Source organism: Bacillus sp. JJ664, from assembly GCF_036962205.1.
Taxonomy (GTDB): Bacteria; Bacillota; Bacilli; order Bacillales; family Bacillaceae_G; genus Gottfriedia.
The window spans coordinates 7,488-65,158 of the sequence record NZ_JBALMS010000035.1 but is presented as its reverse complement, the minus strand read 5'-3'; the positions used below and the strand labels follow the sequence as shown (position 1 = coordinate 65,158).

Here is a 57,671-nt window from a genome sequence, read left to right as displayed (position 1 = left end):
AAGCATTAATATGATTACTAATACTAGAATAAATGACATAGTAAACTTCCGACCAATTGTCCATTTCATAGAAATCCTCCTAGGTAAACTGATACATTACTACTATATATTTCCAAGATTTTTATCGGTTATTTTTCAGAATATTAAAGTAATATTAAACTTCTATTATAGAAAAATTATTTTTTAATAATTAAATTCATTACATTTTACCTACAAGACCTCAATCGCTTATTTAAAACTGAATTATTTATAGTTCCTATCGCCGCGTTTAGCAAAGGATTCACATGTGAATAAACAGAATATTTTTAGGAGAATAACTAATATCGAGTTTTAGGAGTTGAAACATTGGAGGGAATTAAATGTCATTATTAATTTCGACAATCGTTGGTATCATAGGGTTTGGTTCGTTGGTATGGTACTATGCAGCTTTAGGAAAAAGAATTCATCAAGAAGAAAAAGAGGCTGGAAGAGATTTAAGCTATGAAATTAATCCAATTACAGGATCAGCAAAAGATATTTCAAATCAAGATAAAAAATGATTACACGTAAATAAACCTAAATACCATATAATAACGATTTAACTTCCATTCATTTATGCCTAACTAATTCTTATGCGACATGATCGACTTTAAAGTCGATTTTTTTAGTTGCGTTAATTGACAGCTTTTAAAAAAGAATAACTTCGTGAGCCAAGTCTACTATGTAATTTAGTCATCAATTAAGGAGGAGTGTTATTTAAAAGGATGTAAATGTCGAAATTAATATATTCAATTTGATAATTAATATTATTAAAGTTAATATTAAATAATTTAAAATTTAAGTGTTTACTTTTTTAATTTATCATCATATAATCTAATCAAATGGAAGAAAGGATTTGATTATGGCTTATCCAGTAATTACAAATTGCCCTGTATGCAGCAAGACACTAAAAATTACAAAACTAAATTGCACTCACTGCCACACAACAATTGAAAATGAATTTGAGCTTTCACCTTTTTCCTCTCTGTCGAAGGAACAACTTCATTTTGTTGAAGTATTTCTGTTATGTAGGGGGAACATCAAAGAGGTAGAAAAAGAGCTTGGGATTTCTTATCCAACTGTTAGAGGTAAACTTACTGACATTATTACATCACTTGGCTATGAGACTAAGAAGAAAAATGAAGTAGACGAGAAAAAGGTTGTTGCAATGCTAGAAAATGGAGAAATTTCTACAGAAGAAGCAATTAGGTTGTTAAAAGAGGATTAGGGAGGAATTTATGATGAAAGAAGAAATTGCAAAAGTATTAACAATGGTAAAAGAAGGTAAAATTGATGCAGATAAAGCATCTGAACTAATTGACGTGTTAAAGGAAAAAGAAGCAGGAAGCAATCATACTCATAAATCAGCTAATTATGCGGAAAAAATATTGAAAATTCGTGTTCTATCTGCTGAAAATGATAACGTTAAAATCAATGTGCCAATTAAACTTGTTAAGGCCCTATTAGTTGCCGGAAATAGCATCTTAGCAAGTATTCCAGAATCTGAAAAATATGTAAAGGATATTGACATGAATCTTATTATTGAAGCAATTGAAAATGAATTAGATGGTCAACTTGTTGATATTCAGACTGGAAATGGCGATATAGTTTCAGTCATCATTGAGTAGGGCTTACTTATGTTACAACTAAAAGTGAAAACAAAAGAAGTTCGGTTTACAATCCCAGTTCCATTTGCCATTTTACATTTTGGTATTTCTATTCTTTCTTCTAAAATTCTTCATAATCAAATGAATAAATGGTTAAATCATCAAGATGAATACACGGATGATAAAAAATTCACTATGACCGTTCCAAAAATAGACAAAAAACTACTCAAATTAGTGGTTAAAGAATTACAAAGACATAAAGGACTTGTGCTAGTGGATGTCAAAGCTAAAGATGGTACTGAAGTTTTAGTAAAGGTTTAATTTAACTGCAGCCATAAGTTAGATAAAAATAAATCTAAGCTACTTTCGAGGATTGAACCCTTTATTGCACAGGGCTTGATCCTTTTTAATTTTGTCTTATTTTGATGACAATAGTGCATGTACTTTTCTAGCTCAAAAGTGAAGATCAAAATGTTATAAAATCATAAATTTTAAGTTTATGTTCGGTACGGTTCTTTAAAAGAGGATTTAAATATAAAATATGAAAATGAATAAACCATCAGTGGGAGTAGGGCTTCATTCCCAATGATGGTTATTTTCGTCTTTTAAAGAGAATCAGTTTTTATGATTGATTCATTTTGTGTTTGATTTTTTTGCTAAATTCTGTAGCTCACTTTTAGGCTCAGTTGAAAATTCAACGTCTTTTCCATATCCTTGTGGGTTTACACTTGGAGCTTTTTGTCCTCTTCCACTTGATTTTTTACTCATAGCGTCTTCACCTCCACAGATAGTATTTCCTATCATAACGGATTTATGAAATTCAATATTAATTGTTAGTGTTTTGTTATCGGTGTGCTATTGAGTGAAAAACCGTGTAGGTATACCATAATAAGAGTGAAACATTTTTACATAAAGTCTACATAGGACAAGGGTTTTAACCTTTTGGAACTGAAAAATAGGCCCTAATTAGTCAATTTCTAGTCACTCGAATGAACATCAAAAAAGGGAGTAATATTTCAATCTGGACTCATGTAATGAAAGCAGAAATGATTAAATTCTAAAATGATAAGGGGGTATTTTAATTGATTTTTTTATTAATAATTGTTGGAACTTTACTAGTTTATCTTCTTTCAAACTTACCAGAATATGTAAGTGCAATGATTCTTTTAGGAGGCGTATTAAGTACTCTAATTGGAATATATATTGAATTAATAATGATAGAGAAAAAGTTAAAAGCGACACTTTCTTAAGGTCAGTCTAGAACATAAAATAAGAAAAGAGTGTAGATGTGAAAACATATCTACACTCTTTTCTTATTTTATACAATATATCCACTTAATTATATAAAAAGCAGATTACATGTGTTCTAGATCTAACATATACCCAAATCGTGGGACAGAAATTATACATTGTCCGTATTTACCTAACTTCTTCCGTAATCTATACACAAGAGTATTAATTTCTTCACGACCTACATCTGGCTGATCCGATTCATTTGTAAGACGTTCTGGCCATACATCTACTTTAATTTCGTTATAACTAACTGCACTATTGGCTTTTTCATATAGTAATAGAAATAATTCTGTGTCTTTACTTGTAAGGTGAATTTTAACACCATCAATTAATACTTCCCTTCTAACAACATTCACAGTTAGGCCATTTAATTCGTTTAAGTGCTTATCTATCAATAATGGCATATCAAGCGTGTCTCCGAAGTTCTTTTCAGAAGGGTTATGAAAGGTGAGTACTGCGGCACCACTTGCAAGACTAATAATGTCCCCATCACGAAGGAAAACGGGTTTGTTTTTTTCTATGAATGTATGGTTTACCTGAGTTCCATGCTTACTCATAAGATCAACTATGGTGTAGTTTTCCTTATCAAACTGAATTAAGGCATGTTTTCTAGAGATATATTGGTTTGTAAAAGGAATATCGGGGATGACATTACCCCAAGTGCGTCCTATCAAAGTTTCCTTATAGGAAATAGGTATTCTATCCTTTTTTGTTGCTGTTTCTCCTTGTTTTATAGAAAGGTAAACATCTTGAATCATCATGTGGTTACTCCTTTGATCATTAATCTAGTAATGAACCAAGAAGAGTATAACATACGCAAGTGATTTGTAAAGAAATCATATAATCTGTTGTATCAGTAATGTAATAAAATGTTAGCAAGATAAATGGAAAAAGACTTTATATAGTAGGTGTGGTTACTATATAAATCTTTAATTTATTAAAAGATATTTTAAATCTTATTTTACTTAGAAAAGGTTAGTCAAACAGATATAGGCGCATGTGGAAATTTGAATATAGTATTTACTAGTCTGAGTATTAGAGGAGAGGTTTGAAGTGAAAGTAAGTGAGGTTTAGAATTTATAAAAGTAAATGGTTAGTATTAAAAATATCCTAATTCAGCTTACACATGTGCTAGGATAATACCTTGATTGTCCTAAAAAAATTATAAATTATTGACTTCATAAGCAGTGCGAATACCTGCTTCTATTGCCCCTTGTATCCATCCAGGTGTAGATGATGCATGAGACCCAGCAAAATGAATTCTACCTTCAGGTGTTCTAATATACGGACCGAGTTCTCTTTGTTGATTAGGCTTATACATAACAAATGCGCCACCTGCAAATGAAAATTGTGTCCAACTTTGAGAATATCCTACTAAAAATTCTTTATAAACTATATCACCAAAAATAATTGAAAGATTAGCTAACGCTTTATCAATACGGGTATTATTTCTCATATTATCCCAAATAGCAGCATCGTCTTCCCAAGTGTAGCTTGCTAATATTACACCAGTTTCATAACCAAAATCGTGACTAGGAAAATATGAAAACTTAATAGGTAAATCAGTTGTTAATTTTCCACCAAACAAGCCTAATTTTTCCCAAAATTTCGTTCTGAATTGAATAGCAATTTTTGTAGAATCAGCATAATGTAACTCTCGTATAACTTTCCATTTGTTATACGAAAATGAATTGTATGGAAAGATATCTACAAAGTTAAATAATGAGTAGGGGATTGTTGAAATCACATAATCACATTCATATTGATTTTGTTTAGTAAGTACTTCATTTTCTGTATAGATTGTTGCCTTATCAGCCTCTTGTGTAATTTTTACTACCCTCTCATTCAGTATAATATTGTCCTTCAATTGCGGTAAAAATGCTCTAACAAGGAAGTCAGTTCCACCTGTTATTTCATATAATTTTAGGTTTGGCGTTAAAAGTTAAATTACTTCGCGTAAGATTGCTGTAAATGCTAATTCTGGAAAACCTTCAATTCCGACCATTGTCTTAATCATATCGATTGCACCTATTGATAAGGATTTTCCAACAGGATTGTATTTTTAAAAATTTTCCATTGAGTATTGATCATAAAGTAATTAGTTGTTTAGGTCTTTATTTAATGAAACAAGTCAGTTACAAAAATATAGTGATAATATTTTATAAATTGGAAAACAATAGTGCATAGGAAAGGAGGGATTGTATGTCTGTGAAAAAGTGGTTAAATGGTGTGTTGGTTTTGTTAGCGATGATTGTGATTGTGACAACTACGGGATCACTTAGTGTTTTCGCTGAATCTAGCTTTGCAAAACAGCCTCTTACTGCGAATACGATTGAGGTCCAGTTGAACGATGATTACTTTAATCCAAAAGTCATCACTATTCCGAATGGAAAAATGACAACGTTGATATTAAAAAATATTGGTAGCAAAGAACATACATTCACCGTGGCAAAGCTTAATATTGATACCGAAGTCCAACCTGGACAAACCAAAACAGTTACCGTGCAACCGAAAATGTCTGGTACATATGAACTGACTTGTAGATACCATTACAATGAAGGAATGGTAGGAAGTGTAATAGTCAAATAAAAGGCAGGGCCAATCGGCCTTGTCTTTTTATTATGCTAATTTATATTGATATAACTGAATAAGTTAATATTAAAAAATTACATTGCTTAGCTAAAATTACTTGAACAAAAAAGAGGGTATTTTGTTCACTAGAGTGAATTAAAGAGATGAAAGTAAGGATGAAAGGCTACAAAGTACATAGTAAAAATACTTATAGGCGGTGTAAATTGATGAATAATAGTCCTATTGTGAAAGAATACTCTAGTGAATATCAAGACCAAGTAGTAGCATTAATTCTCAATATACAACAAAAAGAGTACAATATTCCGATTACAAAAAGTGACCAGCCTGATTTGTTTACGATAAGGGATTTTTATCAAAATGGTAAAGGGAATTTTTGGGTGGCTCTTATTGAAGACAAAGTAGTTGGTACTATCAGTTTTTTAGATATAGGAAATCAACAAGTTGCATTGAGAAAGATGTTTGTAGATAAGGATTACCGAGGTGCCAAATATCATACTGCAAGTTTTCTATTAAATAATGCGATTAAGTGGGCACAGGATAATGAAATTAAAGCAATTTATCTAGGTACGACCCCACAGTTTCTTGCTGCTCATAGATTTTATGAAAAAAACGGATTTACACCAATCGAAATGACAGAGTTACCTGAGAATTTTCCAGTTTTACAGGTTGATAAAAAATTCTATCAATACTTGGTAGATTAGAAATAAATGATATTTACAATCGCGGCAATAAAATGATGGAGTTGAAACGATAGTCAATACATTGAATTACCTTCAATGAAGTGTTGGAAGTTGGACTCATCAATATAATTATTTAAGAAATGTTTTGTGGGAAAAAACTAAAAACTATTGACAATGATAATGATAATCGTTATCATTAAAAATGTAGTAATAATCAATACAAAAACACCCTAGTATTGATTAATGATGTAATGAAACCTAACTGGACTATTTTGTTGAAAATTCCCCATTCCCTTTAATACTTTTACACTAAAAAAAGCTTGATTAGTCCCCAAGCTTTTTTTGTGTTTATGGGTGAATTTTTGAAAAGAATATTCAGCTCCACGACACTAATCAATAAAGCAAAAAATTGCTTTTTAAAGATATATTAACGAATTCATAAACTAGAGAAAATACAGCTCTAGTTTTTTTGTTCTATTCTGCTTGTTGGAGTGTATACAATTTAGATAGAGATACGTATGATATATAGCTGATTTAGTGATTTACAGTATCTAGAGATTGCCAAGAAAGCGTTAGAAGCAGGTGAATGTAATGAATGATAAAGGTTTTTTATTTGTTACCTGTGTTAACAATCCGGAAGAATATCAATATTGCAGAGCCCATATTGACTTATTACAAGTTCCGGCAGATTACGAAATCGATTTTCTAATCATTGATGATGCGAAGAGTATGGCAGAGGGATATAATAGGGCTCTAAAACATCCTTTTAGATATAAAATATATCTTCACCAAGACACCTATCTTATTAATCGAACTATTTTATTTGATATTATTAATTTGTTTTCAACCCATCCTAAACTTGGAATGATTGGTGTAGTAGGCTGTAAACAACTTTCGGATCATGGGAAATGGTGGGAAGGCGATGATTTATATGGAAAGGTTATCGATATACCAGAAACATACCGACTTTTATCTTTTAATCAAGCTGACGAGCATGAGTCATATTCGTCAGTAGAAGCAATTGACGGATTGTTGATGATAACTCAAACAGATATCCCTTGGAGAGAAGATTTATTTAAAGGTTTTCATTTCTACGATATATCCCATTCGTTTGAAATGAAGCGGAATGGTTTTGAGGTTGGCGTACCTAAAATGGAAGATATATGGTGTATCCACAATAGTGGTAGATACTTAGACGTAGAGGCTTTTGAAAAAGCTCGGATAACATTTCTTGAAGAATATATGACAGAAAATAAGGAGCTATCGAAGGAGATTAGGATGGATAAAGACTCTTATGAAGGCTTATACGAAAATAAACACTCAGACTATTTTAAAGGTCTAAACGTTAAGCTATTCCAAAAGATATCCCCAAATAGCACGACTATATTAGAAGTGGGTTGTTCAGAAGGTAAACTGGGTGCCTATATTCAACAACAATATAATGCAAAAGTATATGGTATTGAGTTATTTCCAGAAGCTGCAATTCAGGCTAAGCAAAAATTAACTGATGTAATAATCGGTGATATTGAAAAAATTGACCTTCCTTATCCAGAACAATTTTTTGATCATATTATTTTTGGAGATGTATTAGAGCATCTAAAAAATCCATGGGCTGTACTTGAAAAGTTGAAACCTTATTTAAAGAAAGATGGAACCATCTTAGCGTGTATACCTCACATTGGACATATTTCAGCACTAGTAGAATTAATAGCTGGTAATTGGAATTATACGAAAAATGGACTTCTCGATCAGACTCATCTTCGCTTTTTCACTCGCAGCACAATTTTAGAACTATTTAATAGCACAGGATATCAAATAAAAGAAATTGACTCTATTACCAGTACAAATCAATATTGTGAACAATGGATTTCGCATTTATTTCCTTTGCGTAAGTTGCTACAGATGGGAGATGAGCCATTCGCTACTGATATTAGAACGTACCAATTTGTTGTTACAGCATCCATTAAAGAATAGTTCATATGAGTCGCTACCTGCGGCTATTTTTTTTTGAAGATAAGTGCTTGTTCTAAAAGTTTTAATAAACCAGAAACCAGATAGAAAAATAGAGAGAGTATTGAGGAGGTCCTAAACCTTATTCTACCGAATTCCTAAAAAAGAGGTGAGGTAATGAAGCAATCCAAAATAAAAATGTTAATCATCCTTTTTACTGTTGTCAATTTGTCTGGATGTGGAAAACTAGATATTACATATAAACCAAAAGAGAGCTCAGAACTGACAAAAGAACAAAAAGCAGCAGAAGAAAGAATGGTAATTCAAATTGCAAAAAACTATATAAAAAAAACATATGGCGAGTTTACGGATAATCAGCATTTTGATGCAAAAAAAGAAAAGGATGGAACATACACCATCCATGTTTATCGAGATTTAGGTAACTATAATGAGGGGATTGCCTGGCTAAATGTGAATCCAAAAACGAAAAAAGTCATTGATGGAGTACATTGATTAAGATGTTAATATATAACAAGAGCTTTCAGAAGTCTTTTTTCTATTGGGAATTTATCGGCAATTAAACATACCCATTTACTGAACTTTTTTTTAGGAAGAGATATGTAAAATGAGTACATTAGGAGAATATTACTTACTATAAGTTATCAGCTTTTAATAAGTAGTAACTAGGGACTGAGAACTAAATATCATTATCTAATTCTCACCCTAACCTACTTATTGAAATACCTTGACTATGAAGTCATGGGTTTACGAAAAGCTGATCGGACATACAGCATCGCACATCCAATTGATAGAATGACGATGATTGTTAGTCCCCAATAGATATTACTGTATGCATGAGCTAACGGAATGTTCTTTTGCCAGTTTAGAGCGCTTGCCGATATAGCAACTCCGAATGCACCACTGAAAAATTGAAGAAGCTGAAATAGTCCAAGCCCAGAACCAATTTGTGACGGTAATAGTAATCTTGACATTTCATTCGATATGCTGCTCGATAAGATTGTGAAGCTAATACTCATTAACATGTAAATTAACATGATTGCAAGAAAAGATACTCCCTCAAACAAAGCGAATAAAATAACAGATGTCAAAAGAAGAAACGGGATATATCTAATGATCGAACTGTTTCCTTTTGAATCAATGATTCGACCTACCTTTTGTGAGACAAGCATAGCTAAAAATGAACCTGGGAAAATCACAAGCCCGGCTTGAATCGTGCTAAGACTATATTGTTTAACAAGGATTTGTGGCATTAAAAATAGCGTTGAAAAACTACAGATATATGCCGCAATACCAACTGCTCCTAAAATTAGATAATTGCGATTTAGGAATAGTGATGGGAGCACGAAAGGTTCTTTTGCTGATCGTATACGTACGATGAATAGTAAAAGCGCAATTAGTCCAACCCCTAGAAGGATCCAGGAATGATTTGTTAAGAAAAGCAGAAGTCCGGTAGTACCAACGCCAATAAATAGTGCACCTAAAACGTCGAAAGCCCCTTTTTTCGGATTTTCTTTTGGAATTAATATCGCAAAGAGAGGAACTAACAGTAAAGTTATCGAAGTTACGACAAATAAAATATGCCACCCCATATATTCTACGATTGCTCCTCCAACGACAGGTCCTAGACCTAGTCCGAGCGACACTGAAGACAAAATCATAGCCATCGCCTTTCCGCGACGCTCTAATGGAACATAACGGGAAATTAATATAAGTGACAATGCTGGGACTGAACCAGCTCCAGATGCTTGAAAAATACGGATAATTAGCAAAATAATAAAGCTATTGCTAAACAATCCAATGATTGCAGCAAAACTAAGAGATAGAATTCCAATTATAAAAAGTCTTCGGATTGGAATAAAATCGGCTAGTCGACTATATGTAATGGATGAAATCGCAAATACAATTGAATAACTAGTTACGATCCAAGAGGTTGTAGATGGTGATAATTGATATGCTGCTGCAACGTCTGGTAGAGCTAAATTAAACATCATTGTATTCATGATAACAAGTACAATCGATATACCAAGCAGGAGAGTAACTACTCCTTCATTCATAACGCTTTTTTCTTTACTTTTTATAGAATTAATTGTAGTTTCGGATATCATTTTTTCCCCTCGCTTTAAGTTCTATATTTCGATGTTTATCGAACAATAGAAATATATCATGCGTTATGATATAATGCAATCATAAAACTCAAAAAAATTATAAGGAGGTATATTGTGAAGATTTTATTTCACCCGGATCGCGCTGATATTCATTTATCTAACGTTCTGTCTGCCTTAAGCGATCCTGTTCGTTTATTAATCGTTTCAAATGTTAACAATGCAGGTGAAAGATCTTGTGGAGATATTGGCGTGCCCGTTGCAAAGTCCACTTTTTCACATCATACTCGTACCTTAAGAGAAGCGGGTATTTTGAATGTGCGAGTACAAGGAACACAGCGTATTCTTTCTTTAAGAAAGGATGATTTAGAAAACCGTTTTCCAGGGTTACTTTCATCAATTTTAAGCGCATTTGAAACCTCAGAAGAGAAGAAACAGTTACTAAGTTTAGAACAATAATGTCATTAAACCTATTCGTAATAAACGCCACTAAACCTTGATATAAAAAAGGTTTGGTGGCTATTTGATGTAGATTAATGATTAGTAAATTAATTGTTATATTCCTTATTTTCAAAAAAAGATTAAGTTGATTTTATAAATAACCAACATAAATAATACATATGTTAGAATAGGGGAAAAAAGGCTTATAGGAGTGGGGAAATGTCACCAAGTGGGGATTTTATGTTTACGTACTTTCCTATTTTTTTTGGAATCGTTTTTGTAATTGTTACATTCATAATTGTATTTTCAATTGTAAAGGGAATTACTCAATGGAATAAAAATAACAATTCTCCAAAATTAAATGTAAAGGCGAGAGTTGTTTCTAAAAGAACAGCGGTACATGGCGGTGGGGAAAGCTCGTCATATAGTAGGTATTTTGTAACGTTCGAAGTAGAAAGTGGAGATCGAATAGAATTAATGGTAAAAGATTCTGATTACGGTATGCTTGTCGAAGGTGACAATGGAGTTCTTGCTTTTCAAGGAACAAGATTTCTAGGTTTTAATAGATCTCGATAGAATAATAAGGTTTTAGTAGGTGTGGCATAAGATGGAATATGTGATTATAGGATTATTGCTATTCATAGTTTTTTACTGATCACGAATGTTAATGAAAAACTTAACAAAATAGAAATACGATTGAAAAATATGAAAGTAACTTTAGACCAGGTAGCTAATGTAATAGATATACCTGAACATCCAATTAATAATGAATTGCGAAAACTTATAAAAGAAGGAAAAGAAATTCAAGCAATTAAAGAGGCTAAGACAGTTTTGGGTCTGTCATTATTGGAAGCTAAACAATATGTAGATGAACTATAGTCTTTGATTATTTATTTCTATATTTCATTAAATAAAGACACTCTTAGAGTGTCTTTATTTTTTTGAAAACCACTTTTCAAAAAGATTGTTGCTTATTGGATGTAAATAAGACAGAAGTTGTAATCAACTAACTCATTCTTTTATTCTCACACGCATTTCTATCAGATATTCCTCTTTTTGAATAAGAGAATGATGATTGTAAATTAAAGATTCGTATATATCACTAATCACTTGTAATTGATGGCTTTCCACATAATGTATTAGTTTTTGTAAGTTTAAAAAATAATCATCTATTGAAACAGATTTAAATGTGATACATACGTATTTTCCTTTTGGAATGATAGCAACATCTGTATCACTAGTAAGCAATGATATCTGTTTATTCGTTAGAACAGGTGTAAATAAATATTGATAATTTACCTCATCAATATGTTTGTAAGGTTGATAGGAAAAAATCACTCCGTAACCATTATTTCTGAATCCTTCTGTTGATGCAGCAAATTTCTTTAATTTACTGTATGAAGCATTTAAGATATTTTTCGGATCAATTCCATAAGCTTTGGTCTGTAAAATTTTTAATTCATCCTCATATAAAATAAACGCCTTGCCAAGAGAAGGATATTCCATTTGCCTTTGCAATCCCTTTTTGGCATTAGCAATAATTTTTTCGATTTCTACTAGTGATTCAATTTTCTCTTTTACAATTTGTTCTTGTTCGGTTAAAAAAGCGAAAAAATCATCTCTCTGTAAACCTTGTACTTCCTTCATTTCTTCTAATGGTGTACCAATATATTTTAATGATTTGATTAAATCTAGAAGGTGAAGTTGTGAGTCTTTATAGTACCGATAATTAGTGTCCGGGTCGACATATGCAGGTTTAAATAAGTTTATTTTATCGTAATAACGAAGGGCCTTGATTGAAATGTTCACCAGTTTTGAGACTTCTCCAATGGTGTAAAGCTTTTCCTTCATTGCGATCACCTCCTTAGTATAAGAAACGTCTACTAGTTTTCATCATAATGAATATTCTTTTTGACTACTATAGCTTTTTCGATAAGCAGGTTCCTTCCATGCAAGGGTTAACCCAATACCAATTGCTAATAAGACTGTTGCAAAATAGTAAGGATAGTTTAAATCGATGTCGAATAAAATTCCACCAATAATTGGTCCGATTATATTACCGATACTAGTAAACATCGAGTTCATGCCACCAACAAATCCTTGTTCATTCCCTGCTACTTTAGATAAATAAGTTGTCAATGCCGGTCGCATTAAATCAAATCCTAAAAATACAGTTACCGTAACAAATAAAATCATAACGTATGAGTTCACAAGAGTCATTAGAAACACAAGAATCGTTGAGAGAATCAGACTATATCGTATCAAACGAATTTCACCGATCCATTTTGTAAGACGATCGAATAATAAAACTTGGAATATCGCTCCAAAAATACCTCCGCCTGCAATCATGATGGCAATATCCTTTGGAGTGAAACCAAATTTATGATCAGCAAATAAAGAGAATAAAGATTCAAACGCTGCTAATCCAAACTGTGAAATGAAGATAACCATAAAAGAAATAAAATACATTGGTTCAAAAACTCGTTTTAGTCCTTCTTTTTTGCCTTTTACTTCTATAGTTTCAAGATTTCGTTCTGGTTCTTGAACGAATAAAATGGATAATATGGCTGCCAATACGGCAAAGGCTGAAGCAAAGAAGAACGGTAAGCGTGAGCTAATCTCTGCTAAAAACCCACCAACCCCAGGTCCAATAATAAATCCTGTTGAAATAGCTGCCGACATATAACCAAGTGCTTTTGCCCTTGTCTCAACCGTTGTGACATCTGCAATAAATGCTGTTACAGCTGGCATTATGAATGCTGCACTGACACCACCAAGCATACGCGAGATATATAAAACTTCAACAGTTTTTCCAATCCCAAATAATAGTTCTGAAAAACTAAAAATAATTAATCCTATAATAATCATTCTTTTTCGTCCAAAAAGGTCTGCCCAGCGACCTGAAACCGGTGAGATGATTAACTGAGTGATCGCAAATGCAGCTACCATATAGCCCACAACAGAACCAGATATATTTAACTCATTCATAATGGAAGGAGTAACCGGGATGACAAGGCCAATTCCTAAAAAGACAATAAATAAATTAGTTAATACAATCGCTAACATCATGTTTTGTTTTTTCATGTTGTTTTACTCCTTTCAAAAGCTTACAAAACATAATGTAAAGCCTCCTATAGGGGGAGAGTCAACAGTTTTATTATGTATATCTTAATAAAAATATATGATGCTATCAGAATTTTCGTATTCTCATAGCCATATGGAAATACTTAAATCCTTGAAAAATCAAGGGTTTTTATTTTGTTCCAACAGCTAAAATTCTCATGAAAAATGGGGATATAAGGAGAAATATGTACTATATTCGGCTTTTTCGTGTAATTTAGATTTTACTTTATGTCAACTTTTCTTTACATCATGCATACAATTCTATACACGATGTAAAATTGCGTTTACAGGGGGTGTAAATAATGACTTATCAAGAAAAGAAAAGTATCGTCTTGTTAATTAGCACCATTATCATTTTTGTATCATATAGCCTGTACATGTACCCTCATTACCCTAAAGGTGGTTTGGAGTTAAGCGAAACCTTTCACTACTGGGGTTCCTTTGTTCTTATCTTGACTATTGTTTCAATCGTTGCGCACATCCTTATTAGTATCATTTTTAATATTATCTTTAGAATTACGACTAGAGAAAGGGAACCATCATTTGCAGATGAACTAGATCAATTAATAGAATTGAAAGCACATCGAAATTCATTTTTTGTATTTATCATTGGCTTTCTTCTTGCAATGGGATCGCTGATTATTTTCCAGCCTTCACAGGCGATGTTTATTATCTTAATTTTTTCAGGATTTCTTTCTGATGTGACCGGTTCTGTTACGAAACTCTATCACTATAGGAGAGGAGTCTAAAATGGGGAAAAATCTTGTTGGCAATCACATTCGTAAATTACGTTTCAACCATGATGAAATGACGCAGAAGCAACTAGCTGACAAGGTTGGCGTAACAAGACAAACCATCGTGGCACTCGAAAAGGGAAATTATTCCCCATCTCTAGAACTTGCTTTTCGCATCGCTCATGCCTTTAACTTACCGTTGGAAAAAGTATTTTTTTATGGTGAATACACCAAGTAACAAGAATGGTGATGATATGCTTTACCGTTTATAGACTTAATAAAAGGTGGAGATGAAAATGAATTCATATAGAAATTCTGCAAAAATAGTGGGCGTACTGTTTATACTTGCTGCCGTTACGGCGATAATTGGTTTGAAACTGTATGATCCAATCCTTAAAGACCCCGATTACTTGATCCAAGGATCAGGGCACGCCAAGCAGGTGATACTAGGAGCACTAATGGAGTTACTTCTTGTCGTTTCAGCTGTTGGAACTGCAACCACAATGTTTCCAATTCTAAGAAAGTATAATGAAACAATCGCTCTTTGGCATGTCTGCTTTAGATTTCTTGAGGCGATTATCATTACAGTTGGTGTAATCAGTGTCCTGTCATTGTTAACTTTAAGCAGGGAATTTGTAGCAGCAGGTGCACCAGAAATAGCAGCATATCAAACTTCAGGCATTCTATTAAAAGCAGTACATGACTGGACATTTATGCTTGGTCCATTGTTCATGTTGGGTATAAATACGTTGATGTACAGTTATATATTCTATCAATCAAATCTTGTACCTAGATTTATATCATGCCTAGGTATTACAGGGGCAATTGTTGTTTTTATCTATGCATTGTTAGTAATGTTCGGTTTCATTCAACAAATTTCTGTTTTGGGTGCTATTATGGCACTGCCAGTAGCAGCGAATGAAATCATTTTAGCGATATGGCTAATTACTAAAGGATTCAATGAATCTGCTCTTGCTGCTATTTCCGTAAAAAAGTAAGGTTGGGAGTATATAACTTTAAATAAAAACTCCAAGATTTGAAAAATATAAAACCTCTAATGCTAACATTAGAGGTTTTTAGTTGCTTCGTATTCTAAATAACTAACAGAGAGGTTAATTGTAATAGTACTTATACAACAACCAATTATTCCTTTGACTCTCTTCCGTAAATTGCGTAATCGGTTAATAATCCAAATATCTGGAGAACTACACCGATGAGAGCTACTTGAATATTTTTATCTATGAAAGCCATCAGAATACAAAACACTGATATAGGAAATAGGATTAGCTTTATGTAATGCTTAAATTTATTTTGCTCCACAATATCACCTTACATGTTCTTTATTAGTTTATGTCCATTATATTTTGCTATTTTGAAGTAATTTATTCGTGGACAAAGAAAGATGTTTAGTAGAAGGATTTTAAGGAATTTATCGTTAAACGTAAGTTATATATATTTGGCAATTTCATTTATTTCACGCTGAGTTATGATGGGATCGATGATGATAAATGGGAAATTATCAATGTCTAATGTAAAATCAGAAATAACGAAGTCAATAGCTAACTCTTTTAATTCCTGTTTAGTTATTTTCAATTTATTGTAGCTAACAAACATTATTTTATTACCAAAAACCTTTTCTAATTTTGATAAATTATAACGCCATACACCTGGACCTTCACTATTTAAAAAAAGGACTCGTTTTTTAATTTTAGAATAGTTGACTGAAGCTTGAATATTTAAGGTAGCTCTTGCTGTAGCAATGTTATGGCTAGGTGGAAGAGAAAATTTATTTGTAAAACACTCAAGTGCGTCATCAACTTTTCTGTACAGTTCAGGATAATGATTTTGAGTATAATTAATAATCTTATTGTATTTACGAATGTCTTTCGGTATATTTCTTTTGGGAAAATATTTTTTTAGTGAGTAAATTTTATACTGTTGATGAAATGTATAGACAAATCTTTTATCTTCCATTAATTGAACTCCAGTATTTCTTTCTAATAAATCTATTAATACATAAAGTTCATTATAATAACTATTTGCTTTATTCTTAAATAATGTATAGATTGTATCCTCGTCTTGTTGGTCAGAGTTAAAATATGGGATGTGAGATATATATATTGCGAAGGATATCCGGTCAGAGGAAGAAAAGTTTAGGCTATCGTTTTTTTCAATTTGGTCACAAATTTCATTTGAAACTGAAAAGAATATAGACTTTTTTATCTGATAGACCGCTTCTTTATGTAACGGTAAAAGAGGTTTATGTAGTATTCGATGGATCATGGTACCAATGTAATAAACATATTTATACGTTGTAGGAGGAGATAAAAATAATTCGTGCTTCTCAGCTGCCTTAGAAACGATATTTTTTAGATCACTTACAGTATAGGATTCAAATAACCACGAATTTGTATGAGAATATAGATTATATAAGAGATCACAACAAAGTACTCTTTTTTGAAATTCTGAGCCCTCAATAAAAAGTGGCATCCGTTTTAATGTTAACTGATAAGATTTTAATATTTCCTCAATCCGACTGAGTATTTTATATACTGAAGTGTGCTGCATATAGAGAGCTGTCCCTAAATCACTTATAAATTTTATTTCTTTAATAAGAATGAAGGTTAATGCTTGATTTATAGTGAAATTTTTTGAAAATGAAGAACGGATCTCATCGAAAGTAGAATCTGATGGCATATGTAGGTAAATGCCTTTGCCTTTTTTTATATCGATATGCCAATCAGTCGGTAAGGAAGAATTTATGACTTGAATATCATTCAGAATTGTTTTTTCTGTGCAATTTAATAGATTAGCAACTTCTTTAGATTTGAACCATTTATCATGTGTACTTAAAATATCAATGATTTGATATCTACGATTACTTATCTTGTCCATTTTATTCACCACTTTAATAGAAAGTAATATAAATGTGATTTATTTCACAAAATAACACAAATTTAATGTAAGTTTTTAATTTTATTCTAAAGCAATCATGTGACTATGGACATGATAATTATTTCCTTTGTATTCGGTAAAAAAGTTTGCTTGGTCCAGGCCCCATCGATAGGGAGCATCCTGGATTTGTTATTTACTAACACATTCTAAAATAGTATCAATATTTTGAAAACAATAAGTAGAATTACGTTACGTATCAAACTGTAAATTGTTTGGTGTTTTTTAGTGCTTTTGGGGGATTTTATATTATTCGAAAAATAGATAAAATTCTTTAGTGCTTATATTTTCTACATTTTTCGACATCGATATGATTAGTTAGGAGAGATTTATTTTGAATATAAAAATAAAGAAGTGGACAAGCGGTATTGCACTTATGATGGTAGCAGTATTGTTATTATGCTCTTGTTCAACAAAACAGGTTGAAACGGATAGCAAAAAAAGGTTAAAAGTAGGCATTATGCTTTCTTCAGTTGGATTGGGTGACCAATCATTTAGTGATGCTGCTTTTTCGGGACTGATTAAAGCAAGAGAAGAGAACGATATATTTTTTGATTATCGTGAGCCTTCGGACGATTTAAGTTTTGAGGAAGGGTTTACTGAATTGGTTAAGGAAGATTGTGAACTTGTCGTTGGACTTGGTTTCTCTGTTAAAGAAAGTTTAGAAAAAGTTGCAAAAGAATATCCAAATCAAAAGTTCCTTTTAATAGATGAGACTTCTGAACTACCGAATGTAACAAGCCTTACTTTTAAGGAAGAAGAAGGAAGCTTTTTAGTTGGTGCAATTGCAGGTCTTACAACAAAAACGAATGTTGTCGGTTTTATTGGTGGAGAGGATGTACCGCTTATTAAAAAGTTCGAAAAAGGATTTGCTGAAGGTGTAAAAGCTACGAATCCTAAAGCAAGCATTATGACAAAGTACGCTGGTGACTTTGGTAAAGCGGATTTAGGTGCAGAAATTGCTGGAGATATGATTAAACAAAAGAATGTTGATACACTATATGCTGCTGCGGGCTTTACGGGTGTTGGTGTATTACAAGAAGCACAAAAAAATAGTAAATATGCAATCGGTGTAGATACAGATCAGTTTTTTATTGCTGAAAAAGCAGTCGTAACTTCAATGTTAAAAAATGTAGATGTTGCGATTCAATCAGCTATTAAATCTTATATTAATGAAAATGGGAAGTTTCCAGAAAAGAATATGACATTTGGTTTAAAAGAAGATGGAGTTGGTAGTGCACCAATTCGCGTTATTACACTAGATCCAGAGAAGGAAAAAATCTTTGAGGATCTTAAACAAAAATTAGCAAATGGGGAAATAACAATTCCTTTAGATTAATAGGAATAGAGGTAAAATGATATGAAATTGCAAGGTAAGATAATTTTTAATGCAATGGTTTCTTTACTATTGTCTATGGGATTAATCGTGTATATTATCGTCCAATTAGCAGGCATGCAATCTAAAAATAATGATATTGTTCCTGCAATGATGAACATTCAACAACTTAAAAGTTCGGTAATCCTAAGCCAACAAGCTTTAAATAACTATTCTTTCTCAATGTCAGAAAGTAATCGAGCGGAAGTAGCAAATCAACTACAGGCAGTTGATAAAGAAATAAAAGCGTTAAACAAAGGCTTGAAGCTAGACGAACAAAAGAGATTATTAAAAAGCATTAATAGTAAATATGAACAACTAAAACAAAATTCTGAAACAGCAATGAATGACAAAAATAGCCCAGAAGTTAAACGACAATCAATTAGAACACTAGGAATCTCAAATGATATTCATATGTTAGATATCGTTACGACTGAGCAATATGATACGTTAACTGCTGACCTAAGTGGAAAAATTCAATTTACATGGTTGCTAGCAGTCATTGGTGGTGCAACATTAACGGTTGCTGCTGCTATTTTCAGTTATTGGATGGCACGACGCATTTCAAATCCAATTAAGAAACTGAGTGGCTTAGCAGAAGAAGTAGCAAATGGAAATCTTGCCGTAGAATTAAATGAAATACATGGTAAAGATGAAATTGCTGATTTAAATCATTCATTTAAACGTATGATTGAAAATCTTCGTGGAATTGTTACATCTGTTGAAGATTCAGGTGTACGAGTTGATCAATTAGCTAAAGAAATAGAATCCGATAATGATATGCTGACAGAAATTGTTAGTCAAATTGCTTCTTCGACAGAAGAGTTAACAATAGGTAGTCAAACAATCGCAGATGATCTTCAAACGACAGTAACGGTAGTAGAAGAAATGCAACGTAACTTTACCGCAACACTTAAAGGGACGAAACTGTCAGCTGAATATGGTGAGGAAGCGGTATCAGCAATTCAAATTGGTAGCAATGCAATGAAGGATCAACAACAGGTTGTAAATGATAATCTAAAAGCCATGTCAGTAATTGAACAATCTGTACTGGATTTAGTAGAGTTTGCTTCAGAGATTACTGAAATGACGGGTATTGTATCGAATATTGCTAAACAAACAAATCTTTTAGCTTTAAATGCATCGATTGAAGCTGCTAGAGCAGGCGAAGCAGGAAAAGGCTTTGCAGTCGTTGCAGAGGAAGTAAAAAAATTAGCTGAGCAATCTACGTCAGCAACGATGAAAATATTTGATTCTGTTAGTCAAATTAAAGATGGTGTAAATAAGGTAAAAGATTCAGTAACTGAAGGTCTTGAATTAGTTACTCGCCAAGAGGAAGCAATGGATATTACCGTTGAGTCGTTCCAGCTTAATAGCGAAAAGGTTCAACAAATTGCTGAACAACTGGAATCTTTAAACAAAGATATGGAAGCTTCTCAAGAATTAAGTATTAGAGTTATGGAGTCTATTGAAAATATTAGTTCAATTACTGAAGAGTCAGCAGCTGGAAGTGAAGAAATCGCTGCTTCGACAGTTGAACAACAAAGGAACTTCTTAACTGCAAGTGAAAAAGTAAAAGCTTTACGACAAATTGCTGATGAAATGAAAAAGCAATTAGAACAATTTAGACTAAGTTAATAAAGATTTATAGCGAAAAAACCTCACTGGTTTCAGTGAGGTTTTTCTAATTGGACTAAAATACACTGGTTTCTCCTGAACATTTATACCAATCTATTTAACAATGCTTTTTTTTCCTTGTGGTGTGTTTATTTTTAAATGACTATAAAAAAATAGGTAAATGGATTAGTAACAATGCCCAAGCATATTCCATATTTTGTTGTTGAGAGACTTGAAGATTTGGGATTTTTACGCTTACTATTTTTGTCCTTTTATCTGTCCACTTTTTACGTCTTTATACTCGCTCTCAAGTGAATTTAATTATGGAGGTTTTTAAAATGAATAATTTTCAAAATGAACTACAAAGATTAAACCTTGGTGAATTTCAATCTAGTGAAGTAGTACCTTGGGATCAAAACCAATATTACTTGGCTCAGGCTCGTCAATGTGGTGGCTGTGGAGGTTGCTTTAGATGCTTTAGTTGTTTCTTTTGCTTCTTTTTTACTTGCTTTAACTGTTTTAGTTGTTCCCGTTGTGGTGGCTGTGGCGGTCGCTGTGGCGGTTGCGGTCACTGTGGCGGTGGTGGTCGCTGCGGAGGTCATTAATCCATATTTATATTTTGTTTCAAATAAATCCTACCCCCACGCGAGTTTTTGTGGGGGTTTTACTCTTTAAGATTAGACATAAGGGTTATGAAAAATACATAGTAATATGATGAAAGTAATATTACATTTTATGATTAACTCACTGATAAAAGGGGTGGGAAAAGGTTGTCAAAATTGAATGCTTCTACACGTCTGAAAGTGAATCGAGATACTTTTTTTATACCTGATCAAAATGGTAGTGTGTATTTTCGCAACAATATCAGTTCATTTCAAATGGAAGGTAGTACTATTTTTCAATGGATTGAAAAACTCATACCCATGTTTAATGGAGAGCACTCTTTAGGGGAGTTAACCGACGGATTACCAGCACAATATCGAGATAGAGTGTACGAAATAGGAGAAATATTATACAAAAATGGGTTTGTTCGGGATGTTAGCAAAGATCACCCGCATCAATTAACAGACAGTGTTCAAAAAAATTATGGATCTCAAATTGAATTTTTAAATAGTTTTGGAGAATCAGGTGCATATCGTTTTCAAATTTATCGCCAATCAAAAGTATTGGCAATTGGTACTGGAGCAATTTTAGTATCGTTAGTATCTGCATTACTCGAGTCAGGTTTATCTAAGTTTCATTTATTAATTACTGATATTGAAAAAACGAATAAAAAACGTATCAATGAATTAATAAAAAATGCACGGAAACAAGATGTAGAAGTTGAGGTTAAGTTAATAAAGAGAAACCGCAAATCCTGGAGTAAATTAGTGGAATCTTATGATTCAATCGTCTATGTAACAGAAGAGAATCAAGTCGAGGAAATTCGAACGCTTAATAAGATTTGTAAAGAGGAGAAGAAGAATTTTATCCCAGCGCTTTGTTTTCAACAACTTGCGTTAGCTGGACCATTAGTAAGTTTAGATTCTGAGGGGTGCTTTGAGTCCGCGTGGAGGAGTATTCATCAAAACGAGTTGCTCAGTAAAGAAAAGTTACAACCGTTTTCATCAGTAGCTTCAGCAATGTTGGCGAATGTAGTTGTATTTGAATTATTTAAAGAAATAACGAAAACGAATCAATCAGAAAAGATGAATCAATTTTTCCTCATTAACCAAGAAACGTTAGAAGGAAACTGGCATACATTTTTGCCGCATCCATTAGTAACTGATCATGTGAAAGCGGAGATTATTCAAGACTTTGATCAAAGGGTTGAACAAAATAACAGCACGAGTGGTAATCAAAGTAATTTATTCCTTTATTTTGGTGAATTAACATCAGAAACATCTGGGATTTTTCATATTTGGGATGAAGGTGATTTAAAACAACTGCCATTAGCGCAATGCTGTATTCAGGTTGTAAACCCACTTACTGAAGGCCCAGTAAGTCTCTTACCAAGTAGTATATGTACTGCATTAACACATGAGGAAGCAAGAAGAGAAGCAGCCTTAAAAGGTATTGAGATGTATTCACTACAATTGGCTCGTGTGCTCGTTAAAAACAAAGTATCTATACCATCAAATATGGAAAATAGTTCAGTAGAAGAACAGGCATCAATTGGAATCGGAACTGGAGAAAGTTTTGCTGAGTGTATTTGCCGTGGGCTACAAAAGTATTTATCTGCAGAGTTAAGTAACCAACAAATTAATTTAACTAACCCGCTAACTCCATTAGAGCCCGGTGCCATTGAAGATAAACAATGTCAATATTATTTAAAAGCGTTAACTATAATGCAGGGGAATCCTACAATTGCATTGGAAAAGGATCGTTTTGGATTTCCTATCGTATGGGTTTGTACAAATGATAAATGGTATCGAAGTGTAGGTCTAAATAGTACATTAGCTTTACGAGAATCATTACAACAGGCATTGATGGAATTACAAAATGATAATATTGACCTGGATTCTCAGGCCGTTAGTCATTCAACTTCCATCGTATTAGATGAAAATTCACAAAGTATGGTCATTTCCGAATGTGATGAAAAGGAGAAAACTGACCTACTGAAAAATGCTATGAAAATACTAAAAGAAAATAACAAACAGCTCATAGCCATTGACTTGAAAATTGATTTATTTAATACAGAGGAACTGTCAGGAGTATACGGTGTCTTGTTACGGGAGGTGTAATTAGTTGGTTACAACCGTAGTGATTGTTGGAGAAGGTTTATTAACGAAATATGTACATGAAATACTTTCTAATAAATACGAGGTCATTCTAGTCTCAAAAATAGAGGACAACATTCAAGAGTCAGCTAGTTTAGTACTTTTATTGGATGATGCTTGGGATTCATCTGTTCAGGAACAGGCGATTGAAAAGCTACGATTTAGTAATATCCCGTGGCTACGAGGCTTTGTTTCATTCGGTGAAGGTGTAATCGGCCCTTTAGTTCGAAATGGAAAAGAAGGCTGCTTTAAATGTGCTGATTACCGTCGTTTGATGGGTGGGCGCGACCGAAGGGAAATGAGAGAAATTGAACAGACTTTAGCTAGAAATGGTAGGAATGAACAGGATGTATGGGCATCAAGATCGGGACTTCTTCAAATGGCATATTTAATTGGGGCTGAAGTGGAAAGGGTGTTAGACGGAAAGGATACTAACTTTGACAATCGAGTATTCTTGATGAATCTAAAAACAATGAAAAGTTCATGTCACACATTTCTGCCAAATCCACTATGCCCGGTATGTGGGCAGTTAGCTGATGACTCCGCTATCTCAGCTAGTATTTCATTAAAACCCAGCATGAAAATTAGCAATGGGAGTTTTCGTAGTCGTTCAATGGATGAATTAAAAAAAGTATTAGCGAAGGATTATTTGGATGAAAGAACTGGTTTACTAAATAACAAAATGTATGATTTATCACCTCCTTTTGCAGATGTAATTGTAAACCTGCCATTGATACAGGGAGATGAAGGAACAGCAGGCCGCACGCATTCATATGAAATAAGTGAATTAACGGCTATATTAGAAGGTTTGGAACGTTATTGTGGTTTGTCTCCTCGCGGTAAAAAAACTGTTGTTCATGATAGTTATCAAAATATAAAAGATAGAGCTCTTAATCCTGAATCGGTTGGAATTCACTCGAAGGAACAGTATGCAATGAATGGTTATCCGTTTATACAGTTTGATCCGAAACGTTCTATGGATTGGGTTTGGGGCTATTCATTTTTGAAAGAAAAACCAATTCTTATTCCTGAATTACTTTCCTACTATAGTTTAGGATGTGGGCAGGGATATATATATGAAACTTCAAATGGTTGTGCATTAGGAGGAAGTTTAGAAGAGGCAATTTTTTACGGGATTTCTGAAGTGGTAGAGCGTGATTCATTTCTTTTAACGTGGTATGCAAAGATGGCTCTTCCACGTATTGATCCTTCTTCTGCAAATGATCAAGAATTAGATCTGATGGTCGAACGTATCCGTGCGGTCGGTGGATACGAATTACACTTATATAATTCAACGATGGAACATGGGATTCCAAGTATTTTAGCTATCGCAAAAAATAAAAAGGATCGTGGCTTGAATCTTATTTGTGCAGCTGGAGCTCATCTTGACCCTGTAAGGGCTGTAAAAAGCGCAGTGCATGAATTGGCTGCTATGATGTTGACACTAGATCAAAAATTTGAGGAAAACCAAGATAAATATATGCAAATGCTCCAAAACCCTGCACTTGTACAGCAAATGGATGATCATGGAATGTTGTATGGATTACCAAAAGCCGAGGAAAGACTAAACTTTTTATTGGAGGAAAATCGTCCTTTAAAAACATTTGCGGAAGAATTCAAGTGGGAAACCAAACATACTGATTTAACGGAAGATTTGAAGGAAATGCTTCAAAAGTTTCGCCAATTGAATCTAGACGTCATCGTAGTAGACCAAACTACACCCGAAATTAGAAAGAATGGCTTATATTGTGTAAAAGTATTAATTCCTGGAATGCTACCAATGACATTCGGACATCATCTTACGCGAATTACAGGACTTGAAAGAGTGTTGAAAGTCCCTGTAAAAATGGGATATGCAAAGAAACCACTTACGTTAAAACAGCTAAATCCAAATCCACATCCGTTTCCATAGAAGGTGATGAGGGGGTAAATGATGAGTTTAGCGTCATTTCTATACAATCTACATTATGACATTGAAAAGGAGAGCCCGACAGAATGGGAAGTAGACTGGGAAGATGCCCCACTTACCTATAAGCTTTATAGAGATTTACCCACAGTTCCACTATGTCACAATATACCTTTACGTCTTGAAGGTCAGGAAATAATGACAAAACCTGAACTTTTAAAAATAGGACATTATCTATGGAATGTATACGGACTAACTCAAATTTGTCAGTCGACTTTAGCTTCAGGTTCTGATGAAGAAGTGGGTCTAATGCAGTCAAACAGAAGGTTTATTCCATCAGGTGGGGCACTATATCCAAACGAATTATATGTATATCTAAAGTGCGAGGATGTAACTGCTGGTGTATACCATTATGATGTTGCAAGGCATCATTTGGTTTTGTTACGAGAAGGGAATTTTGATTCATTTCTCTCAAACGCTTTAGGAAATAGATGTGATGTTTCGAATTGCTTTGGTGCTATTTTTATCTCGACAATGTTTTGGAAAAACTTCTTTAAATATCATAACTTTTCCTACCGTCTTCAAGGATTAGACGCGGGGGTACTAATCGGACAAATTTTGGAAGTGGCAAAACGTTTTGGATTTTCTACGGGTGTATATTTTCAGTTTCTTGATCGAGCGCTCAATCATCTACTTGGGTTAAATGAACAAGAAGAAAGTATTTACGGTGTTGTCCCACTTTCAATTGAAGCGTCAAACCTATTTTCAAACACAAATACAGTAGATTCAATAAACTCTGCTACGGATTTGTGTAAAGAGCTGCCAAGTATTGAACATCATTATTTTATTAAGTCGAAGAAGATATTAGGGTTTCCTAAGCTAATTCAAGTCAATGAAGCTTCAATGATCGAATCGACGAAAAAAGTATTTCAGCATATTGAAGAAAAGAAAAACATTCAAAAAAATAGTAAGCAAATTAATTTGCCTAAAGTAGATAGGCCTTCATATGATCTTCTATTACTAAATAGAAAAAGATTTTCACCGGATATGGATTTTATTTCAAAAAAAGTAAGCAAAGTAGATCTCGCGACTTTACTCCATGAAGCGGCAAAATCATTCTCTTATTTAAATGATTTGGAACAATCAAATAGTAATAGTAGGTCTCGTCCATCAATATATATGTGTTTGAATAATGTTGAAGATACCCCAAATGGTGCTTATTATTATGATGACCTAAATCATTCGTTACGAGAAATTCAACTCGGAGACTTTAGACACCAATTACAAAATGGATTGTCAGGTACGAATGTGAATTTGTTCCAAGTACCAATCTGTTTACATGTGGTTGGAGATCAGAATCATTTTAAATCTTTACTTGGCTATAGAGGGTATCGAATACAGCACATGGAAGCAGGTATGATGGTCCAACGATTATTACTTTCTTCTACTGCATTGGGTATGGGGGGACATCCACTTCTAGGATTTGATGCAAGATTATGTGATGAGATTTATAAATTAAGTGAAGAACAAAGAACGAGTTTGATTCAAATTCCAATTGGTTATTATCGCAATCGTCCTAGCATACAAGGAGGATTGCATTCTTAAGTTGCACAAAATAGTTTTGATTAATAAGTTAATGAAAAATAAAAAAACACTTCTNNAGAAGTGTTTTTTTATTTATGTGAGAGATTAGCAGATGAGAACAACTTGTAAAATATTTGTAACATGCTGTTAAATCATTGACTATATAGAGCAGTTTAGATATTATCATGATGGTAAATCAACAAATTCCGACTAATTTTGTCATTAACGGATATTTAATAATAGCATCATGAAATGGGATTATAGCTTAAAATCTAAGCATCGACTATATGGAGGAAACTAAATTGTCTATCGTAAGAAAACATCGTAGAAGAAAAAACAGAATCACTATTTTGGCTTTATCAATTACAACTGTGCTTTTAGTTGGAACAGCAACTGTTATGAATAGTCATAAAAACGACGGTAAAACTATGATCATAAAAAAAAATACCCATGTAAAAACTGACATTGTAAAAAATAATGATGTTCTCTCTTTTCCGGATTATAATCAAACTACACAAAAAGATGATTCTGGTTTATTAGAAGTATTAAATATTGATTCAAATCTTGTACTAGTTAATAAAAATAGAAAATTACCTGATGGCTATGAACCAGAAGACTTAGTATATCCATCAATTCCTTTAAATGGGGCAGTAAAAGAAAAAACGAGAATGAGAAGTGAGGCTGCAAAGGCATTGGAAAATCTTTTTGCTGGAGCATTAGCCGATGGAAATACGTTAACAGCTGTTTCTGGTTATCGTTCTTATGACCGACAAGTCGCTTTATATAATCAGTATCTTGAAACTCGCGGAGAAGAATGGACAAAAGCATACAGTGCTTTTCCTGGAACGAGTGAACATCAAACGGGACTATCAATGGATGTTTCTTCACCATCCTTTGGGAATGCTTTAGAAGTGGATTTTGCTGAAACAAAAGAAGGAAAATGGTTAGCGGAGCATGCACACGAATATGGATTTATTATTCGTTATCCTGAAAATAAACAAGATACAACAGAGTACCATTATGAGCCATGGCATATAAGATATGTCGGTGTAGATTACGCAAATTATTTATATACGAAGGATCTTGCTCTTGAAGAAGCAATGCCTTCTGAAAAGTAAAATAAATTAGGCATGTCACAGTTATGGGTGACATGCCTTTTATTATTCAACATTAATTAATAATTGAGCAATATGTAAAGCTTCATTTGTGAGATTCATCTTGGAATAATAGTTGAAAAGTTCCTTTTTTGAACGCTGGATTAAATGCATAAAACCATACTGTTCAAACATCGGTAAGGCTTCTATTTTCAAGTATTGGTGATATTCATGTTCCTTGTTTTCAATTAGTAAAATTTGAAGTTTAAACAGATGGATATAAAGTATTTCATTTTTATGTACTGCTTTTTCTAGCCCTTCTTTTACTAAATGTAATAATTCATTTTGGGAGAGTAGACGTCCATAAAATGAGCTGCGAATATAGCCTTCTAATGATAATAAATATTTACTTGATTCGGGATTCTTTAATGTCATCGATTGAAAATAATACTGACTAGATAGATTATATTTCCTTCTTCTAAAATACTCATAAGCTAAATTATGGCATACTCTTGCTTTTCGCTCAGGTGAACTACATAAATCACAACTTTGAATTAAACTTTCAAATCCTTTGATTGTTTCATTGAAGTTATCATCATCTTTAATTTGTATTAACATGAGCATCTCGGTGTCGATCGCTCTAAGATAGTTATTATGTTCTTTGAAAAATTGAAGTGCTTTTTCAGCATAAAAATAAGACATAACAGGTAATTCAAGTGAATGGTAGGCTGCTGCAAGATGGTAATAATATTCTTTATTATTATACTCTGTTTCTTGAATTGATTTTAAAATTTGAATTGCTTTTAAATTTTCATGTTTTGCTAAATAATATATACCCAATACATGCTTTAATAGACTCGATTCATTAGACGATAGTTTTTGTTCATTTTTTTGTATGTCAGTAATGATTTGATAGGATTCATCTACTGCCTGATGCATTAATAAATATCTAGCACGAAGTAACTGATAGAGATGAATATAATTAGAGATTTGAATGAGATCTTCTTGTTCGAGCTCATTATGTATCAAATCCATTTCTTCAAATAACTCCTTAATAATCACATCTTGCCACTGTTCTAAACGTTTCTTGGTATTTTTCAGTTTCAATATCTCGCTCTCAATATTAATCCCCAGACGTTCTGCTAAAAGCGTAATAATTTCAGGTGCATATTCAGTTTGTAATCGTTCAATTTTGCTTATATGAGTACCAGAACAAATTCCTTTGCCTAACTGTTCTTGGGTCATTTGAAATTTCTCACGATAAAACTTTATGATTTTCCCCTCATACATCATAAATTTCTCCCTTTAGAAAAACTTTATTTTTAAGTTCGAGTAATAGAAAACCAAGATTCCCCCCAGTTTATAATGATAATCCCTAATAATTATTATCTTTTATCGTCCGATAGTAATTGACGAATAAAAGAGATTACAATTATCTGTATCAATTGTCCTGATTTGACAAATCTCACGTTAGAAACTTGTCGGAAAAAGGGTTTAATTTAGAAAAACTTATCCAGTAATTCCCCCAATTTACGGTAATGAAAAGCTAAAGTACAATTTGATTGTAGAGTTTTCAAATTATTCTTAACTTAATTTTACACTATTATTGCATAAGGAGGAAATGAGATATCACCAGGTATTTTTAACCATTTAATAGATTTATTACTATTAAACTATTTTACTGGTACATACTTGTTTACTTAGTTCGCGGTTTGCAATTTTAGCTTAATAAAAGTTAGTAGAAGGAGCGGTTGTTGATGTTTACTAGAAGGAAAAAAATATTGAATGTAATGGTCACAAGTGTACTTGCTACAAGTTTTCTAGCGTCTTACGTACTGCCTCAACAAAAATCATATGCAATATCAAATTCCGCAGAATCAATCTTAAAAGAATTAACAGAAGAGCAAAGACAATCAGTTAAGCGATTAACTCCTCAAGAAGGCTTTATAATCGATCCAAGTTTATTATCATTAAAGGATAAAACAGCGAATGTTATTGTTGAGCTTAAAACATCAACAATTGAAGAGACTCAATCAAAATCGAGAAGTTCAGCTAAGGATAAAAAACAAAAGATTCGTGGAGAACAAGAGTTTTTTAAACAGCGTTTAACAGAACTTTTCAATGAGAAGGCATCAAAGCAAAAAACGAACAAGACATTCGAACAACAATCTTCTCAATTTAATATTAAACGTACATATGAGAATGTATTTAATGGGATGGCAATGACAATTCCAACGAATGAAATTAATACCCTTCTTCAAACAGGTGTTGTTAAACGAATTTGGAAGGATAATGAAGTTCGATTGCCTAAAAATGAGTTATCTACTTTAAATAAATCAGCGGGAAAAACAATACCACCAGCGCTTCCACATATAGGAGTAGATCGATTACATAGTGAAGATCTAAAAGGACAAGGTATAAAAGTAGGTGTTCTTGATACTGGAATTGACTATAATCATCCTGATTTAAAAGATGTTTATAAGGGTGGATATGATTTTGTTGATGACGATGCTGATCCAATGGAATCAACTCCTGCTGATCAAAAAGCATCAGAAATGCCCGAATCTATAGATGGAACTCCGTTTGTAACTGAACACGGAACACATGTTGCAGGTACAATCGCATCCAACCCTAAAAATGATGTGGAATATGCGATGACAGGTGTAGCACCAAATGTAGATCTGTACGCATATCGAGTATTAGGTCCATATGGCTCTGGTGATGATTCTGGTGTTATTGCAGGGATAGAGAGAGCTGTAGCAGATGGTATGGATGTTATTAATCTATCTTTAGGAAATAGCAGCAATCATTCCTTAAGTGCTACTTCTGTAGCAATAAATAATGCAGCATTACAAGGTGTGGTACCTGTTGTTGCTGGAGGTAATGCAGGTCCAAATCCTGGTACGCTAGGATCACCGGGTTCTTCTCCATTAGCAATCACTGTTGGGGCAAGTGATGTGCCGACGGATATCCCTACGGTAACGACTAGCCTAGGAGAAATTTCTGTACCAAATACTTTAATGGGACATGGTCTTGGTAAAGATTATTTAAATGTAATTGATAAGGATTATGAAGTTGTAGAAGTTGGAATTGGAACTGAAGAGGATTATACAAATAAAGATGTAAATGGAAAAGTGGCCTTAATTGCTCGTGGTGATATATCGTTTGATGAAAAAATTAGACGAGCTCATGAAAAAGGAGCAATAGCTGTATTAATTTACAACAATGTCGATGGAGACATTCCATATTTCTTAGGTGAAAACTTTGGGTATGTACCAACATTTAAAATGTTACAGGAAGATGGAACGAAAATTCTAGATCGTTTAAAAACGAATCCAACGGAAACTATTAAACTATCAGACTTCCAATCCAATATGACTACTGGCGATGTGTTAGCTGATTTTAGTTCTCGTGGACCAGTGAGTAATAACTTTGATATTAAGCCAGATGTAGTGGCACCAGGTGTATCTACGTTATCAACTGTGCCTGAATTTATTAATAGCCCTGAAGAAGGAACTGACTATTCAAGTGGATATGCTAGTTTAAGTGGTACTTCAATGGCTACACCACATGTAGCAGGAGTAGCTGCGTTATTATTACAATCTCATCCAGGTTATACTGTAGCTGATGTAAAAGCGGCTCTTATGAATACGGCTGACCCATTACAAGGAAGAATTTACAATGTAAATGAAGTTGGGGCAGGACGCGTAGATGCTTATGAAGCAGTTCATAATACTACATTAGTTGAGGTGCAAAACAAAACGATCACACTAGATCAAGATGGTTTTAAAAAGGAAATCGCTGATATTTCTGGTTCTCTACCATTCGGAAGCATTGCACAATCAAGTGAAGACCAAAAAAGAACGACATCGATTAGTATTAAAAATTTAAGTGGTGAAAAAGAAACATATCATTCAAGAGTAGAATTTTTAACAATTGATGGAGTATCAAAAGATGCTAGTAAAAGTGGTGTCACATTAGAATTACCATCTACGATTGAAGTAAATGGAAATGAAAGTGTAAATGTTGATGCTAATTTAACAATTCCAAATAATGCCGAGTTTGGTATTTATCAAGGATATATTCATATTGAAAATGAATCAAAAACGGCGGAGTACCAAATACCTTTCCATGTACGCTATTCAACTAGTGGATTTGAAAAAGTAGAATTTTACAAACATGCTATAACAAATGATTTAAGTAACTATCATCCATATATTGAACCATTTACACCTGCAACTTTTAAATTAAATAGTCAAATGAAATCTATGGATGTGATTGTTAGCGATTTAAACGGTAAACCTATTGGATATTATGGAACGTTTACTGATATGGAAGATTTAAGTGTAGATACTGAATACTTTATCTTTTTCGGCTTCTCTGGTTCAGTAAAATATTTTACAGGTGATCCAAACAATCCTTTATCTCGTGAATATGAATTACTTAAAGAAGGTAAGTATATTGTCTCCTATATCGGTACAGGAGTGGATGGGAAAACGTATAAAGTCGATAATGATATGGTAATCGATAATACAGCTCCAAAGGTTACATTTGATAAGCAAACAGGAATTAATGAAATTACGAATGCGGATTTAACAACGGAAAATAATCCAATGGATGGTAAGGATTATCATGCATATTGGGTTCATGGTAATGTTTATGATGATACGATTGATTATCTAAAGAGTAGAGGACATGACATTACGCAAGAAGCAAATAAAGTATATGCTTACCAAGATTCATTTTGGCCAACCGCAGAATTTTTCCCGACAGCTAATGGAGACTTTAAATTTGGTGTATTACCTGAAGAATATGCAAATTATCCGACGAGTATAAGAATGTATACTTATGACCTCGCAACTGCAGGGAATCCGACTTTCCCAGAATTTACGATTATTAACAAAGGTGATAAGTATGCAACATTTAATACAACTACAAAAGGCGTAAGTCTTGGTTCTGAGTTTATTAATACGTTTAAGGTAAATAATGCAAAAGATTTAACAAGTGCTAGTCTTACGGCCGATATTCCAACTTATTATAAAGTTGAAGATGTTAAAGTGTCGAAACAATTAGAAGATTTAGCTAAGAAAAATAACTGGACTATTCGTGTTTCTAAGCCAGAAATAGTTGTAAACACATGGTCTAATATATCAACTTTCGGTGTAGATATTTCTGATAAAAAGACTAAATTACCGGTTTCAATTAATGGTGATATTAATTTGTTAGATATTAATTTAAAAGTAATTGATGATCATAATTATTTTGTAGAAAGTGGATTCTTTTCTCAAGAATCATCGTATCTAACAAATAGTGGAATGAAGTTTACATTACCAACTTATGCTGATAAATTTAAATTCATCTCTCAGCACTCAATGTTAGAAGGTTACTACCATGGTGAAGCTGTAAACTTAGATAATTATGATATGGATTATTCAAAGATTGGTACAAAAGTTTATGTTGTTGATAAAAAAGGCAAGAAATATAATGCTTCAATTATTGATCGCGGTTGGTTGACGATTACTGAAATTCCTGCAGTTGCAGATGATTATACTTTAGTAGTCGATATTCCTGGCCATTTCCTATACACTAAAAAAATCAAAATAAGTAAAACAATTGATGGAAAAGTACAAGGTATGTACTATGACATGTACATGGACACTACTGCTGCTGGTGATGTAAACAGAGATAATGTAATCGATATTTATGATGCAAAGTTAGTGGCATATAGTGCAGGTGAAACAGGAGTTAACCTAAAAGAGGACCTTAATAAAGATGGAGCAGTGGATATTGTAGACTTCAACTATGTAGAAAAGAATTTCATGTCGATCAATCCATATTTCCCAACATCAATTAAACCAGTGGAAAAAGCAGGTAAATTAACGTTAGAAGAATTGAAGAAAATGTTTAATTAAGTAAAAGGGTGCCTTTAAAAAGGCACCCTTTTTTGTTATTTAAATGATTCGATTGCATTTTTTATCAATGACGCATAAATCTTTGCACCTTCAGGTTTTAAGTGTACTCCGTCTGATGAAAAATACGAATCGTGATTCGCACTTGCCTTATACCAATCTACAACTTTAGTATTCTTTGGATATTTACTTGAGACTTCTTTTAGAGTCTTATTAACGATCGATTCCCATTGTCTTGGTACACGAGTATTTACAAATATTATTTTTCTGTTATCTAATGATTTAATAACTGAAATCATCTGTTTCTTTGTAAAAGCACCATTCGTTCCTAATTCAATGATGACAACATCACCTAAGCTATTCGACTTTTGTAATTGTTGGATAATCTCAGGAGCTTCAGCAAATTGACGACCTATTTTTGTTTCTGCTTTAAGCGTTGGATAAGACTTTTGAAGATATGGTATTGCATTGATAACAACAGAATCTCCAATGATCGTAATGGAATGTTTCTGTTTAATTGTTTTATTACTATTTGTGACCGGTTTATTTGTAGTATGACCGATATTACTATGTTGATTTGGCTTTGATGTATGTTCATCACGATCAACGATAGGAGTTTTATGAGGTTTAGGTTTTATCGGCTCGTTTTCAACAATTTGTGAGGACTGCTTTGGTAAGTTTTGAATGGCTTCAACCTCAGAACTTGCTTTTGCTCCGTTTGCACCAGGAAGTGATGATATTCCAAAACTAGATACTGCAATTAAAAGAATGAATGAGCTAATAACAACAAGATGTTTAAGGCAAATATCCTTCATTTTTAATTGGCCAGATCGTACTTTTCCCAAAATTAATTCTAATTTCCCTTTTCGGATTGGGTCTTCAATAAAACGGTAAGAAAGAGCAGCGAGACCGAATATTAATATAACTTGAAATAGAACTCTTATAAATGAGATTTCACCTGTATCTATTTTTGGAGTAAATAAGATAATGACTGGAAAATGCCATAAATAAATTCCGTAAGAACGTAAACCAACCCATTTTAAAGGTCTCATTGCAAGCGCTCGACCAATGAAACTTGCTGGATGAGCTAGTGCAGCTATTAGCATTGCAGTAGAGATTGATAGTAAAAACATTCCACCCCGATAAAGAAAACCGTCGTATTGATTTGTCTTCCAAACCATGCATATAAATATGATTAATCCAAAAAAGCCCATGATATCTATTGTTATTCGACCAGATGCTGAAATTTTATTTGTAAGCTTCCGACTCGGCCACATCATAGCCAAGGCTGCTCCAATTAAAAGAGAAAATGCTCTTGTATCCGTTCCGTAATACACTCTGCTTGGATCACTTCCAGGTACAAATAGTAATGCCATTAACAGTGTGGAAATGATCGCTCCTGTAATCGTTACTAAGAATAGTAAACTCTTACGCTTCATAAAACGCAATCCTATTAAAATAATAATTGGCCATAGAATATAGAATTGTTCTTCGACAGCTAAGGACCAAAAATGATTGAGTAAAGATGGTGGACCAAATGATTCAAAGTATGATAAATCATGAAAAATATACCACCAATTACTGTAATAAAATACTGCCGCAATGGAATCTTGTTTTAAGCTTGTAAGGAGAGATGGCTGAAAAATGGAAACTGTTGCAATAATTACAAGAATTAATGTAAACATACCAGGTAATAGCCTCTTCGCACGACGAACCCAGAAATTTTTCAAATCTATTTTTTTCGTTATACTCCATTCCGCTATCAATAAATCAGTAATTAAATAGCCAGAAAGGACAAAAAATACAGTTACACCAAGGAACCCGCCTGAAGCTCCAGGTAAATTTAAATGATACGCAATGACAGAGAGTACAGCTAGTGCTCTAAGACCATCCAAACCGGGCATATAGCGAAATTGTTTGTTTCCTGACTTAGACATATTTGTAACCTCTGTGTACTAATACTTCGTAAATAATCGATCGATTAAATTGCGTAGTTTTGATATTTTTTTCTGTATTCATGCTGTTAACCATTACCAGTTACCCCTTCCCCTTGTAAATTAATATGTAAGCCATCTCTTTTTTTATTGGCTTATTTTACAGTTGTAAATCGTTGGAAATAGAGCCAAATCTCAAATGAGAAAGGCTCCTAAAAGTTAAAACATCTATCTAATGTAATGGTTGCCAACTAAAATATTTGCAAGAATGTTAGTCGGGATAATGAATTCAACGACGCCCATATACCCAGGAGCAACTTCATATTTATCAAATGAAATAACTAATTTGTAGTCTTTATTTATATAAAAATTTTGATTTTCTTTTATGCTTACAAATGGATCAATTGAATAATCAAGATTTGCTTCAGGTATCCAATAAGTTTTACCATCATCTTGATTCATTTGTTCTATCATTTGTTCTTTAATATTTTTGTTGATGATATCTATATATGATTTGTCTTTAAACAGAATAGGTAATGATAATAAAATTTCTTTTTTCTTATCGATTGTATCGAATTTCATGGTAGTTGAAGATGAGGCAGCTGTGTTTACAACATATCTTTCAATCGATAATATGTCTCCATTGTCAGTTTTTACTTCATATCCACTATCAACCCCAAGGTGTGCTTCTGTGGAGTTTTTCTCTAGTAATGAAATTTCTTTCTTAAATTCCTCATACAGCTTTTGATTTTCTATTAAATATTTCTGATTTAGACTTTGCTCAAGATCTTTATTTTTTAAGTTCGAGACTGCTGGTACTTTTATATTTGCGTTATAAGTCGGTTCGTTAACAGTATATTCAGTAAAAGTCAGTACTTTAACTACATTTCTTAAAACTGGAAAATTTGATAAAGACTTCGCAAATGTTGGACTTGTATTTAAAGAGAGGACGAATATTGCTGCGGCAGTAAGTCCAGAAACAGATTTGATTGGGAAACGTCGTCTTGACGTAGAACGATTGATTGCTTTTTTTACAATTTCATCTAAATCATTAGGTAATGGTACGTTTTTATAGTCTGATCTTAATTTTTCTAATTTTTTATCCACCCAAATTAACCTCCTAAAAAGAAATTCAGTTCATTTTAATTCGGAGTAATTCTAAAGCTTTATATAATCGAGTTTTAATTGTATTTGGACTTTCTTGCAATATTTCTGCAACTTCTTCTATTTTTAAATCTTCAAAATAACGAAGGATAATTACACTTTTATATTTTGGTGGTAGAGCTTCTAAGGATCTTTCCAAGTCAATATTTGTATAATGATCATTTATTCCAGAAGAATATGACTGGATTGTTTCTTCATCAACTACCACAACTCTTTTTTGTTTTCGTAAAAAATCTAATGAAGTATTAATGACAATTCTATAAAACCAACTTTTTAAAGATTGTTCCTTTTTTAAATTACTTTTTGAGGAAATGGCTTTTTGTATAGAATCTTGTAATATATCAATTGCATCATTTGAGTTTTTGACATAACCATATGCTAATCGATAAAAGTCATCTTTATTATTTATGATAAAATCTACAAGTTCCTTTTCTAAATTTGAATTCCCCTTCATGCTTAAAGAGCTCCTTTTTTTAGATACGTATCAAAAGGTATTACATTATAAAGACGTATACCTAGTTAAAAAAGTTTGAAAAAAATAAAAAAAAATTAAGATTGTTCCTTTATTTTTTATGCTCAGGATTGAGCGGCCTAAACTAGTATAACGATGTGAAACTCATTCGTAAACAGGTTCAGCGTATTTATTTAAAAAGTTATTATGAAAAAGTTTTTTTGTGAAAAAAAGCTTAGTGATGAAGTGGTTAATCGTAAAAAAATGGAATATAATTAGAAGTTTTTCCAAATCCTATGAGGTAGAAGATTAAAGCTCAGTATCATAAGGTGCTAATCCTTTATGTAAATAGTTTTTTTAAAATAGCGAAATTTATTGGATAAACGTAATATTTTAAGGGTGGGTATTTATATGCTTATTTTTCAACTTGCCATTATTTTAATCGCTTCAAAAATAGCCGGAGATGTAAGTGTTCGCTTAAAGCAGCCATCAGTTTTAGGTAAGCTTTTAATAGGAATTGTTTTAGGCCCCACTGTATTAGGTCTTATTGAGGATACAGAAGTGCTTAAAGAAATTAGTAATATTGGGGTTATTTTACTAATGTTTATTGCTGGATTAGAAACTGATTTAGACGAATTTAAACGAACCGGTAAAGCATCTGCTGCTGTTGGAGTCGGGGGAATTCTAGTTCCATTTGCTTTGGGGTATTTAACAGGGATCTATATGAATCTTTCTCCCATTCAAGCGAGTTTTTTAGGTTTACTACTATCAGCAACTAGCGTAAGTATTTCAGTGCAAGTTTTAAAAGAGATGGATCAATTAAAGTCTCGTGAGGGCGCGACTATATTAGGAGCAGCAGTTATTGATGATATACTTGTCATCTTAGCACTAGCGTTTTTAATGAGTTTAGCTGGTGGAGACGTAAATTTAACGAAAGTCATTTTAAAGAAAGTACTATTTTTTGTTTTCGCCATCGTTGTAGGATGGAAATTTGTACCGTTTTTTCTTAGGAAGTTTTCAAGCTTACGAGTGACGGAAACAGTTATTTCTTCAGCACTAATCATTTGTTTTATGTATGCGTATTTAGCGGAGTATACAGGGGTAGCAGCGATTATTGGATCTTACATTGCAGGTGTAGCGATTAGTGTAACTGAATTTAAGCATGAAGTTTTTGAAAAGGTAGAAACGATTAGCTACTCTATTTTTGTTCCAGTATTTTTTACTTCAATTGGGGTTGCGGTACAGTTTACTGGAATCATGAATCACATTGGAATCATTATCTCCTTAAGTTTAATTGCCATTTTTTCAAAATTAATTGGTTCTTCATTAGGAGCAAAAGTAACAGGTTTTTCTTGGAGAAATTCTTTAGGAATTGGCTCAGCAATGGTTTCAAGAGGTGAAGTCGCATTAATTATCGCAGCAATTGGTATTGAGAATGACTTACTAAACCAAGATTTATTTGCTGTTATTGTGATTGTCATCCTTGTAACAACAATTGTGACGCCACCAATGATGAAAGCATTTTTAAACAAAAAGTAAATTGCATTGATAAAGTTCATGTATGAAGGCCAAAAATAGGATCGAAAAGTGGCATTACAATTTATTGTAATGCTTTTTATTTATAATTGAGCTTGTGATAAAAATAAAAAAATTTGATAATGGAAATAGTGATCAATCAATAGCAAGAGCAATATTCGGAGGTTTCAGTATGAACGACATTCAATTTTCACCATTTCCTAACCTATCTACCAATCGCTTAATTTTAAGACAAATGAAAAATGAAGATAAAGAAGCGATTTTTGCACTACGCTCTGATAAAAACGTATCAGAATTTATCGATCGACCAATCGCGTCTTCTATTGATGATGCTACCGAGTATATTAAGATGATAAATGATGGTATTGAACAAAATAAATGGATTCTATGGGCTATAATGTTCAAAGATTCCGATGATTTAATTGGGACAATCTGTCTGTGGAATTTTTTAAAGGAGCAATCAAAAGGAGAAGTAGGGTATGAGCTTTCACCAATTTTTCAAGGTAAAGGTATTATGCAAGAAGCACTACTAGCTGTAATAGCATTCGGTTTTGAAGATTTAAAATTACGAATCATTGAAGGTATAGTAAATGAAAAAAATGCAAAGTCGATTCAACTTTTAGAGAAAAATCAGTTTTTCAAAAACGAAACGATAGATAAAGAGAAGTCCATATCAATTATTTATACACTAAAAAGGTAATCTCTAAAATTTACATATTAATAGAAGAAATCGGGGAAATTAACGGGATTTTTTTTATTTGGAATGTTCTATTATAAATGTTCTTTGGGATATTTTAGTATTGTCGAATTATTTTAAAGGGTATTTTTACTAATAAATGTAAGTGTTTACAATACTTACTATTAAAACTTCATAGAATTTTAACTATTTTTTAAAAATATTAATTGTTTATTATAATCATTGCAAGTTATAATTTAAAGCGTTGGGAAAAAAGTAATATATCACAAAATAGTTATCAAGGGGAGAAAATGTAAATATGTCTAAACGTGTAACATTATCAAGTTCTTTCAGTAAAATCGTTGCATCAGCATTAACTTTTGCTACGATTGCAACACCGTTTACAAATGTAAAAGCTGAAGAAATGTCAGCTCCTGCAGCAATCGATTTACAGATTTTAGAAACAACGGATTTACATGATAACATCATGGCTTACGATTATTACAAAGATACACCAGTATTAGATTATGGTTATACAAAAACAGCTACGTTAATCAACAAGGCTAGACAAGAAAGTGAAAATAGTCTTCTATTTGATGCTGGAGATACAATTCAAGGTAATCCAATGGCAGATTATGTAGCGAAAGTAAAAGGATTATCTGACACAGAAGTGCACCCGATGATCAAAGCTATGAATATACAAAAATATGATGTAGCTACATTTGGTAACCATGAGTTTAACTATGGTTTAGACTATGCTAAAAAAGTAACTGGTAAAGCTGATTTCCCATATATAAATGCAAATATTTATAATGCTAAAACTGGTGAAAACGAATTTAAACCTTATGAAATCTTAGATAAAACATTTAAAGATGCAAATGGAAATGCACAAAAAGTAAAAGTTGGTGTAATTGGATTTGCTCCTCCACAAATTATGGATTGGGACAAAGACAATTTAACTGGAAAAGTAATAGCAAAAGATATGGTAAAAACTGCACAAGAATTTATTCCAAAAGTAAAAGCTGCTGGTGCTGATATCGTTGTAGCACTTGTTCACTCTGGTTGTGACGTAGCAACTGCTGGTCAAGAAAATGCAGAAAATGCTATATACGACTTAAGTAAAGTTGAAGGAATTAATGCACTTCTTTTCGGTCATAAACATACAAATTTCCCAGGCGCAGCGGAGTTTGACGGAAAAGAAGGAATCGATAATAAAATTGGCACAATCAACGGAGTACCTGCTGTAGAAGCTGGATTCTGGGGTAACAATCTAGGTGTTATGAAATTAACTTTAACGCCAGATGAAAATGGTAAATATACAAAAGTTGAAGCAAAAGGTTCACAATTACGTCCAGTATATGATGCAACAAATAAGAAAAGCTTAGCTGACGAAGATCCTGCAATTGTAAACGCTGTTAAAGAGTACCACGAAGGAACTTTAGCTTACGTTCGTGGAAAAATCGGTATGACAAGCGCACCAATGTACAGCTACTTTGCACGTGTACAAGATGATCCTACAATTCAAATTGTAAACAATGCTCAAACTTGGTTTGCAAAAGATTTTATTGCTAAAAACTTACCTGAATATAAAGATGTACCAGTTTTATCTGCAGCGGCACCGTTTAAATCAGGCCGTGGTGGAGCAAGTGATTATACAAGTATCGCAACTGGTGAACTTTCAATTAAATCTGCGAATGATTTATATTTATTCCCGAATACATTGAAAGCGGTAGAATTAACTGGAGCACAAGTAAAAGATTGGTTAGAAATGAGTGCAGGTCAATTTAAACAAATTGATCCAGCTTCTAGCACTGCACAAGAACTTGTGGATAACACTTTCCCTGGTTATAACTATGATGTAATTGATGGTGTTACGTATCAAGTTGATGTAACAAAACCTGCGAAATACAAAGCAAACGGTGATGTATTAAATGCTGATGCAAGCCGAATTGTAAATTTAGAATTTAATGGCCAACCAATTAAATCAGATCAAAAATTCATTATTGTTACGAATAACTACCGTGCAAGTGGTGGAGGAAACTTCCCAGGCTTAAAAGGTGGAAAAGCAAAAGTAGTAATCGATACAATTGAAGAAAACCGTACTGTATTAATGAACTATATCGAAAAACAAGGTGTTGTAAACCCATCTGCAGACAAAAACTGGATGATCGCACCAATCACTGGTAATCCAGAAGTAACTTTTAAATCTGCTACAGACGCTAAAAATGTTTTATCTGATTCTGCTCACATCACTTATAAAGGTGAAGCATCTGAATTAGGCGTAACTTGGGGATTATATGCTTACAATACAAACTTAACTGTAGACCAAGTAAGTGATTTATCAAAAACTATTACTGGTAAAACAATTGCTAATGCAACAGTATCAGTAAAAGCAGGAGACAAGACTGTAGGTACTGGTACTGCTGATGCAAAAGGTACTTTCTCAATTAATATTTCTGCTCAAAAAGCTGGTACTACATTAGTTATTACAGCAACTGCTGGAGCAACTACAACTTCAGTTAATGCAGTAGTTATTAAGAAAGCAACTGATACAACTGCACCTGCTAAACCAGTGGTGAACCCGGTTTACAATAAATCTACACTTGTAACTGGAACGACTGAGAAATATGCGTACATTACAATTAAAGTTGGAAATAAAGAAATTGCTACAGGTAAAGCGAATTCGAAAGGTGCTTTTGCGGTTAAAATTAGTGCACAACGTACAGGTACTGTTCTAAGCGTAACTGCTAAAGACGGATCAGGTAACACAAGTGCAGCGACTACTGTTGTTGTAAAGGATGGAACTCCACCTACAGCTCCAATCATTACTCAAACAATCACTCAAGGTACAACTGTGATTACAGGTAAAGGGGAAAAAAATACAACAGTAACAGTAAAAGTAGGAACAAAAGTTATTACTACTGGAAAAGTGACAACAAAAGGAACTTTCAAAGTGAGAATACCAAAACAAAAACGTGGAGTAACGTTATTATTTACTCTAACTGATTCAGCTAAAAACCAAAGTAAAGTAGTAAAGAAAGTAGTTAAATAATAATGAAGAGTCGAATCTAGTGTCTATTAGACAAAGGATTCGGCTCTTTTTTAATCTCGATGTGCTGTTAAATATTTATTATGAAATTTTGATAAGACTAATAAAGCAATAATGGCACCAATTAATGTCAAACTCATATCCCACTGTGCATCCCAAATATCTCCCTGCATTCCAACGAATTGCTTCGCTTCTTTTTTACCAGACCGAATAGCAGAATAAATCCACTCAACTAATTCATATAAGGCTGAAATAGATAGTGATATCGAAAGAGTCATCCAAACGATCCAATTCATTTTTAATGGCGTTTTTCTTATTAAAATCTCTCTAATCACAATGGCAATAAACCCTTTAAAAAAATGTCCAAAACGATCATAATGATTCCGACTTAAATCAAATGTATCTTTCAACCAATCAAATAAAGGTACATCATCGTAAGTATAATGACCTCCAATAAACGTTAAAATAGATAAAAATGCGATGATCACATATGAAAGATTAGTAAACTTGAACTTAGGATAAACCACCAACACTACTATACATCCAACCAAAGCAGGCAGTACTTCTAATAACCAAATAAGATATCCCGATGGATTAATAACAGACCATATCAAAACAGCACTAACGATCAATAATAAGAAGAAATGGACTCTTTTGTGATTGCTTTCCAACAAATCTCACTCCACTAATAGCTTTTATATATACAGTATGAGAAAAATCTGCTTATTCAATACAGAGCAAGCATATCTAAGAAGGAAAAAGTAGTTGAAGTAGGTGTTTCAATTCTAAAGACATTATGAGTGAACACTTATTATAGTACTAAAGGGGGGGAAGTTGATGCGAAAAGTATTTAGAAACGGCACAAATTAGTAGAGGATAATCACCGCAATCTCAGGGCAATCGAGTATCCTGAAGCGGAAATAAAGAACGTTCTTTAGAAATCGAAAAGTTTTAGGTAATGATAAGGTTTAATGTTGATAGTTAAAAATAAAGGAATGGTCTGATTTTTATTTAGTATGGACTACTTTTCTTATCAGAAAGCAACCGTAAAAAAGAGAAATAGATTGAAACGAAAGGTGCTAGACTCCTGTGGGTGTAGCGGGACAGTTGAGACCTCACAGACGCGAGAAGGAAGGCATGCTAAAAACCACGATGTCCTGTCGTAACGCATGCATGACCCACATCGTGTGGGCCCAGGAGGCTCATCGCACGCCCCACGGAAAGTTGGCATCCTGCAGTGGAAATCAAGAAACATAATCTTTACTAAATTAAATTGTTAAAAGTGTATCAGGGTTGTAAGTCTATACTGTAAGTAAATTCGATAAAAAAAGAAAACTAATTAACATACAAATTAGTTTTCTTTAGACAGTTACTCATATTATTTTAAACTAACAATCTTCAAATTTTTCGCCTGTAAATGCTCAATAATCTTCGGTAAAGCCTCTACAGAAGCCTCTGATTCATGTAAAAGAATGATACAACCAGATTCCGAATTACTCTTTACATATTTAAGAATAGAATTAGCATCACGGTTTTTCCAATCCTCAGTATCCTTATTCCATAGAACCATTTTATAATTATACTTCTGCATTATATCAGTAGTGTACTTGTTTTTTGCTCCATACGGAGGTCTAAACAATGTAACATTTTGATGCGTAATATTTTTAATTAACTTACTCGATTGAAGTATGTCATTTTCTTGTTTTTTATAAGTTAGAGTTGTAAAATCCTGATGGTTCATCGAATGACTACCAATTGAAAATCCATTTGAGTGTGCATACTTAACTTGATCCGGATACTGTTTAACGTTTTGTCCAATATAGAAAAACGTTCCACCAGCCTGATTCTTTTTTAATAGATTGATAATCTTAGAAGAATATTTAGAAGGTCCATCATCAAAAGTAAGAGCCACACTTCCTTTTGGAATACTGTATGTTACTACATTATTTAATGTAATACTCGGAATAGTGGGTATCGTAATAACAGGTTTTTTCGGTTTATTAATTTTTTGTATTTCTTCTTCTTTTATTTTTAGATCATCGGCTTTAACAACACTTTCAGCCTTAACAGGTGTTTGTTCACAAAATAATGTTTTATTAATACAAGAATGGCTAATATAACCTATGAGGATTGTAGAAATGAGACTAAGCATAGCAACTGCAATCCAACCGACCATTGCATAGTGATTACGTGGGCTAGTCTCTTCTACTTTTTTTGTTTGGTTTGAAGACATGTATGGTAAATCATTTATGGATTCTAAATCAACAATGTTTTTGATCTCATGTAGCCTTTTGTGATATTCCTCGGAACAGAGAAAATTGATTTTTTCACTCTTATCCATATGAGTACGTGTCATATAGCTACTGAACTGTCTTGTAGTTTGATCGAATGAACTATGAAGAGAGAGTCTATATTTATAATTTTCCCCAATAATAGAATCTAATAGATTAGCAGTATCATTGTCAATCTCCCAAAGTAGTTCAACTTCTTCATTAAATACTAATCTAATATATAAGAATGATTTATCAATTGTTTGTTTGATTGATAAAAGCTCAATTAGTTTTCCTTGGTAAATTGACATGATTGCCTCCTAACTCTTGTAATCTTTTATTCTGGAACAGTTACTGATGTAGCAGGTTTTGTTGAGAAAGAAAATGACATGCGCTCAGTAAAATCGTTAATGGTCTTCATTAACTCGTTCTTTTCATCAAGTATTTTATGATACTGTTCAACATATTTTTGATTTTCTATTTCTAAGTCTCTAATTTTTTCTTCAAGGTCTTTAATTTTAATCATGTTTTGATATTGTGTTTTAGTCGAGATATCATTTAATTTATTGTACTTTTGAACTTCTTTTTCTAATTGAATTGTCATTTTTTCAAATTCATTATTGGAATTATTTTGATATTCCTTATAATCTTCAATCAATTGATCATAGCTCATTTGTTTCTTTGTAAGCTTGCCTTCAACTACACTAATTTCTTTGTTTTTTTCTTGGATAATTTGATCTTTCTTCATTTGATCATGTTTTAATCTGCTAATCATCTCATTAGCAGTATATAACTGATCCTCTAAATCTTTATTTTTAAAAATTGTAAGTTGGCGGTCATTCAGCATATTTTCTAATGAAATAATTAAGTCTAGTGAGACTTTATCTTGATTATCCTTTGAAAAAGGTTGCTTTTGAGTATTTGCCTCTATTGCTACAGCTTCTTCTATTAAATGATCATCTGCAATTTCAGACGAGATATCCTGTACATTAATAGATGGTTCAAACTGATTTTGTTTAGAAAGGACTCCTTTTAACCAATCAATTGACTTGTTTTTTGAATCTTTGGTCATGTTTTTCGCTCCTATGACTTAAAATGAAGATTGAGTATAAACGGGTAAAAATATATAGTAAATAATGCCTTTGTTAGAAAGTTTTTACTAATATTACAAAAATGTCGAAAATTCTATTATTAATTAATTTAATTGTAAAGTTATGTAACAAATTGTCAATGAAATGAAAAGAAAATAGTTCAATTGTACGGAGAGTGTCGAAAGGTAATAGAATAGAATGTACTATAAATGTTAGTGATCTGTTGCGATAAATGAGTAATTGGATTCTAAATAAATAGAAAATATTGTAAGTACATACAAGGATCAGTGTCAGTTTATAAAACTTTATGTTTTATCCCGCATAATCTTGTTGTGATAAGCACCTTTTTTTGATATGTTTAAGAAAAGTGTCGTAAAATTGGATGTTTTCAGGAGACTACCTATAATATAGGAGAATTAAATGAATATAAAAGAGGATAAATATTACATTAAGTTAGTTTCCATAATAGGAAGTTTAATCATCTTAGAATTACTTGCTTCTATTTTACTTCTACATGATAGTTTGACCCATGCTGTAATAGATACAGCCTTCATCTTAGTTATTTTACTCCTAGTAGTTTTATTTTTAAAAATGAAAGACAAAGGTTCAACGGATCATCACCTTAAAGATCGACAAAGATTAGATCACATTTTTGACACACTTGACGTGGCGATTTGGTCTCATGATTTAAAAACAAATACATTATTAATTACTCCAGGTATTGAAAACCTTTATGGTTATTCTTTAGAGAAATTTTACGAGGATTCATCGTTATGGAGAAAAGTTATCCATCCAGAAGATTTATATGTACTTGATGAACGCGAAAAAATGCTTTCGCAGGGAAAAGCAGTCACAAGTATTTATCGAATTATTCGTAGTGATGGAGAAGTGCGATGGCTACAAGATCGAGGAATTCCCACAGTTGACGAAAAAGGGAAATTAGTAGATTTTAGTAGTGTTCTTTTTGATATTACAAACCGTAAAGAAAGTGAAGACCAATATCGTACATTAGTTGAGATGTCACCAGACATAATTGCAGTGTATAGTAGAGGTCGAATTGATTATATTAATGAAGCCGGATATAGACTTTATGGTGCGTCAAGTCATAAAGAATTAATTGGGAAACCTCCGTCAAAACTAATACATCCTAATATTTTAAGACAAATTAAAGAAAACGAACTTGTATTAGACGAGCAAATAGAAAAAATGAGATTTGAATTTCCTGCACAACGCCTGGATGGTGAGAGCATTGAGGTTGAAATGACAACAATGCCGATATTCTATGAAGGGCGAGCTGCGACGCAAATCGTTGGTAGAGATATTTCTGATCGTAAAAAAGCCGAACAAACAATTCAACATATGGCTTATTACGATGGACTTACTGGTCTACCTAATAGAAATATGTTCAGAAAACATTTAAATGAAGTTTTACATCAAACAAATTGTCAAAAACTTGCCATACTGTTTTTAGATTTAGATCGATTTAAAATTATTAATGACACAAAGGGCCATACAGTTGGAGACCAATTACTTCAAATCGTAGCAAACAGATTAGAGTCTGCTTTTAATAGTAAAGGCATGGTTTCTAGACAAGGTGGAGATGAATTCATCATCTTACTTGAAGAAATTGATCAAGAACAGGTAATTGAAGTTGCACAAAGTATTTTAAGTGAATTTGGTAGTCCGATAGAAATTGATAATCTTGAATTTTTCGTTACGCCAAGTATCGGGATTAGTATGTATCCAGCTGACGGTGAAGATGAAGAGACTTTGATTAAAAATGCTGATACGGCAATGTATTTAGCGAAAGAGCGTGGGAAAAACAATTATCAATTCTATTCTTCTAAATTAGCTGAGCTAACATCTCGTAAATTAGACCTTGAAAAATGGTTGCGAAAATCAATGGAGAAAAACGAACTAACGCTTAACTACCAACCACAAATTGATTTGGAAACAAATAAAATTATTGGTGTAGAAGCACTTATCCGTTGGCATCATCCTGAAAATGGCATTATTTCTCCAGCTGATTTTATTCCTTTGGCAGAAGAAACTGGACTCATTGTTCCTATGGGGAAATGGATTTTAAAAGAAGCTTGCTCACAAAATAAAAGATGGCAAGAACTAGGCTTTGATCCAATCCCAATTGCAGTGAATATTTCAGTGCGTCAAATTCAAGAGGAAAATTTTGTAGAATCAGTATTTCAAATATTAGAAGAAGTTGGCCTAAATCCTCGTTATCTTGAACTAGAAATCACAGAGAGTATAATGCAGGATATTGAACGATCTACAATTGTTTTAAATCAGTTAAAGGAAATAGGTGTTCAGATCTCTATAGATGATTTTGGTACTGGCTATTCATCTCTAAGTTATCTAAAGCATTTACCAATTGATAGCTTAAAAATTGATAAGTCATTTGTAGATGACATTATAAATCATTCAAATAAGGGTGAAATGGTAAAAACAATTATAGATATGGGACATAATTTGAACTTTAACGTTATTGCAGAAGGAATTGAAAAAGAGGAGCAGGTTACATTCTTAAAGCAGTATGCATGTAATGTAGGACAAGGCTATTTTTATAGTAGACCTTTACCTGTTCAACAATTGGAAGAACTGTTATTAAAAAATAGAAATGAAAAAAGCATTCCATTAAATTAGAATGCTTTAGATTATACAAAATTTTAGATTAAGAGTGATTAAAAACGCTTATCTTTCGAGTTGCGAATATACCTCAGATGGTGGTCAACACTGCGAGCAGGAAACAGTGAAGAAAGAGAGTGTTTCTTAACAGTTAAAAAGCATCCTATAATTGGATGCTTTTTTTTATAACTTCATCTCTCGCGTAATTGTAGTGCTTGTAGATTTACTTTTTCCATATGTAAGCAGTCTCCAAACATATTCAAGTGGTCCATATTTCCACTTGGATAAGAAATATTTAGAAAGCTGTATTTGTAATACGATGATGATCACTGCATAAAATGGCTGCATCCAAAGTGCAATAGATAATGTATCTTTAATGAATAATGAAACAAATGCCAATGTAATAACAGAATGAGTTAAATAGTTTGTAAATGCCATTTTACCAAGCTGTGCAAGGAAGGAAAGTCTTTTTTCCCATATTGGTTTTTGTAGTAATCTTAATATGGTACAAACATAAAAAGTTGCTAAAAGTTTTCCAGTGATAAATACGTAATAGCTTGAAGTAATTTGGTGATGAACATACTCTTGGACCATTAAAACAAAAAAAGGGACTGATGCAATCAATACTAAATATTGAACTGTTTTGATTCGTTTTATGTACGTAGGTGTGTCAGTAAAAATGCCAGCTTTTGCACTTGCCATACCTACTAAAAAAATAGGTATAAATTCAAAAGGAAAGACAGTTAATTCATATGGAATGGATGTTAAGAAGAAATGCCATCTTTCTTTCATTTGTTCTAAAAACTGATAATAATAATTTACTTCACCATTTTCATTTTTAAAAGCAGTAAATAGATTACTAGATGATTCGTCACTAGCTTTGTCTAATGCAAAATGAGCTATTGATTCTAGCGAAAAATATATCAAAAACAAACAGCCCGCCCAGATCAATATCTTTTTTACACTACTTTTATAGAATAATAGTAAAATGAAGCCGAGTAAGGCATATGTATGTAAAATATCTCCTGCCCATAAAAATAAGATATGAATCACTCCAAAAATAAACATCCAAACTAAACGTCTACTAAAGAATTTGTATGGCGATAACCCCTTTTTCTCAATACTATTCATAAAATAAAATCCACTTACACCAAATAAAAATGCAAAGATTGTATAAAACTTGGTTTGAATCAACATGTCATATATTAATCTAGTAAAACTATCTATACCCACATATTCAAAATGATAGTAAAAATCAGGCATGAACATTGAAGGTATATTGACGAAAAAAATGCCAATTAAGGCAAAACCACGAATGATATCTATTGATATGATTCTTTCTTTTGTATTCGATAATGGTAAATTCATTTTTTAATCTCCTTTTAATAATTAGTTATATTATAAATGATTACGCATTCTTTTGCCTTTTTTGAAAAGTTCAAAACTGATAAACTATTATATTTCCAGTCTAAGATAAAGGTTAAAAGATGTTGTGAAACGAGTACAGTTAACAACTCGTTTTTCTTTTTCTATAAAAAACGCTGAAGTTAAATTGACATTTATCAAACATTATCATAATATGTTTATAAATAAATAAACAAATGAAGGTTGTGTTTGGTTTTATGGAGAACGTAGAAGTTTTTTGGAATGCTAATTTGGAAGAACTTAAAAAAGGTTATATAGATGAAAATGAACATTATGTTTGTTTGTTATGCAGTAAAAAAATTGAAAAGGGAATTATTTATCAAGAAGATGGTATCTTCTATGAAGCTGAAAAGTATATGAAACTGCATATTGAAAGTATTCATGAATCAGTTTTTGATTATTTAATTCAGCTTGATAAGAAGCTAACTGGGTTAACGGACCATCAAAATCATCTTCTGCGCCTATTTTATTTAGGAAAAAGTGACGCGGACATTCAGAAGGAAACAGGAATCGGTAGTGCTTCTACAATTCGAAATCATCGGTTCGTTTTAAAAGAAAAGGAACGTCAAGCTAAGTTGTTATTAGTATTAATGGAGCTTTTAAAAGAAAAGGATCAGCATGCCCCAAGTTTTTTACCACTGCATAAGACTGCAAAAATGGTGGATGAAAGATACAACATTACTGAAGATGAAAGAGAAAAAGGCTTGAAGAAATATTTTCCCGAAGGATTAAATGGACCATTGAAAAAATTCCCATTGAAAGAAAAACAAAAGCTTGTAGTTCTAAGGGAGATTGTGAAACGATTTGAACCAAATAAAATATATCATGAAAAAGAGATTAATGAAGTGCTAACAACAATCTACGACGATTATGTGATCTTAAGAAGATATTTAGTTGAGTACGGTTTTATTGATCGTAAACCTGATGGTAGTCAATATTGGCTAAAAGAATAATAAAAGCGAGGTTAATAAAATGAATCGTAAAAAAGAATTAAAGATGCAATATAAAGAAACAAAGACTCAAGCTGGGGTTTATCAAATTAAGAATTTGGTAAATGGTAAAGTTTTTATTGGAAGTACAATGAATTTTAAAACTTTAAATGGGAAGAAATTTGAATTAGAGGCAGGTTCTTCTACAAATAAACAACTCCAAAAAGAGTGGAATGAATTCGGCAAGAATCAATTTGTTATAGAAGAATTAGAAACACTAAAAGTAAAAGAGGAACAATACTTTGATGCAAAGCGTGAATTGAAGAAACTAGAGGAGAAGTGGTTAAATGAGCTTTCACCATATGGTGAGCGAGGCTATCATACAGAAAAAATAAAATAAGGAGGGAGGTTCATGATTCAAACTGAAAAAGTGAGCAAAGAAGGTGTAAGTACTACTTCACAAAAACTCACACTATTACGCCCAATGGTCATATTTCTTTTACCATTGTTATTCAGTAATATTTTACAGTCCATAGGCCAAGTATTTAGCATGATCGTTGTTGGGCATTGGCTTGGGGAAAGTGCATTAGCAGCTATATCGGCATTCTTTCCATTATTTTTTCTATTAATATCTTTTGCGATTGGGATTGGATCTGGTGGTTCTATATTAATAGGGCAAGCATATGGCGCAAAAATGACAGAAAGATTAAAGTCAATTGTTGGTACAACGCTAACTTCTACTTTTATACTAGGTCTTGTTCTTGCAATCATAGGGAGCATTTTTACAGAGGATATATTAAAAGGTATGGGCACTCCTGGGGATATATTAGCGGTTAGTGTTAAATACGCCAGAATATTATTTTGGTCTATTCCAATTATGTTTTTGTATACAGTCTATACGACGCTAATGCGTGGGACTGGTGATTCAAAAACACCGTTCTACTTCCTTGTGCTTAGTACAATTTTAAATGTAGTATTATTACCACCATTTGTATTTGGGTGGTTGGGATTTCCGAAGTTTGGTATATATGGTGCGGCTTATGCAAGTCTTGTTTCAACAGTCATAACTTTTTTAGCACTACTAGTTTATTTACAGAAAAAACAACATTTAATTCAGATAGACTTTAAATCAAGTAGATACCTGCGTATAGATAGTGGAATCCTAAAACTATTATGTAAACTTGGTATTCCGACAAGTATTAATATGATCTTTCTATCATTGTCTGAAATAGCAGTCATTACTTTCGTAAATAAATATGGGTCTGATGCAACTGCTTCATATGGAGTAGTCAATCAACTACTCAGTTATGTTCAAATGCCGTTGCTCTGTATCAGCATTACTGTATCAATTTTTGCTGCCCAATCGATCGGCGCAAAGCAATATGATCGATTGAGTCAAGTAGTTAAAATAGGTTTGATTTTAAATTATGTACTTGGTGGGGCAATTATATTATTAATGTATTTATTTACAAAACCAATTCTTCAGCTATTTTTAACAAGTCAGACAACATTATCGATTGCAAATAGCTTGTTAATGATCACTTTATGGAGTTATTTAATACTCGGCCATACATTTATTATCACTTCAACAATGCGTTCTAGTGGAACAGTTCTGTGGCCAACTATTATTAGTATCATTTCAATTTGGTTAATTGAAGTACCAGTTGCATATCTTCTATCCCATTTTACAAATTTAGGGATGAAAGGTATTTGGATTGGTTATCCGGCAGCCTTTATCGTAGGTCTTGGATTACAATATTTATACTACCGCTTATCATGGAAGAAAAAGAGTATTACTCGTTTAGTAACATAACTCATAGTTTCATTGAATACGTTGTTTAAAGTGAAAGCTAATCTTTACAGATTAGCTTTTTTTCTATTTGAATCCTAATGATAAACGACTTCGTTTTGTCACATTTTGTCGTATACCTTTAAAGTAATAAGTCCATACTTTTATAGATACCAACAAATGTATTTTCATAATCATTACTACAAATTAGTAGGTGAAACATAACTTTTTGATTAGAATAATTTTCTTTCATAGACAATATGATAAGAAATTGTAGGGGGGATATCAGATGGAGTTGGATAATGTAACGCTCAGTAGATTACTAACGAGCATGACGCTAATATTTCATATTATTTTTGCGACAATTGGTGTAGGAATACCCTTAATGATTGCAATTGCTGAAGGTCTTGGCATATTAAAAAAAGATCCACATTATACGCTTATGGCAAGAAGGTGGGCAAGAGGATATACCATTACAGTTGCAGTAGGTGTCGTTACGGGGACATGTATTGGATTACAGCTATCTTTATTATGGCCAAGCTTTATGCGAATTGCTGGTCAAGCAATCAGTTTTCCATTGTTTATGGAGACATTTGCCTTCTTTTTTGAAGCGATCTTTCTTGGTATTTACTTATATACTTGGGACCGATTTAAAAAACCAATCTATCATTGGCTCATTATTTTACCTGTCATATTAGGTTCAACATTATCTGCATTTTTTATCACAACTGTTAATGCATTTATGAATACACCTCAAGGATTTACATTAGAGAATGGTGTCATTAAAACTGTAGATCCGATTGCTGCTATGTTTAATCCCGCAGCTCCGTCAAAAACACTGCATGTAATTGTTACAGCATATGTTGCTTCAGCACTGATTTTAACGTCTATTGCTGCAATCCAAATGCTAAGAGGAAAAATTACCGATTACACGAAGAAAGGTCTTCGGTTAGCAGCAACAATGGGATTAATTTTTGCAGTGTTGACTGGTGTAACTGGAGATATTTCCGCAAAATTTCTTGCTCATTATCAACCTGAAAAACTAGCTGCAATAGAATGGCATTTTGAAACTGAAAAGGGAGCAGACTTTGTTTTATTTGGAACATTAGATGATGAAACACATGAAGTAAAATATGAGATTCGCATACCGAAATTATTAAGCTTTCTATCTTTTTCAGATTTTAATGCGCCAGTTACAGGTCTAAATGAATTCCCAGAGGACGAAATACCACCTTTATTTATTCACTATTTATTTGATATTAAAATGACATTTGTTGGATTAATCATTTCAATGACCTTTTTATTTGTTGCCTTTTCAATTAAGAAAAAGAATTGGATGTATAATAAATTGCTATTAACCGGATTAGCTCTTACGGGTCCTTTAGCGATGATCAATATTGAATTAGGGTGGATGATTGCGGAAATTGGTCGTCAACCGTGGATATTAAGAGGATATATGAAAGTAGCGGAAGGGGCGACTACTGCAAAAGGATTAGGCAGTATGTTCTGGTTATTTTTCGCTTTGTACTTATTCCTTGGCATATTTTGTACAATTGTCATCCGAAAAATGTTTATTCATAATCCACCTGAAGAAGAGTTAGCATATCGTAACAAAAAATGATGTAAAAAGGAGGGTGAACTATGAATACTGAATTATTAGGAATTATTGTGTTATGGACTTTTCTTTACGGATATATTATTGTAGCTTCTATTGATTTCGGAGCAGGTTTTTTCGCATACTATGGAAAAGTTACGAAAAAAGACCATCTTATTAGTAATATTATTAGTCGATATTTATCTCCTGTTTGGGAAATAACAAATGTGTTTTTTGTTTTTTTCTTTGTCGGAATCATCGGTTTTTTTCCAAGTGTAGCATATTACTATGGAACGGCTTTATTAATTCCTGGAAGTATCTCTTTAGTGCTATTAGCTATACGTGGATCGTTTTATGCCTTTTCGAATTATGGTTCAAAGGACAATAAAATTTATCTCTTTTTATATGGAGCAACTGGATTATTAATACCTGCATCTTTATGTACGGTTCTCACAATTTCTGGTGGTGGCTATATAGTTGAAAAAAACGGCGTAGTAGAATTTCTGGCAGAAAAACTATTATCAAGTATTTATTCCTGGAGTGTCGTCATCATTGCAATTATTTCAGTACTGTACATAAGCGCTACATTTTTAACGTATTATGCCAGTAAAGCGAAAGACGAAGGTGCATTAGCCATCGTTAGACAATATGCGTTATTTTGGACAGTTCCAACAATCTTATCAAGTTTCTTAGTGTTTGTTGGTTTAAGAGATAACAATCTACACTTTTATCAAAATATTATTGATCGTTATTGGTGGATGTTTTTATTATCATTAATATGTTTCTTGATCGCTTCGTTATTAATTTTGTTAAAACGCTATTATGGAGTCGCTTTTCTATTTGTCATGCTGCAATTCTTTTTTGCATTTTTTGGGTACGGCGCTGCACATCTACCATATATATTAGACCCATATATTACAATCTATAATGGCTATACAAATGAAACTTCAGGTATGATGTTAGTCATTGTATTTGTTCTAGGATTGCTCTTATTAGTTCCTTCGCTACTATTTTTGTTTAAGTTATTTTTATTTGATGCTGAGTATGTTCAAGGGAAAAAATAAAAAGGGGAGATTGAAATGCACTCTTCTAACAAGCAGGAAAAGCGGCTCGTCATCTTATGTTTTATCGTTGCGTTTATTATGATCCTATCGTTTATTAGTAAATTATTTCATTAAAAAAATCCTCCGTTGGGAGGATTTTTTGTTTACTCTTTCGTTAGTATATTTCCTTCTTTAACGATTAAAGTGCGTGTTGAGACATTTTTAGCAAATTCCATATCGTGAGTAATCACTAGTATGCTCATTCCTTCAGCTGCAAGGCTCTTCATTATAGAAGCTACCCCATTTGTTAATTCAGGATCGAGAGCGGAAGTCGGTTCATCGAAACAAAGTATTTTTGGTTGAAGTGCACAAGCTCTAGCAATAGCAACACGTTGTTGTTGACCGCCTGATAATTCAAACGGATAAGCATCTGCTTTTTGGGTTAAACCGACTTGCTCTAATAAAGTAAGCGCACGACGTTTAGCCTCTTCATTATTCAAGCCTAATACTAGGATTGGGGCTTCAATAATGTTTTCAAGTACTGTTTTATGTGGAAATAAATTAAAGTTTTGAAAAACAAGGCCAACATCTTTACGAACTTTTAATAAATCTTTTTGTGATTGAATGATTTGTCCATCAATTTCAATTGTTCCACTATCAAAGTTTTCTAGGCCATTAACGCAGCGTAGGATTGTTGTTTTACCTGCTCCGGATTGACCTAGTAGCGTGACAATTTCACCTTTATTTACTTCAAAAGAGACTTCTTTTAAAACAGTTTGTTTTCCAAATCGTTTTGTTAATGAATTTACTTTTAACATGAAGGTCCCTCCTTACTCATAATACGAAAATCGATTTTCTAATCGTTTAAAGATATTCGTTAAAATAGCAGTTAAAAGTAGATATAAAATAGAGACAAATAGTAAAGGAACTAATGAAGCACTCGTATTTGATGCAATTTTTGCCACACGCAGCATATCATCAAGCCCAACAACATAGACAAGAGCAGAGTCTTTAATGAGTGTGATGACCTCATTCGATACTGGAGGTAATACTTTTTTTGTCATTTGCGGTAAGATAATTCTTTTGAAAGCTTGAGATTTGCTAAGTCCTAAAACTTCAGCAGCTTCATATTGTCCTTTATCAATTGATTGAATGCCAGCTCTAAATATTTCACCAAAGTAAGCAGCATAGTTTAGCGTGAAGGCAATAATGACTGTAGTAAAACGATCAAAGACTATGCCGATTAAAGGTAAGCCGAAAAATATGAAAATTAATTGTAAAAGTAGAGGTGTTCCTCTCATTACAAGGATATATGATTGTATAAATGTTCTAATTGCTTTATTTCTTGATAATCTGCCAAGTGCGATTACAATTCCAAGTGGAATGGATAACGCTAGTGTAATCATAAATATTTCTAGCGTTACTGTAAGTCCATCCAGCATTGAAGGAATTAAGGATGTGATTGTTTCCATTGCGAATGCTCCTTTATTTCAATGTGCCAAACCATTTTTGATAAATTTTGTCATACGTTCCATCTTTTTTCATTGCATCAATTTGTTTATTAATTTTATTTAGTAATTCTTTATCGTCTTTTCTAACACCAATTCCGTAATCTTCTTCACCGAAGTTATCTTCTAAAATTTTATATTTACTTTCGCCACGTTTATTCATGTAGTAACGTGCTAATGTTTCATCTGCAACTACAGCATCAACGCGTTTTGCTTCTAAATCCATTAATGCTTGGTTATTGTTTTCGTATAATACTGGCTTTCCGTCTTTGAATGAATCTACTAAGTCTTTCTCTTTATTAACAGCTTCTAAAGAACTTGAACCTTCCTGAATCCCGACAATTTGACCTTTTAGATCTGATTTAGATTGAATACTTGAATTTGCTAGTGTGATAATGACTTGTCGATTACTTAAGTAAGCTTTTGAGAAGTTAACTTTTTTCTTTCGTTCGTCAGTAATTGAATAACCATTCCAAATTGTATCGATATTACCAGAGATTAATTCAGTTTCTTTCATTGACCAATCAATTGGTTGGAATGTTACTTTCATATTTTCGCGTTTAAATACTTCTTTTGCTAAATCAATATCAAACCCTACAAATTTACCTTGATCATCTTTAAAACCCATTGGTACAAAAGTATCGTCTAAACCAAGGATTACTTCATTTGCATTTCTTTTTTCTTTACCACAACCTGATACGATTAAAATTGATATCATAAGCATGATTATTGCTGTTATATATTTGTTTTTCATTTTTCTCTCTCCTTAAAATAGTATTTATTTATATAAACAAAAAACTCCCGTCCTCTAGCTA

Annotated in this window: 50 protein-coding genes and 1 pseudogene (1 of these 51 only partly in view); 32 read left to right on the top strand and 19 right to left on the bottom strand. The window is 32.7% G+C overall.

The window, feature by feature from the left end; all coding sequences use genetic code 11:
- Positions 1 to 69 (bottom strand): annotated as a pseudogene (locus tag V7056_RS05755) (MCP four helix bundle domain-containing protein) (its annotated part extends 693 nt beyond the left edge of the window); the annotation flags it as partial.
- 290 nt (positions 70 to 359) lie between these two features.
- On the opposite strand from V7056_RS05755, the gene V7056_RS05750 reads away from it, so the two are divergent.
- From V7056_RS05750 to V7056_RS05735, 4 genes are all read left to right on the top strand, one after another.
- Complete coding sequence (locus V7056_RS05750; protein ID WP_499700117.1) at positions 360 to 539, top strand: hypothetical protein; 180 nt, start codon at positions 360 to 362, stop codon at positions 537 to 539.
- 341 nt (positions 540 to 880) lie between these two features.
- Positions 881 to 1,246, top strand: coding sequence for a DUF2089 domain-containing protein (locus V7056_RS05745; protein ID WP_499700243.1), 366 nt, complete (start codon positions 881 to 883; stop codon positions 1,244 to 1,246).
- Between the two features lie 13 nt (positions 1,247 to 1,259).
- Positions 1,260 to 1,646 carry an SHOCT-like domain-containing protein gene (locus V7056_RS05740; RefSeq protein WP_499700115.1) on the top strand — a complete coding sequence of 129 codons (387 nt, stop codon included), beginning with the start codon at positions 1,260 to 1,262 and terminating at the stop codon, positions 1,644 to 1,646.
- Between the two features lie 9 nt (positions 1,647 to 1,655).
- Positions 1,656 to 1,946 carry a hypothetical protein gene (locus V7056_RS05735; protein WP_499700113.1) on the top strand — a complete coding sequence of 97 codons (291 nt, stop codon included), beginning with the start codon at positions 1,656 to 1,658 and terminating at the stop codon, positions 1,944 to 1,946.
- Positions 1,947 to 2,258: 312 nt separating this feature from the next.
- On the opposite strand, the gene sspL is transcribed toward V7056_RS05735, so the two are convergent.
- Complete coding sequence (gene sspL / locus V7056_RS05730) at positions 2,259 to 2,393, bottom strand: small, acid-soluble spore protein L (RefSeq protein WP_088071561.1); 135 nt, start codon at positions 2,391 to 2,393, stop codon at positions 2,259 to 2,261.
- A gap of 314 nt (positions 2,394 to 2,707) precedes the next feature.
- On the opposite strand from sspL, the gene V7056_RS05725 reads away from it, so the two are divergent.
- On the top strand, positions 2,708 to 2,875 hold the full coding sequence (locus tag V7056_RS05725; RefSeq protein ID WP_499700111.1) for a hypothetical protein: 168 nt from the start codon (positions 2,708 to 2,710) through the stop codon (positions 2,873 to 2,875).
- 105 nt (positions 2,876 to 2,980) lie between these two features.
- Here the strand turns inward: V7056_RS05725 and V7056_RS05720 are convergent, their stop codons facing one another.
- Entirely contained in the window at positions 2,981 to 3,679 is a 699-nt protein-coding gene (locus V7056_RS05720) for an FHA domain-containing protein (protein ID WP_499700109.1), read from the bottom strand.
- A 401-nt stretch (positions 3,680 to 4,080) separates the two neighbouring features.
- Positions 4,081 to 4,830, bottom strand: coding sequence for a flavin monoamine oxidase family protein (locus V7056_RS05715; protein WP_499700241.1), 750 nt, complete (start codon positions 4,828 to 4,830; stop codon positions 4,081 to 4,083).
- A 290-nt stretch (positions 4,831 to 5,120) separates the two neighbouring features.
- Between V7056_RS05715 and V7056_RS05710 the strand changes: the two genes are divergently transcribed.
- The 4 genes from V7056_RS05710 (at position 5,121) to V7056_RS05695 (ending at position 8,653) form a co-directional block, all read left to right on the top strand.
- On the top strand, positions 5,121 to 5,507 hold the full coding sequence (locus V7056_RS05710) for a cupredoxin domain-containing protein (RefSeq protein ID WP_499700107.1): 387 nt from the start codon (positions 5,121 to 5,123) through the stop codon (positions 5,505 to 5,507).
- A gap of 209 nt (positions 5,508 to 5,716) precedes the next feature.
- Positions 5,717 to 6,211, top strand: a complete 495-nt coding sequence (locus V7056_RS05705; RefSeq protein ID WP_499700105.1) for a GNAT family N-acetyltransferase — start codon at positions 5,717 to 5,719, stop codon at positions 6,209 to 6,211.
- Between the two features lie 570 nt (positions 6,212 to 6,781).
- Positions 6,782 to 8,164, top strand: a complete 1,383-nt coding sequence (locus tag V7056_RS05700; protein ID WP_499700103.1) for a glycosyltransferase — start codon at positions 6,782 to 6,784, stop codon at positions 8,162 to 8,164.
- 153 nt (positions 8,165 to 8,317) lie between these two features.
- Positions 8,318 to 8,653 (top strand): hypothetical protein, encoded by a 336-nt coding sequence (locus V7056_RS05695; protein ID WP_499700101.1) that lies wholly within the window; start codon positions 8,318 to 8,320, stop codon positions 8,651 to 8,653.
- A gap of 236 nt (positions 8,654 to 8,889) precedes the next feature.
- On the opposite strand, the gene V7056_RS05690 is transcribed toward V7056_RS05695, so the two are convergent.
- Positions 8,890 to 10,266 (bottom strand): MFS transporter, encoded by a 1,377-nt coding sequence (locus tag V7056_RS05690; RefSeq protein ID WP_499700099.1) that lies wholly within the window; start codon positions 10,264 to 10,266, stop codon positions 8,890 to 8,892.
- Positions 10,267 to 10,380: 114 nt separating this feature from the next.
- Here V7056_RS05690 and V7056_RS05685 point away from each other — a divergent pair, with 114 nt between their 5' ends.
- The 3 genes from V7056_RS05685 to V7056_RS05675 all read left to right on the top strand — a co-directional run bounded on the left by V7056_RS05685 (position 10,381) and on the right by V7056_RS05675 (position 11,583).
- The gene (locus V7056_RS05685; RefSeq protein WP_499700097.1) at positions 10,381 to 10,722 is read left to right on the top strand and encodes an ArsR/SmtB family transcription factor; all 342 of its coding nucleotides are present in this window, start codon (positions 10,381 to 10,383) and stop codon (positions 10,720 to 10,722) included.
- Positions 10,723 to 10,923: 201 nt separating this feature from the next.
- Positions 10,924 to 11,280 carry a DUF2500 domain-containing protein gene (locus tag V7056_RS05680; protein WP_499700095.1) on the top strand — a complete coding sequence of 119 codons (357 nt, stop codon included), beginning with the start codon at positions 10,924 to 10,926 and terminating at the stop codon, positions 11,278 to 11,280.
- 129 nt (positions 11,281 to 11,409) lie between these two features.
- Positions 11,410 to 11,583, top strand: a complete 174-nt coding sequence (locus V7056_RS05675) for a hypothetical protein (protein ID WP_499700093.1) — start codon at positions 11,410 to 11,412, stop codon at positions 11,581 to 11,583.
- Between the two features lie 132 nt (positions 11,584 to 11,715).
- Here V7056_RS05675 and V7056_RS05670 read toward each other — a convergent pair whose 3' ends face one another.
- The gene (locus V7056_RS05670; RefSeq protein ID WP_499700091.1) at positions 11,716 to 12,555 is read right to left on the bottom strand and encodes a MerR family transcriptional regulator; all 840 of its coding nucleotides are present in this window, start codon (positions 12,553 to 12,555) and stop codon (positions 11,716 to 11,718) included.
- Positions 12,556 to 12,597: 42 nt separating this feature from the next.
- Positions 12,598 to 13,788 carry a multidrug efflux MFS transporter NorA gene (gene norA, locus V7056_RS05665; RefSeq protein ID WP_499700089.1) on the bottom strand — a complete coding sequence of 397 codons (1,191 nt, stop codon included), beginning with the start codon at positions 13,786 to 13,788 and terminating at the stop codon, positions 12,598 to 12,600.
- A gap of 341 nt (positions 13,789 to 14,129) precedes the next feature.
- Here norA and V7056_RS05660 point away from each other — a divergent pair, with 341 nt between their 5' ends.
- Genes V7056_RS05660 through V7056_RS05650 form a run of 3 tightly spaced genes read left to right on the top strand, consistent with a single transcriptional unit; the run spans position 14,130 to position 15,559 of the window.
- Complete coding sequence (locus V7056_RS05660; RefSeq protein ID WP_499700087.1) at positions 14,130 to 14,576, top strand: hypothetical protein; 447 nt, start codon at positions 14,130 to 14,132, stop codon at positions 14,574 to 14,576.
- A gap of 1 nt (position 14,577) precedes the next feature.
- Complete coding sequence (locus V7056_RS05655; protein WP_499700085.1) at positions 14,578 to 14,799, top strand: helix-turn-helix transcriptional regulator; 222 nt, start codon at positions 14,578 to 14,580, stop codon at positions 14,797 to 14,799.
- Positions 14,800 to 14,857: 58 nt separating this feature from the next.
- Complete coding sequence (locus V7056_RS05650) at positions 14,858 to 15,559, top strand: DUF4386 domain-containing protein (protein ID WP_499700083.1); 702 nt, start codon at positions 14,858 to 14,860, stop codon at positions 15,557 to 15,559.
- 448 nt (positions 15,560 to 16,007) lie between these two features.
- Here V7056_RS05650 and V7056_RS05645 read toward each other — a convergent pair whose 3' ends face one another.
- On the bottom strand, positions 16,008 to 17,456 hold the full coding sequence (locus tag V7056_RS05645; protein ID WP_499700081.1) for a BglG family transcription antiterminator: 1,449 nt from the start codon (positions 17,454 to 17,456) through the stop codon (positions 16,008 to 16,010).
- Positions 17,457 to 17,889: 433 nt separating this feature from the next.
- On the opposite strand from V7056_RS05645, the gene V7056_RS05640 reads away from it, so the two are divergent.
- The 7 genes from V7056_RS05640 (at position 17,890) to V7056_RS05610 (ending at position 27,872) form a co-directional block, all read left to right on the top strand.
- Entirely contained in the window at positions 17,890 to 18,852 is a 963-nt protein-coding gene (locus V7056_RS05640; RefSeq protein WP_499700239.1) for a BMP family lipoprotein, read from the top strand.
- A 21-nt stretch (positions 18,853 to 18,873) separates the two neighbouring features.
- Positions 18,874 to 20,526 (top strand): methyl-accepting chemotaxis protein, encoded by a 1,653-nt coding sequence (locus tag V7056_RS05635; RefSeq protein WP_499700079.1) that lies wholly within the window; start codon positions 18,874 to 18,876, stop codon positions 20,524 to 20,526.
- A 302-nt stretch (positions 20,527 to 20,828) separates the two neighbouring features.
- Positions 20,829 to 21,110 (top strand): heterocycloanthracin/sonorensin family bacteriocin, encoded by a 282-nt coding sequence (locus V7056_RS05630; protein WP_499700077.1) that lies wholly within the window; start codon positions 20,829 to 20,831, stop codon positions 21,108 to 21,110.
- A 165-nt stretch (positions 21,111 to 21,275) separates the two neighbouring features.
- Positions 21,276 to 23,228, top strand: coding sequence for a putative thiazole-containing bacteriocin maturation protein (locus V7056_RS05625; RefSeq protein ID WP_499700075.1), 1,953 nt, complete (start codon positions 21,276 to 21,278; stop codon positions 23,226 to 23,228).
- Between the two features lie 4 nt (positions 23,229 to 23,232).
- Positions 23,233 to 25,176: a TOMM precursor leader peptide-binding protein gene (locus tag V7056_RS05620; RefSeq protein WP_499700073.1), complete on the top strand. Its 1,944-nt coding sequence runs from the start codon at positions 23,233 to 23,235 to the stop codon at positions 25,174 to 25,176.
- 21 nt (positions 25,177 to 25,197) lie between these two features.
- The gene (locus V7056_RS05615) at positions 25,198 to 26,775 is read left to right on the top strand and encodes a SagB/ThcOx family dehydrogenase (protein WP_499700071.1); all 1,578 of its coding nucleotides are present in this window, start codon (positions 25,198 to 25,200) and stop codon (positions 26,773 to 26,775) included.
- A gap of 377 nt (positions 26,776 to 27,152) precedes the next feature.
- Positions 27,153 to 27,872: a M15 family metallopeptidase gene (locus V7056_RS05610; RefSeq protein ID WP_499700237.1), complete on the top strand. Its 720-nt coding sequence runs from the start codon at positions 27,153 to 27,155 to the stop codon at positions 27,870 to 27,872.
- 42 nt (positions 27,873 to 27,914) lie between these two features.
- Here the strand turns inward: V7056_RS05610 and V7056_RS05605 are convergent, their stop codons facing one another.
- Positions 27,915 to 29,138 (bottom strand): helix-turn-helix domain-containing protein, encoded by a 1,224-nt coding sequence (locus V7056_RS05605; protein ID WP_499700069.1) that lies wholly within the window; start codon positions 29,136 to 29,138, stop codon positions 27,915 to 27,917.
- Positions 29,139 to 29,605: 467 nt separating this feature from the next.
- On the opposite strand from V7056_RS05605, the gene V7056_RS05600 reads away from it, so the two are divergent.
- The gene (locus V7056_RS05600) at positions 29,606 to 33,760 is read left to right on the top strand and encodes a S8 family serine peptidase (RefSeq protein ID WP_499700067.1); all 4,155 of its coding nucleotides are present in this window, start codon (positions 29,606 to 29,608) and stop codon (positions 33,758 to 33,760) included.
- 35 nt (positions 33,761 to 33,795) lie between these two features.
- Here V7056_RS05600 and V7056_RS05595 read toward each other — a convergent pair whose 3' ends face one another.
- The 3 genes from V7056_RS05595 to sigV form a co-directional block, all read right to left on the bottom strand.
- On the bottom strand, positions 33,796 to 35,694 hold the full coding sequence (locus V7056_RS05595) for an acyltransferase family protein (protein WP_499700065.1): 1,899 nt from the start codon (positions 35,692 to 35,694) through the stop codon (positions 33,796 to 33,798).
- 225 nt (positions 35,695 to 35,919) lie between these two features.
- Positions 35,920 to 36,798, bottom strand: a complete 879-nt coding sequence (rsiV, locus tag V7056_RS05590) for an anti-sigma-V factor RsiV (RefSeq protein ID WP_499700063.1) — start codon at positions 36,796 to 36,798, stop codon at positions 35,920 to 35,922.
- Between the two features lie 25 nt (positions 36,799 to 36,823).
- The gene (gene sigV, locus V7056_RS05585; protein ID WP_499700061.1) at positions 36,824 to 37,309 is read right to left on the bottom strand and encodes an RNA polymerase sigma factor SigV; all 486 of its coding nucleotides are present in this window, start codon (positions 37,307 to 37,309) and stop codon (positions 36,824 to 36,826) included.
- A gap of 408 nt (positions 37,310 to 37,717) precedes the next feature.
- Here sigV and V7056_RS05580 point away from each other — a divergent pair, with 408 nt between their 5' ends.
- The 3 genes from V7056_RS05580 (at position 37,718) to V7056_RS05570 (ending at position 42,570) form a co-directional block, all read left to right on the top strand.
- Positions 37,718 to 38,845 carry a cation:proton antiporter gene (locus V7056_RS05580; protein WP_499700059.1) on the top strand — a complete coding sequence of 376 codons (1,128 nt, stop codon included), beginning with the start codon at positions 37,718 to 37,720 and terminating at the stop codon, positions 38,843 to 38,845.
- Between the two features lie 169 nt (positions 38,846 to 39,014).
- Positions 39,015 to 39,542: a GNAT family N-acetyltransferase gene (locus tag V7056_RS05575; protein WP_499700057.1), complete on the top strand. Its 528-nt coding sequence runs from the start codon at positions 39,015 to 39,017 to the stop codon at positions 39,540 to 39,542.
- A gap of 295 nt (positions 39,543 to 39,837) precedes the next feature.
- A complete protein-coding gene (locus V7056_RS05570; protein ID WP_499700055.1) occupies positions 39,838 to 42,570 on the top strand; it encodes a bifunctional 2',3'-cyclic-nucleotide 2'-phosphodiesterase/3'-nucleotidase in 2,733 nt (910 codons plus the stop codon).
- Between the two features lie 50 nt (positions 42,571 to 42,620).
- On the opposite strand, the gene V7056_RS05565 is transcribed toward V7056_RS05570, so the two are convergent.
- The 3 genes from V7056_RS05565 to V7056_RS05555 form a co-directional block, all read right to left on the bottom strand.
- The gene (locus V7056_RS05565; protein WP_499700054.1) at positions 42,621 to 43,241 is read right to left on the bottom strand and encodes a DUF2238 domain-containing protein; all 621 of its coding nucleotides are present in this window, start codon (positions 43,239 to 43,241) and stop codon (positions 42,621 to 42,623) included.
- A 704-nt stretch (positions 43,242 to 43,945) separates the two neighbouring features.
- Entirely contained in the window at positions 43,946 to 45,148 is a 1,203-nt protein-coding gene (locus V7056_RS05560; protein ID WP_499700052.1) for a polysaccharide deacetylase family protein, read from the bottom strand.
- Between the two features lie 26 nt (positions 45,149 to 45,174).
- The gene (locus tag V7056_RS05555; protein ID WP_499700050.1) at positions 45,175 to 45,909 is read right to left on the bottom strand and encodes a hypothetical protein; all 735 of its coding nucleotides are present in this window, start codon (positions 45,907 to 45,909) and stop codon (positions 45,175 to 45,177) included.
- Between the two features lie 439 nt (positions 45,910 to 46,348).
- On the opposite strand from V7056_RS05555, the gene V7056_RS05550 reads away from it, so the two are divergent.
- A complete protein-coding gene (locus V7056_RS05550) occupies positions 46,349 to 48,586 on the top strand; it encodes a putative bifunctional diguanylate cyclase/phosphodiesterase (RefSeq protein WP_499700049.1) in 2,238 nt (745 codons plus the stop codon).
- Positions 48,587 to 48,751: 165 nt separating this feature from the next.
- Here the strand turns inward: V7056_RS05550 and V7056_RS05545 are convergent, their stop codons facing one another.
- Positions 48,752 to 49,936, bottom strand: a complete 1,185-nt coding sequence (locus V7056_RS05545) for a DUF418 domain-containing protein (RefSeq protein ID WP_499700047.1) — start codon at positions 49,934 to 49,936, stop codon at positions 48,752 to 48,754.
- A gap of 254 nt (positions 49,937 to 50,190) precedes the next feature.
- On the opposite strand from V7056_RS05545, the gene V7056_RS05540 reads away from it, so the two are divergent.
- The 5 genes from V7056_RS05540 (at position 50,191) to V7056_RS05520 (ending at position 55,369) form a co-directional block, all read left to right on the top strand.
- Positions 50,191 to 50,946, top strand: coding sequence for a DUF2087 domain-containing protein (locus V7056_RS05540; RefSeq protein WP_499700045.1), 756 nt, complete (start codon positions 50,191 to 50,193; stop codon positions 50,944 to 50,946).
- Between the two features lie 19 nt (positions 50,947 to 50,965).
- Positions 50,966 to 51,322 carry a GIY-YIG nuclease family protein gene (locus tag V7056_RS05535; RefSeq protein ID WP_499700043.1) on the top strand — a complete coding sequence of 119 codons (357 nt, stop codon included), beginning with the start codon at positions 50,966 to 50,968 and terminating at the stop codon, positions 51,320 to 51,322.
- Positions 51,323 to 51,406: 84 nt separating this feature from the next.
- A complete protein-coding gene (locus V7056_RS05530) occupies positions 51,407 to 52,735 on the top strand; it encodes an MATE family efflux transporter (protein WP_499700235.1) in 1,329 nt (442 codons plus the stop codon).
- 265 nt (positions 52,736 to 53,000) lie between these two features.
- Positions 53,001 to 54,332 (top strand): cytochrome ubiquinol oxidase subunit I, encoded by a 1,332-nt coding sequence (locus V7056_RS05525; RefSeq protein WP_499700041.1) that lies wholly within the window; start codon positions 53,001 to 53,003, stop codon positions 54,330 to 54,332.
- Between the two features lie 20 nt (positions 54,333 to 54,352).
- On the top strand, positions 54,353 to 55,369 hold the full coding sequence (locus V7056_RS05520; protein WP_499700039.1) for a cytochrome d ubiquinol oxidase subunit II: 1,017 nt from the start codon (positions 54,353 to 54,355) through the stop codon (positions 55,367 to 55,369).
- Between the two features lie 143 nt (positions 55,370 to 55,512).
- On the opposite strand, the gene V7056_RS05515 is transcribed toward V7056_RS05520, so the two are convergent.
- Genes V7056_RS05515 through V7056_RS05505 form a run of 3 tightly spaced genes read right to left on the bottom strand, consistent with a single transcriptional unit; the run spans position 55,513 to position 57,610 of the window.
- Complete coding sequence (locus tag V7056_RS05515; RefSeq protein WP_499700037.1) at positions 55,513 to 56,166, bottom strand: amino acid ABC transporter ATP-binding protein; 654 nt, start codon at positions 56,164 to 56,166, stop codon at positions 55,513 to 55,515.
- A 12-nt stretch (positions 56,167 to 56,178) separates the two neighbouring features.
- Positions 56,179 to 56,820: an amino acid ABC transporter permease gene (locus V7056_RS05510; RefSeq protein WP_499700035.1), complete on the bottom strand. Its 642-nt coding sequence runs from the start codon at positions 56,818 to 56,820 to the stop codon at positions 56,179 to 56,181.
- Between the two features lie 13 nt (positions 56,821 to 56,833).
- Positions 56,834 to 57,610, bottom strand: a complete 777-nt coding sequence (locus tag V7056_RS05505; protein ID WP_499700033.1) for an amino acid ABC transporter substrate-binding protein — start codon at positions 57,608 to 57,610, stop codon at positions 56,834 to 56,836.
- Between the last annotated feature and the right edge of the window lie 61 nt (positions 57,611 to 57,671).

Excerpts from the sequence above, each read along its gene's own strand:
- V7056_RS05580 (WP_499700059.1), top strand. The coding sequence starts at position 37,718 with ATGCTTATTTTTCAACTTGCCATTATTTTAATCGCTTCAAAAATAGCC.
- V7056_RS05570 (WP_499700055.1), top strand. The coding sequence starts at position 39,838 with ATGTCTAAACGTGTAACATTATCAAGTTCTTTCAGTAAAATCGTTGCA.
- V7056_RS05655 (WP_499700085.1), top strand. The coding sequence starts at position 14,578 with ATGGGGAAAAATCTTGTTGGCAATCACATTCGTAAATTACGTTTCAAC.
- V7056_RS05695 (WP_499700101.1), top strand. The coding sequence starts at position 8,318 with ATGAAGCAATCCAAAATAAAAATGTTAATCATCCTTTTTACTGTTGTC.
- V7056_RS05530 (WP_499700235.1), top strand. The coding sequence starts at position 51,407 with ATGGTCATATTTCTTTTACCATTGTTATTCAGTAATATTTTACAGTCC.
- V7056_RS05575 (WP_499700057.1), top strand. The coding sequence starts at position 39,015 with ATGAACGACATTCAATTTTCACCATTTCCTAACCTATCTACCAATCGC.
- V7056_RS05745 (WP_499700243.1), top strand. The coding sequence starts at position 881 with ATGGCTTATCCAGTAATTACAAATTGCCCTGTATGCAGCAAGACACTA.
- V7056_RS05645 (WP_499700081.1), bottom strand. The coding sequence starts at position 17,456 with ATGGACAAGATAAGTAATCGTAGATATCAAATCATTGATATTTTAAGT.
- V7056_RS05520 (WP_499700039.1), top strand. The coding sequence starts at position 54,353 with ATGAATACTGAATTATTAGGAATTATTGTGTTATGGACTTTTCTTTAC.
- V7056_RS05525 (WP_499700041.1), top strand. The coding sequence starts at position 53,001 with ATGGAGTTGGATAATGTAACGCTCAGTAGATTACTAACGAGCATGACG.
- V7056_RS05610 (WP_499700237.1), top strand. The coding sequence starts at position 27,153 with ATGAATAGTCATAAAAACGACGGTAAAACTATGATCATAAAAAAAAAT.
- V7056_RS05640 (WP_499700239.1), top strand. The coding sequence starts at position 17,890 with ATGATGGTAGCAGTATTGTTATTATGCTCTTGTTCAACAAAACAGGTT.
- V7056_RS05505 (WP_499700033.1), bottom strand. The coding sequence starts at position 57,610 with ATGAAAAACAAATATATAACAGCAATAATCATGCTTATGATATCAATT.
- V7056_RS05660 (WP_499700087.1), top strand. The coding sequence starts at position 14,130 with ATGACTTATCAAGAAAAGAAAAGTATCGTCTTGTTAATTAGCACCATT.
- V7056_RS05690 (WP_499700099.1), bottom strand. The coding sequence starts at position 10,266 with ATGATATCCGAAACTACAATTAATTCTATAAAAAGTAAAGAAAAAAGC.
- V7056_RS05675 (WP_499700093.1), top strand. The coding sequence starts at position 11,410 with ATGAAAGTAACTTTAGACCAGGTAGCTAATGTAATAGATATACCTGAA.
- V7056_RS05735 (WP_499700113.1), top strand. The coding sequence starts at position 1,656 with ATGTTACAACTAAAAGTGAAAACAAAAGAAGTTCGGTTTACAATCCCA.
- V7056_RS05720 (WP_499700109.1), bottom strand. The coding sequence starts at position 3,679 with ATGATGATTCAAGATGTTTACCTTTCTATAAAACAAGGAGAAACAGCA.
- V7056_RS05700 (WP_499700103.1), top strand. The coding sequence starts at position 6,782 with ATGAATGATAAAGGTTTTTTATTTGTTACCTGTGTTAACAATCCGGAA.
- V7056_RS05680 (WP_499700095.1), top strand. The coding sequence starts at position 10,924 with ATGTCACCAAGTGGGGATTTTATGTTTACGTACTTTCCTATTTTTTTT.
- V7056_RS05545 (WP_499700047.1), bottom strand. The coding sequence starts at position 49,936 with ATGAATTTACCATTATCGAATACAAAAGAAAGAATCATATCAATAGAT.
- V7056_RS05635 (WP_499700079.1), top strand. The coding sequence starts at position 18,874 with ATGAAATTGCAAGGTAAGATAATTTTTAATGCAATGGTTTCTTTACTA.
- V7056_RS05515 (WP_499700037.1), bottom strand. The coding sequence starts at position 56,166 with ATGTTAAAAGTAAATTCATTAACAAAACGATTTGGAAAACAAACTGTT.
- V7056_RS05740 (WP_499700115.1), top strand. The coding sequence starts at position 1,260 with ATGAAAGAAGAAATTGCAAAAGTATTAACAATGGTAAAAGAAGGTAAA.
- V7056_RS05705 (WP_499700105.1), top strand. The coding sequence starts at position 5,717 with ATGAATAATAGTCCTATTGTGAAAGAATACTCTAGTGAATATCAAGAC.
- V7056_RS05595 (WP_499700065.1), bottom strand. The coding sequence starts at position 35,694 with ATGTCTAAGTCAGGAAACAAACAATTTCGCTATATGCCCGGTTTGGAT.
- V7056_RS05615 (WP_499700071.1), top strand. The coding sequence starts at position 25,198 with ATGAGTTTAGCGTCATTTCTATACAATCTACATTATGACATTGAAAAG.
- V7056_RS05750 (WP_499700117.1), top strand. The coding sequence starts at position 360 with ATGTCATTATTAATTTCGACAATCGTTGGTATCATAGGGTTTGGTTCG.
- V7056_RS05540 (WP_499700045.1), top strand. The coding sequence starts at position 50,191 with ATGGAGAACGTAGAAGTTTTTTGGAATGCTAATTTGGAAGAACTTAAA.
- V7056_RS05710 (WP_499700107.1), top strand. The coding sequence starts at position 5,121 with ATGTCTGTGAAAAAGTGGTTAAATGGTGTGTTGGTTTTGTTAGCGATG.
- V7056_RS05600 (WP_499700067.1), top strand. The coding sequence starts at position 29,606 with ATGTTTACTAGAAGGAAAAAAATATTGAATGTAATGGTCACAAGTGTA.
- V7056_RS05560 (WP_499700052.1), bottom strand. The coding sequence starts at position 45,148 with ATGTCAATTTACCAAGGAAAACTAATTGAGCTTTTATCAATCAAACAA.
- V7056_RS05510 (WP_499700035.1), bottom strand. The coding sequence starts at position 56,820 with ATGGAAACAATCACATCCTTAATTCCTTCAATGCTGGATGGACTTACA.
- V7056_RS05555 (WP_499700050.1), bottom strand. The coding sequence starts at position 45,909 with ATGACCAAAGATTCAAAAAACAAGTCAATTGATTGGTTAAAAGGAGTC.
- V7056_RS05670 (WP_499700091.1), bottom strand. The coding sequence starts at position 12,555 with ATGAAGGAAAAGCTTTACACCATTGGAGAAGTCTCAAAACTGGTGAAC.
- V7056_RS05650 (WP_499700083.1), top strand. The coding sequence starts at position 14,858 with ATGAATTCATATAGAAATTCTGCAAAAATAGTGGGCGTACTGTTTATA.
- sigV (WP_499700061.1), bottom strand. The coding sequence starts at position 37,309 with ATGAAGGGGAATTCAAATTTAGAAAAGGAACTTGTAGATTTTATCATA.
- V7056_RS05550 (WP_499700049.1), top strand. The coding sequence starts at position 46,349 with ATGAATATAAAAGAGGATAAATATTACATTAAGTTAGTTTCCATAATA.
- V7056_RS05630 (WP_499700077.1), top strand. The coding sequence starts at position 20,829 with ATGGAGGTTTTTAAAATGAATAATTTTCAAAATGAACTACAAAGATTA.
- V7056_RS05605 (WP_499700069.1), bottom strand. The coding sequence starts at position 29,138 with ATGTATGAGGGGAAAATCATAAAGTTTTATCGTGAGAAATTTCAAATG.
- V7056_RS05535 (WP_499700043.1), top strand. The coding sequence starts at position 50,966 with ATGAATCGTAAAAAAGAATTAAAGATGCAATATAAAGAAACAAAGACT.
- norA (WP_499700089.1), bottom strand. The coding sequence starts at position 13,788 with ATGAAAAAACAAAACATGATGTTAGCGATTGTATTAACTAATTTATTT.
- sspL (WP_088071561.1), bottom strand. The coding sequence starts at position 2,393 with ATGAGTAAAAAATCAAGTGGAAGAGGACAAAAAGCTCCAAGTGTAAAC.